The sequence below is a fragment of the Bacteroides sp. L10-4 genome (genome assembly GCF_013373675.1).
In the GTDB taxonomy this organism is placed as follows: domain Bacteria; phylum Bacteroidota; class Bacteroidia; order Bacteroidales; family Bacteroidaceae; genus Bacteroides; species Bacteroides muris.
This window is the reverse complement of sequence record NZ_JABXJH010000019.1, coordinates 1-56504: the sequence shown is the minus strand read 5'-3', so window position 1 is coordinate 56504 and position 56504 is coordinate 1. Positions and strand designations below refer to the sequence as shown.

62 protein-coding genes and 1 pseudogene (1 of these 63 running past the window's edge) are annotated in these 56504 nt (G+C 50.0%); 35 read left to right on the top strand and 28 right to left on the bottom strand.

What is annotated here, in order from left to right:
- The 5 genes from HU824_RS08255 to HU824_RS08235 form a co-directional block, all read left to right on the top strand.
- On the top strand, positions 1-2058 hold the 3' portion of the coding sequence (locus tag HU824_RS08255) for an ATP-binding protein (protein ID WP_176468600.1). 258 nt of this gene lie to the left of the window's left edge; only the last 2058 of its 2316 coding nucleotides appear in the window; its start codon lies beyond the left edge, outside the window; the stop codon is at positions 2056-2058.
- The gene (locus HU824_RS08250; protein ID WP_176468599.1) at positions 2051-3373 is read left to right on the top strand and encodes a sigma-54 dependent transcriptional regulator; all 1323 of its coding nucleotides are present in this window, start codon (positions 2051-2053) and stop codon (positions 3371-3373) included. The genes HU824_RS08255 and HU824_RS08250 overlap by 8 nt, the downstream gene beginning before the upstream one ends.
- Positions 3374-3654: 281 nt before the next feature.
- On the top strand, positions 3655-4068 hold the full coding sequence (locus HU824_RS08245; RefSeq protein ID WP_121766863.1) for a dihydrofolate reductase family protein: 414 nt from the start codon (positions 3655-3657) through the stop codon (positions 4066-4068).
- A 210-nt stretch (positions 4069-4278) separates the two neighbouring features.
- On the top strand, positions 4279-4896 hold the full coding sequence (locus HU824_RS08240) for an RteC domain-containing protein (protein WP_123400017.1): 618 nt from the start codon (positions 4279-4281) through the stop codon (positions 4894-4896).
- Between the two features lie 132 nt (positions 4897-5028).
- The gene (locus HU824_RS08235) at positions 5029-5481 is read left to right on the top strand and encodes a hypothetical protein (protein WP_176468598.1); all 453 of its coding nucleotides are present in this window, start codon (positions 5029-5031) and stop codon (positions 5479-5481) included.
- A gap of 60 nt (positions 5482-5541) precedes the next feature.
- On the opposite strand, the gene mobC is transcribed toward HU824_RS08235, so the two are convergent.
- From mobC to mobA, 3 genes are read right to left on the bottom strand one after another with little or no spacing between them, the layout of a single operon-like run.
- Positions 5542-7551: a conjugal transfer protein MobC gene (gene mobC, locus HU824_RS08230; RefSeq protein ID WP_176468597.1), complete on the bottom strand. Its 2010-nt coding sequence runs from the start codon at positions 7549-7551 to the stop codon at positions 5542-5544.
- Positions 7552-7583: 32 nt separating this feature from the next.
- Positions 7584-8834, bottom strand: a complete 1251-nt coding sequence (gene mobB / locus HU824_RS08225) for a conjugal transfer protein MobB (RefSeq protein ID WP_176468596.1) — start codon at positions 8832-8834, stop codon at positions 7584-7586.
- Positions 8813-9241, bottom strand: coding sequence for a conjugal transfer protein MobA (gene mobA, locus HU824_RS08220; RefSeq protein ID WP_121766867.1), 429 nt, complete (start codon positions 9239-9241; stop codon positions 8813-8815). The genes mobB and mobA overlap by 22 nt, the downstream gene beginning before the upstream one ends.
- A 420-nt stretch (positions 9242-9661) precedes the next feature.
- On the opposite strand from mobA, the gene HU824_RS20015 reads away from it, so the two are divergent.
- The 20 genes from HU824_RS20015 to HU824_RS08120 all read left to right on the top strand — a co-directional run bounded on the left by HU824_RS20015 (position 9662) and on the right by HU824_RS08120 (position 23835).
- Positions 9662-9865 carry a hypothetical protein gene (locus HU824_RS20015; protein ID WP_008782540.1) on the top strand — a complete coding sequence of 68 codons (204 nt, stop codon included), beginning with the start codon at positions 9662-9664 and terminating at the stop codon, positions 9863-9865.
- An 18-nt stretch (positions 9866-9883) separates the two neighbouring features.
- Positions 9884-10711 carry a ParA family protein gene (locus HU824_RS08210; protein WP_228385816.1) on the top strand — a complete coding sequence of 276 codons (828 nt, stop codon included), beginning with the start codon at positions 9884-9886 and terminating at the stop codon, positions 10709-10711.
- A 2-nt stretch (positions 10712-10713) separates the two neighbouring features.
- Positions 10714-11154: a DUF3408 domain-containing protein gene (locus HU824_RS08205; RefSeq protein WP_025069040.1), complete on the top strand. Its 441-nt coding sequence runs from the start codon at positions 10714-10716 to the stop codon at positions 11152-11154.
- An 8-nt stretch (positions 11155-11162) separates the two neighbouring features.
- Complete coding sequence (locus HU824_RS08200) at positions 11163-11516, top strand: DUF3408 domain-containing protein (protein WP_121766882.1); 354 nt, start codon at positions 11163-11165, stop codon at positions 11514-11516.
- The gene (locus HU824_RS08195; protein WP_224263059.1) at positions 11503-11778 is read left to right on the top strand and encodes a DUF3408 domain-containing protein; all 276 of its coding nucleotides are present in this window, start codon (positions 11503-11505) and stop codon (positions 11776-11778) included. Before HU824_RS08200 ends, HU824_RS08195 begins: the two co-directional genes overlap by 14 nt.
- Positions 11775-12491, top strand: a complete 717-nt coding sequence (locus HU824_RS08190; RefSeq protein WP_176468595.1) for a conjugal transfer protein TraD — start codon at positions 11775-11777, stop codon at positions 12489-12491. The genes HU824_RS08195 and HU824_RS08190 overlap by 4 nt, the downstream gene beginning before the upstream one ends.
- A 203-nt stretch (positions 12492-12694) precedes the next feature.
- Positions 12695-13006, top strand: a complete 312-nt coding sequence (locus tag HU824_RS08185) for a DUF4134 domain-containing protein (RefSeq protein WP_008782546.1) — start codon at positions 12695-12697, stop codon at positions 13004-13006.
- 10 nt (positions 13007-13016) lie between these two features.
- A complete protein-coding gene (locus tag HU824_RS08180) occupies positions 13017-13349 on the top strand; it encodes a DUF4133 domain-containing protein (RefSeq protein WP_018667411.1) in 333 nt (110 codons plus the stop codon).
- On the top strand, positions 13346-15850 hold the full coding sequence (locus HU824_RS08175) for a TraG family conjugative transposon ATPase (protein WP_176468594.1): 2505 nt from the start codon (positions 13346-13348) through the stop codon (positions 15848-15850). Before HU824_RS08180 ends, HU824_RS08175 begins: the two co-directional genes overlap by 4 nt.
- Before the next feature lie 44 nt (positions 15851-15894).
- Entirely contained in the window at positions 15895-16278 is a 384-nt protein-coding gene (locus HU824_RS08170; protein WP_117754274.1) for a DUF3876 domain-containing protein, read from the top strand.
- Between the two features lie 30 nt (positions 16279-16308).
- Positions 16309-16938: a DUF4141 domain-containing protein gene (locus tag HU824_RS08165; protein ID WP_057098481.1), complete on the top strand. Its 630-nt coding sequence runs from the start codon at positions 16309-16311 to the stop codon at positions 16936-16938.
- Positions 16939-16941: 3 nt separating this feature from the next.
- On the top strand, positions 16942-17946 hold the full coding sequence (traJ, locus tag HU824_RS08160) for a conjugative transposon protein TraJ (protein WP_176468593.1): 1005 nt from the start codon (positions 16942-16944) through the stop codon (positions 17944-17946).
- Between the two features lie 31 nt (positions 17947-17977).
- Positions 17978-18601 (top strand): conjugative transposon protein TraK, encoded by a 624-nt coding sequence (gene traK, locus HU824_RS08155; RefSeq protein ID WP_018667416.1) that lies wholly within the window; start codon positions 17978-17980, stop codon positions 18599-18601.
- 5 nt (positions 18602-18606) lie between these two features.
- On the top strand, positions 18607-18924 hold the full coding sequence (locus HU824_RS08150; protein WP_018667417.1) for a TraL conjugative transposon family protein: 318 nt from the start codon (positions 18607-18609) through the stop codon (positions 18922-18924).
- The gene (gene traM, locus HU824_RS08145; protein ID WP_018667418.1) at positions 18905-20254 is read left to right on the top strand and encodes a conjugative transposon protein TraM; all 1350 of its coding nucleotides are present in this window, start codon (positions 18905-18907) and stop codon (positions 20252-20254) included. Before HU824_RS08150 ends, traM begins: the two co-directional genes overlap by 20 nt.
- 63 nt (positions 20255-20317) lie before the next feature.
- On the top strand, positions 20318-21322 hold the full coding sequence (gene traN / locus HU824_RS08140) for a conjugative transposon protein TraN (protein ID WP_018667419.1): 1005 nt from the start codon (positions 20318-20320) through the stop codon (positions 21320-21322).
- A gap of 2 nt (positions 21323-21324) precedes the next feature.
- Positions 21325-21900 carry a conjugal transfer protein TraO gene (locus HU824_RS08135; RefSeq protein ID WP_018667420.1) on the top strand — a complete coding sequence of 192 codons (576 nt, stop codon included), beginning with the start codon at positions 21325-21327 and terminating at the stop codon, positions 21898-21900.
- Between the two features lie 8 nt (positions 21901-21908).
- Positions 21909-22811: a toprim domain-containing protein gene (locus tag HU824_RS08130; RefSeq protein WP_065538003.1), complete on the top strand. Its 903-nt coding sequence runs from the start codon at positions 21909-21911 to the stop codon at positions 22809-22811.
- Positions 22808-23311 (top strand): DUF3872 domain-containing protein, encoded by a 504-nt coding sequence (locus HU824_RS08125; protein WP_065538002.1) that lies wholly within the window; start codon positions 22808-22810, stop codon positions 23309-23311. The genes HU824_RS08130 and HU824_RS08125 overlap by 4 nt, the downstream gene beginning before the upstream one ends.
- The gene (locus tag HU824_RS08120; RefSeq protein WP_018667423.1) at positions 23308-23835 is read left to right on the top strand and encodes a lysozyme; all 528 of its coding nucleotides are present in this window, start codon (positions 23308-23310) and stop codon (positions 23833-23835) included. Before HU824_RS08125 ends, HU824_RS08120 begins: the two co-directional genes overlap by 4 nt.
- A 68-nt stretch (positions 23836-23903) precedes the next feature.
- Here the strand turns inward: HU824_RS08120 and HU824_RS08115 are convergent, their stop codons facing one another.
- From HU824_RS08115 to HU824_RS08070, 10 genes are all read right to left on the bottom strand, one after another.
- Complete coding sequence (locus HU824_RS08115) at positions 23904-24125, bottom strand: hypothetical protein (RefSeq protein WP_018667424.1); 222 nt, start codon at positions 24123-24125, stop codon at positions 23904-23906.
- A 116-nt stretch (positions 24126-24241) separates the two neighbouring features.
- Positions 24242-24550, bottom strand: a complete 309-nt coding sequence (locus HU824_RS08110) for a hypothetical protein (RefSeq protein ID WP_018667425.1) — start codon at positions 24548-24550, stop codon at positions 24242-24244.
- A gap of 53 nt (positions 24551-24603) precedes the next feature.
- Complete coding sequence (locus tag HU824_RS08105) at positions 24604-24849, bottom strand: hypothetical protein (protein ID WP_018667426.1); 246 nt, start codon at positions 24847-24849, stop codon at positions 24604-24606.
- Positions 24846-25079, bottom strand: coding sequence for a DUF3873 domain-containing protein (locus HU824_RS08100; protein ID WP_025069036.1), 234 nt, complete (start codon positions 25077-25079; stop codon positions 24846-24848). Before HU824_RS08100 ends, HU824_RS08105 begins: the two co-directional genes overlap by 4 nt.
- A gap of 20 nt (positions 25080-25099) precedes the next feature.
- Positions 25100-25357, bottom strand: coding sequence for a hypothetical protein (locus HU824_RS08095; RefSeq protein WP_057098472.1), 258 nt, complete (start codon positions 25355-25357; stop codon positions 25100-25102).
- A 24-nt stretch (positions 25358-25381) separates the two neighbouring features.
- On the bottom strand, positions 25382-26665 hold the full coding sequence (locus HU824_RS08090) for a PcfJ domain-containing protein (RefSeq protein WP_176468592.1): 1284 nt from the start codon (positions 26663-26665) through the stop codon (positions 25382-25384).
- A gap of 2 nt (positions 26666-26667) precedes the next feature.
- Positions 26668-27078 carry a PcfK-like family protein gene (locus HU824_RS08085; RefSeq protein ID WP_024988513.1) on the bottom strand — a complete coding sequence of 137 codons (411 nt, stop codon included), beginning with the start codon at positions 27076-27078 and terminating at the stop codon, positions 26668-26670.
- 15 nt (positions 27079-27093) lie between these two features.
- The gene (locus tag HU824_RS08080; protein ID WP_117754265.1) at positions 27094-27690 is read right to left on the bottom strand and encodes a hypothetical protein; all 597 of its coding nucleotides are present in this window, start codon (positions 27688-27690) and stop codon (positions 27094-27096) included.
- 12 nt (positions 27691-27702) lie between these two features.
- Complete coding sequence (locus HU824_RS08075) at positions 27703-27924, bottom strand: hypothetical protein (RefSeq protein ID WP_117754264.1); 222 nt, start codon at positions 27922-27924, stop codon at positions 27703-27705.
- Positions 27925-27935: 11 nt separating this feature from the next.
- Complete coding sequence (locus HU824_RS08070; RefSeq protein WP_117754273.1) at positions 27936-28151, bottom strand: hypothetical protein; 216 nt, start codon at positions 28149-28151, stop codon at positions 27936-27938.
- A 1239-nt stretch (positions 28152-29390) separates the two neighbouring features.
- Between HU824_RS08070 and HU824_RS08065 the strand changes: the two genes are divergently transcribed.
- Positions 29391-32237 carry a TonB-dependent receptor gene (locus HU824_RS08065; RefSeq protein ID WP_176468591.1) on the top strand — a complete coding sequence of 949 codons (2847 nt, stop codon included), beginning with the start codon at positions 29391-29393 and terminating at the stop codon, positions 32235-32237.
- 92 nt (positions 32238-32329) lie between these two features.
- The gene (locus tag HU824_RS08060; protein ID WP_136011159.1) at positions 32330-33163 is read left to right on the top strand and encodes an AraC family transcriptional regulator; all 834 of its coding nucleotides are present in this window, start codon (positions 32330-32332) and stop codon (positions 33161-33163) included.
- An 11-nt stretch (positions 33164-33174) separates the two neighbouring features.
- Here HU824_RS08060 and HU824_RS08055 read toward each other — a convergent pair whose 3' ends face one another.
- Both HU824_RS08055 and HU824_RS08050 read right to left on the bottom strand, forming a co-directional pair.
- A complete protein-coding gene (locus tag HU824_RS08055) occupies positions 33175-33486 on the bottom strand; it encodes a heavy-metal-associated domain-containing protein (protein WP_136011158.1) in 312 nt (103 codons plus the stop codon).
- A 28-nt stretch (positions 33487-33514) separates the two neighbouring features.
- On the bottom strand, positions 33515-35731 hold the full coding sequence (locus HU824_RS08050) for a TonB-dependent receptor domain-containing protein (RefSeq protein WP_176468590.1): 2217 nt from the start codon (positions 35729-35731) through the stop codon (positions 33515-33517).
- A 291-nt stretch (positions 35732-36022) separates the two neighbouring features.
- Here HU824_RS08050 and HU824_RS08045 point away from each other — a divergent pair, with 291 nt between their 5' ends.
- From HU824_RS08045 to gcvP, 4 genes are all read left to right on the top strand, one after another.
- On the top strand, positions 36023-36889 hold the full coding sequence (locus HU824_RS08045; protein WP_176468589.1) for a DUF3298 and DUF4163 domain-containing protein: 867 nt from the start codon (positions 36023-36025) through the stop codon (positions 36887-36889).
- A 36-nt stretch (positions 36890-36925) separates the two neighbouring features.
- On the top strand, positions 36926-37546 hold the full coding sequence (gene rsmG / locus HU824_RS08040) for a 16S rRNA (guanine(527)-N(7))-methyltransferase RsmG (protein WP_136011155.1): 621 nt from the start codon (positions 36926-36928) through the stop codon (positions 37544-37546).
- 88 nt (positions 37547-37634) lie between these two features.
- Positions 37635-38273, top strand: coding sequence for an MBL fold metallo-hydrolase (locus HU824_RS08035; protein WP_176468588.1), 639 nt, complete (start codon positions 37635-37637; stop codon positions 38271-38273).
- Positions 38274-38303: 30 nt separating this feature from the next.
- The gene (gene gcvP, locus HU824_RS08030) at positions 38304-41153 is read left to right on the top strand and encodes an aminomethyl-transferring glycine dehydrogenase (protein ID WP_176468587.1); all 2850 of its coding nucleotides are present in this window, start codon (positions 38304-38306) and stop codon (positions 41151-41153) included.
- 86 nt (positions 41154-41239) lie between these two features.
- On the opposite strand, the gene HU824_RS08025 is transcribed toward gcvP, so the two are convergent.
- The 5 genes from HU824_RS08025 to HU824_RS08005 all read right to left on the bottom strand — a co-directional run bounded on the left by HU824_RS08025 (position 41240) and on the right by HU824_RS08005 (position 45052).
- Positions 41240-41803 carry a nitroreductase gene (locus HU824_RS08025; protein WP_176468586.1) on the bottom strand — a complete coding sequence of 188 codons (564 nt, stop codon included), beginning with the start codon at positions 41801-41803 and terminating at the stop codon, positions 41240-41242.
- Between the two features lie 67 nt (positions 41804-41870).
- On the bottom strand, positions 41871-42995 hold the full coding sequence (locus HU824_RS08020; protein ID WP_176468585.1) for an HpaII family restriction endonuclease: 1125 nt from the start codon (positions 42993-42995) through the stop codon (positions 41871-41873).
- 26 nt (positions 42996-43021) lie between these two features.
- Positions 43022-43618 carry a YigZ family protein gene (locus HU824_RS08015; RefSeq protein WP_136011150.1) on the bottom strand — a complete coding sequence of 199 codons (597 nt, stop codon included), beginning with the start codon at positions 43616-43618 and terminating at the stop codon, positions 43022-43024.
- 303 nt (positions 43619-43921) lie between these two features.
- A complete protein-coding gene (locus HU824_RS08010; protein WP_005828133.1) occupies positions 43922-44071 on the bottom strand; it encodes a hypothetical protein in 150 nt (49 codons plus the stop codon).
- Between the two features lie 249 nt (positions 44072-44320).
- On the bottom strand, positions 44321-45052 hold the full coding sequence (locus tag HU824_RS08005) for a hypothetical protein (RefSeq protein ID WP_176468584.1): 732 nt from the start codon (positions 45050-45052) through the stop codon (positions 44321-44323).
- 449 nt (positions 45053-45501) lie between these two features.
- Here HU824_RS08005 and HU824_RS08000 point away from each other — a divergent pair, with 449 nt between their 5' ends.
- Positions 45502-46659 (top strand): glycerate kinase, encoded by a 1158-nt coding sequence (locus tag HU824_RS08000; protein WP_176468583.1) that lies wholly within the window; start codon positions 45502-45504, stop codon positions 46657-46659.
- Here HU824_RS08000 and HU824_RS07995 read toward each other — a convergent pair.
- From HU824_RS07995 to HU824_RS07985, 3 genes are all read right to left on the bottom strand, one after another.
- Positions 46649-47998, bottom strand: coding sequence for an MATE family efflux transporter (locus HU824_RS07995; protein WP_176468582.1), 1350 nt, complete (start codon positions 47996-47998; stop codon positions 46649-46651). The genes HU824_RS08000 and HU824_RS07995 overlap by 11 nt on opposite strands.
- Before the next feature lie 95 nt (positions 47999-48093).
- Positions 48094-48273, bottom strand: a complete 180-nt coding sequence (locus tag HU824_RS07990) for a hypothetical protein (protein ID WP_246866982.1) — start codon at positions 48271-48273, stop codon at positions 48094-48096.
- A 145-nt stretch (positions 48274-48418) separates the two neighbouring features.
- Positions 48419-48814 carry a DUF6249 domain-containing protein gene (locus HU824_RS07985; protein WP_176468581.1) on the bottom strand — a complete coding sequence of 132 codons (396 nt, stop codon included), beginning with the start codon at positions 48812-48814 and terminating at the stop codon, positions 48419-48421.
- Between the two features lie 144 nt (positions 48815-48958).
- Here HU824_RS07985 and HU824_RS07980 point away from each other — a divergent pair, with 144 nt between their 5' ends.
- Entirely contained in the window at positions 48959-49507 is a 549-nt protein-coding gene (locus HU824_RS07980) for an RNA polymerase sigma factor (protein ID WP_136011146.1), read from the top strand.
- On the top strand, positions 49504-49893 hold the full coding sequence (locus HU824_RS07975; protein ID WP_016273509.1) for a hypothetical protein: 390 nt from the start codon (positions 49504-49506) through the stop codon (positions 49891-49893). The genes HU824_RS07980 and HU824_RS07975 overlap by 4 nt, the downstream gene beginning before the upstream one ends.
- Positions 49894-49953: 60 nt before the next feature.
- Here the strand turns inward: HU824_RS07975 and HU824_RS07970 are convergent, their stop codons facing one another.
- From HU824_RS07970 to HU824_RS07950, 5 genes and pseudogenes are all read right to left on the bottom strand, one after another.
- Positions 49954-51201: a DUF1015 domain-containing protein gene (locus HU824_RS07970; protein ID WP_176468580.1), complete on the bottom strand. Its 1248-nt coding sequence runs from the start codon at positions 51199-51201 to the stop codon at positions 49954-49956.
- 216 nt (positions 51202-51417) lie between these two features.
- Positions 51418-52341 carry an NAD(P)-dependent oxidoreductase gene (locus HU824_RS07965; RefSeq protein WP_136011143.1) on the bottom strand — a complete coding sequence of 308 codons (924 nt, stop codon included), beginning with the start codon at positions 52339-52341 and terminating at the stop codon, positions 51418-51420.
- Positions 52342-52450: 109 nt separating this feature from the next.
- Entirely contained in the window at positions 52451-53518 is a 1068-nt protein-coding gene (serC, locus tag HU824_RS07960) for a 3-phosphoserine/phosphohydroxythreonine transaminase (protein WP_176468579.1), read from the bottom strand.
- A 274-nt stretch (positions 53519-53792) separates the two neighbouring features.
- Positions 53793-55130: a DEAD/DEAH box helicase gene (locus HU824_RS07955; RefSeq protein WP_136011141.1), complete on the bottom strand. Its 1338-nt coding sequence runs from the start codon at positions 55128-55130 to the stop codon at positions 53793-53795.
- Positions 55131-55461: 331 nt separating this feature from the next.
- Positions 55462-56100 (bottom strand): annotated as a pseudogene (locus HU824_RS07950) (IS982 family transposase).
- Between the two features lie 160 nt (positions 56101-56260).
- Between HU824_RS07950 and HU824_RS07945 the strand changes: the two are divergent.
- Complete coding sequence (locus HU824_RS07945; RefSeq protein ID WP_255260487.1) at positions 56261-56365, top strand: DUF4372 domain-containing protein; 105 nt, start codon at positions 56261-56263, stop codon at positions 56363-56365.
- Positions 56366-56504: the final 139 nt, after the last annotated feature.

Below are 56504 nucleotides of genomic sequence, written 5' to 3'. Positions count from 1 at the left end.
AGTACACTGTGTGTCTTCCGCGAGGTGTTCAGTTCGGAACGTATAGGAATAGACAGCATCCGCGACATATTGGCACACAAAGAGAGGCAGATGAGGGAGCTGGCAGATATACATTCCCGTCAGAGAACACTCAACAGGCGTATAGCCGACAGAGTGCCGGTCATAGTCCGTCAAAGCGCAAATGAAAGTCCCCATAAGGCTAAACGCAAAGGATTTTTAGGTCTGTTCGGAAAAAAGGAAGGCGCAAAGCCTTCGGCAACCACCTCGATGCTCTATTCCCTGAACAACGATGTGATTGCCGGACAGAAGGTTCAAAACCGGATACTTGCCGAACAGACAGACAGCCTTGCCGCACGTAATACAGCCCTCAACGCCCGATTACGCAGTCTTATCCGTCATATCGACAACAATGTTCAGACCGACCTGAAAGAACGAGAAACCGAGATAGCCACCATGCGTAAGAAGTCGTTCAGGCAAATTGGCAGTCTGGCATTATCCATACTTCTGTTATTGCTCGTATTGTTCATAATTATACATAGGGATGCCATCCGAATCAAACGATACCGACTGAAAACATCGGATTTAATCGGACAACTTCAACAGTCTGTTGAACAGAACGAGGCACTGATTGCTTCCCGCAAGAAAGCCGTTCATACCATCACCCATGAATTGCGCACGCCTCTGACGGCAATAACGGGTTATGCCGGACTGATGCAAAAAGATTGCGATGTTGATAAAATCGGGGCGTATATCCAAAACATCCGGCAATCTTCTGAGCGTATGCGTGAAATGCTCAATACGCTGCTAAGTTTCTTCCGCTTGGACAACGGCAAGGAGCAGCCGAATTTCTCTCCTTGCCAAATTTCGGCAATCACGCACATCCTTGAAACGGAGTTTATGCTAACCGCTATGAACAAGGGGCTGGCTCTTACCATAATTAATCAAACTGATACGGTTGTTTTGACTGATAAGGAACGCATCCTGCAAATCGGAAATAATCTGTTGTCCAACGCCATCAAGTTCACGGAGAACGGCAGCGTATCTCTGACAACGGATTACACTAACGGGATGCTGACACTTATCGTCGAAGATACGGGGACGGGCATGACCGAAGAGGAGCAACAACGTATATTCGGTGCATTTGAACGTCTGTCAAACGCCGCTGCAAAAGACGGCTTCGGGCTGGGATTGTCCATCGTGCAGCGTATCGTGACAATGCTCGGCGGTACAGTACGGCTGGAGAGCAAAAAAGGCAAAGGCAGCTGTTTCTCTGTGGAAATCCCCATGCAGACAGCCGAGGAACAGCCTGAACAATCCCGTAAAGGATATGTCCGCCACAATGAGGCATATCATGAGGTAATCGCCATCGATAATGACGAAGTGCTACTTTTGATGCTGAAAGAAATGTATGCAAAGGAAGGGATACACTGCGACACCTGCACCGATGCTGCGGAGCTGATGGAATTAATACGAAAAAAGGAATACAGTCTGCTTCTGACGGATCTGAATATGCCGGTGATAAACGGTTTCGAGTTGCTGGAACTGTTGCGCACTTCCAACGTTGGCAATTCAAGGGATATCCCGGTAGTGGTGACAACCGCTTCGGGCAGTTGCAGCAAGGAGGAGCTTATGGAACGTGGATTTGCTGGATGCCTGTTCAAGCCATTCTCCATATCGGAACTAATGGAAGTTTCAGATAACTGTGCCCTGAATATGACACAGGATGAAATGCCGGATTTCTCCACCTTGTTATCCTACGGCAATGAATCTGTTATGCTGGAGAAGCTGATAACGGAAACCGAAAAGGAAATGCAGGCGGTCAGGGATGCGGAACAACGGAAAGACTTTCAAGAACTGGACGCCCTTACACACCATCTTCGCAGCTCGTGGGAGATACTCCGTGCCGACCAACCGTTGAGGGAACTTTATAAACTGATTCATTGCGAGAATACGCCAGATTGGGAGGCAATACACAATGCTGTAAAAACTGTTTCGGATATGGGTTTAATGATTATTGAAATGGCAAAAGAAGAAAGGAAGAAATACAACAATGGATAAAACAAAAATAATCGTGGTGGAGGACAACATCGTGTATTGCGAGTTTGTCTGCAACCTGCTGGCACGGGAGAAATTCCGTACCGTGCAGGCTTTCCACCTTTCGACAGCGAAGAAACTTCTGCAACAAGCCGCTGACGGGGACATCGTGGTTTCAGACCTGCGTCTGCCCGACGGCAACGGTATCGACCTGTTGCGCTGGATGCGCAAGGAAGGCATGATGCAGCCGTTCATTATCATGACCGACTATGCCGAAGTGCATACGGCGGTGGAAAGCATGAAACTCGGTTCGCTGGACTACATACCCAAACAGTTGGTCGAGGACAAACTTGTGCCTCTGCTCCGCAGCATACTGAAAGAACGGAATGTCGGGCGGAGCCGTATGCCCGTGTTTGCCCGTGACGGTTCCGCCTTTCAGAAAATCATGCACCGGATAAGGCTGGTAGCCCCAACCGACATGAGCGTGCTGATATTCGGGGAGAACGGCACGGGCAAAGAGCATATCGCCCATCTGCTGCACGACAAGAGCAAGCGGGCAGGAAAACCGTTTGTGGCTGTGGACTGCGGTTCGCTCACCAAAGAACTTGCGCCGTCGGCTTTCTTCGGACACGTCAGAGGGGCGTTCACCGGTGCGGACAGTGCCAAGAAAGGATATTTCCATGAAGCCGAAGGCGGCACACTGTTTTTGGACGAAGTGGGCAACCTCGCACCGGAAACCCAACAGATGCTTCTGCGCGCCATACAGGAGCGGCGATACCGCCCCGTTGGTGACAGGACGGATAGAAGTTTCAATGTCCGTATTATCGCTGCCACCAACGAGAATCTGGAAAAGGCGGTCAATGAAAAGCGTTTCCGGCAGGACTTGCTGTACCGTCTGCACGACTTCGAGATAACCGTTCCGCCGCTGCGTGATTGTCAGGAAGACATCATGCCGCTGGCAGAGTTTTTCCGCGAGATTGCCAATAATGAATTGGAGTGCAAGGTTAGCGGATTCAGCTCCGAAGCACGGAAAGCGTTGCTGACCCATTCATGGCCGGGCAACGTGCGCGAGCTTCGGCAGAAAATCATGGGCGCGGTGTTGCAGGCGCAGACGGGACTTGTCACGAAAGAGCATCTGGAACTTGGAATAACCGAAACAACCTCTGTTACCGGCTTCTCCCTGCGCAACAAAGAGGAAGATAAAGAGCGGATTATACGCGCTTTGAAGCAAGCTGACGGGAACCGCAAGGTCGCCGCCGAACTGCTTGGAATAGGCAGGACAACACTCTATAATAAACTGGAAGAATATGGATTGAAATATAAATTTGAGCAATCATAGCCCGCAATTCGCTGAAAATGGCTATCTTTGCATGACATATCAGAAGGTAACGGCGATTGGCAGATCCTTTTGCCGCCTATATATAACATAAGACCGCAAGGCGTTTCGAGCGAAAATCTGGTAAATTGACACTACGGAGACGATTGCGTGATGCTTATGCTATGCCTACGCATAGCGTGCATTCACGTACTCTCCGTAAAAGGCTTTACCAGAGCCGTCGCTTGAAAGTAGTGTGATTTGCACGCTACTTTTTTGCCCTTGCCTAACGAAAGGAAACGATAATGGGTAAAGTACAGATTCTTGCCGTCCTCACGATGGACGGATGTCAAAGCTCCGAGTTGTATTGCAAAGCGTATAAGGAACTGCGCCTTGAAGATTGCGGTATCAACGAGATAAGGGAAAACGCCCTTTATCATATCACACCGGATTATTCCATCTCCATGCTTGACGAATGGCGGAAATCCACAACAGACATCTGCTATCTGGCGGAAGCCACTCCTGAAAAGGCGGACTACATCAACGGGCTGCTGCGTATGCGTGTGGTGGATGAAATCATACTATACACAATTCCTTTCATTGCCGGAACGGGAAAGCGTTTCTTCCAGTCCGTCTTGCCACAGGAACAATGGACGCTGACCTCACAGAAAGCATACCGCAACGGAGTGGTCCGCCATATCTATAAAGCGTGCATCTGATGTCCGGAAAATGGACTAATGTTCAGTAGATTAACACCTTAAGTTGAATACAACTCCTGTCGGATAAATAAATTTTGAAATTATTACTCTGAAATCCAGCATATTGCAGACTATGTGCCGGATTTTTTGTTTGATGTACATGATTTTTGCCAATCATATTCATGTGCGCATACCGAAAAACAGAGTGTAAAATTTCAAAATTGACAGGACATGAATTATTTTTTATTGGCGGAAACCGAGTTCTTCCGCCGTATAAACGAAGCCGGTGACTGCAATATGGAAACGGCATACACGGCTTTCGCCACCCAAGTGATCGAACTGTGCAGCGGCAGCGCGGATACGGACCGTACCATCATCGCACTGGCATACATAGAAATAGAGTTGCAGCACCATCCCGTGCGCAACCTCTCCGAAGAGAAAAGGGAGGCTGCCATCTACGTCAGCAAGGCTCTCTCTTTCGTGAGGAAGATGCAAAAGCTCCTTGCCGCTCCCCAAGTGCCACCACTGATCCCCGTCCGTACGTCCGCCGAAAACACAACCGAAAACCCCGCCTCGCCCTTGCAGTGGACAGGCAACGCCATCGACCTCGTGGAACTGATCTACGGTATCAACGAGATGGGCTGCATCAACAACGGCAACATGCCGCTCAAACAGCTCGCCCCGCTCCTGTACAAGATATTCGGCGTGGAATCGAAGGACTGCTACCGCTTCTACATCGACATCAAACGCCGTAAGAACGAGAGCCGCACCTACTTCCTTGACAGGATGCAGGAGAAACTCAACGAGAAGATGCAACGTGACGAGGAATTGGAACGCATGAGAAGATGAACCACCATCCGGACAGGAAAGACGGAAAATAAGGGGCAATCATCTGTTTTCCGTCTTTTTTTGTTGCATCATATTGACAATCATGGAAATAAATGCCGATATTTGCAGCCGGAACAGAAGCAGGATAAAGAAATGGCAAAAAAGAAGAAGAAACAGAACGGGCACTACTGCCGGATTTGCGGTGACTACAAGGCGAATGAGAAGTTCTCCGGCAAAGGACACGCACAACATATCTGTAAAAGCTGCATGTCCGCCATGCGCAGCGGCAAGAATCCGGAGGATATTCTGCCGGAACCGTTGCCTGTGAACCGTGAAACGACACGTTTCAAGAAACTGGGTAAAGAGGAAAAAGCCGTGCTTAAAGCGTTTATCTCCGAAGTGGTAACCGAATACTGGCAGGAAAACAGGCAGATACCGTTTGCGGAAAGTTTTTCCGAACTTAAAAAATATATCATCGGAACTTATGATGAGGAATGCGGCATACTCCTGAAAGATGACGCGGAACTGAAGACCTACTTTCAGACACATACGGTAACGACCATAAACAAATTGCTGAAAGAGGAAAATCCGGAAAACGAAGGGTAACGAAAACGGGCGGAACAAGGTGTCAAACTTGCCCCGCCCGTTTTCGTTACCGCCTGCCGGCTATTTCTGCTGCAACAGATGCTTCAGGTTCTCGTCACCCGCGATGCGCTCCAGCTCGTCGGCGACAATCTGCTTCACCTCCTCCTTGATGCGCCTGTAATTCGCCTGCACCGTTTCCTTCATGCAGTCGTTGCCGTCCCCGTCCGTAAAATCGGTAATGACGGGTATCGGCTTGTAGGCTTTCTCCTCGCGCTTGACCTTCTCGGCATCCACGACAATCTCACAGTGGAAAATCTTCTGCTCGATACGCTCGTTGAAGTTGTCGGACACAGAACCGACAAACATGCCCTGCGTCAAGCCGGAAATCTTGCTCGGCGGGATAAGCGCGTCCATCTGCGTGTTGATGGAGGTGGAAACGTCCTGCCTGTTGATGGAAATGGACTGCCGCTTCTGCAACACCTTTCCGAACCTTTCCGAGAGCGTCTTGGCGGTTTCGCCCACCACCTGACCGGAGAAGATATTTCCGACAGTATTCATCACGACTTTGGCTTCTTTATCGCCATAGTCGCGCACCAACTGGCTGAAATCCTGAAAGCCCAGACACACGGCAACCTTGTTGCTTCGCGCGGTGGCGATAAGGTTGTCCAGCCCCTTGAAATATATCGTCGGAAGCTCGTCGATGATGACCGACGACTTCAACATCCCTTTCTTGTTGATGAGCTTCACGATACGGGAGTTATACAGACCGAGAGCCGCACCATAAATGTTCTGACGGTCGGGATTGTTGCCCACGCAGAGAATTTTCGGCTCTTCGGGATTGTTGATGTCCAGCGTGAACTCGCTGTCCGACATTACCCAATAGAGCTGCGGGGAAATCATACGTGATAGCGGAATTTTCGCCGAAGCGATCTGCCCCATTAACTGCTCGGCAGCCCCTCCGAGCCACGCATCCATAAAAGGAGAAAGATAGTTTTCCAGTTCCGGGTAAGAGGTCAGAATAGGGAAAATATCCTCGTAACGGCGGTTCAGGAACTCGACTGCATGGGGGAACGTGCAATACTTGCCGTTCTGATAAATTTTCAAATACCATATAATACTGGCAAACAGGATAATAGGTGATTCCACAAAGAAGTCGCCCTGCTTTTGCACCCAACTTTTATTTAAGTTGAGCATGATGGTGTACGCACTCTCATAAGCGTCCGTGATATCCTCCATGAAGTCCGGGTGAATGGGATTACAACGGTGCGAGCGTCGTGGGTCGTCGAAGTTTATTACATAGAACTTCGGCTTCACCTTGTAGCCCTCCGGGTGGTTAAGCAGATGGTTGTAGGCTATCGTGGACAAGTCGCTGAATTTGAAGTCGTACACATACATCGAGAAGCCCTTTTCAATCTGCTGCTTGATAAAATTATTTACCACCGCGTATGACTTCCCGCTGCCCGGCGTACCTAATACGATGGAAGCCCTGAAGGGATTCACGACATTGATCCAGCCGTCGTTCCAACGCTTTTTGTAGTAGAAGCGTGTCGGCAGATTGACCGAATACTCACTTTCGATAAGCCGTGTTTCCTGCATGAAACTCTCGTTCTCGTTGTTGAACACATCATCCATGAGGTTGTGCTTCAACAAGCGGCTCATCCACAGACCGCCCATCAGCAGACAGACATAACCTGCGCCAACGGTCAGGATATACAGTCCCGTCACCGCCTCTATCGGCAGCGGCAATGCCAATATCCACCAGTTGAGAAAGAACAGCACGAACCCTGCGGCAAGGGCCGCCCAGATTCTTCTCCAAGTGATTTTCTCTCCCTTGACACCCTTTGTCCCCAGACAGGACAGGGCAAGCAGGAGGATGGCGAACAGTTTCGTGTAGAGAATGGAACGGAACAGCCCCGCCGTGCGGTCGAAGTTCATCAGGATTCTGTCCACCACGCCGATGTCCACTCCCCAAAGCCGGATGGCTTCATAGCAGAACCAGTACACGTTCATGACCACTAAAATAATACTCACGGCACGCAGAAAATCCATGATTTTCGCCAATGCCCTCAAATCGTCTTCTTGTTGTGACATACATTGATTTTTTTGATTGTTGATACTCCTGATTACATTCCCAAGCCTTTGCGCTTCTTCTTTTTCTTCTTGCGCTGCATCGCCCGGATGAAAGCTTCCTCCTCGGCGTCCACCGCCGGACCTTCGGAAGTGAGCAGGCCGACACCGCCCGCCATGCTTTCATCGTCGGATGCGCTCTGTCCGCGCATATCCTTCCCGGCTTCCACCGGAACGGAAAGCGGAACGGGCGGCAGTCCGGCGTAAGGCAGCGTGAAGTGTTCCTGCAAGGCGTTGGCGGAAAGTTCCTTGCCCATGCGCGATCCGTTCAGCACGCAGCCCGTGCGGTGGTCGATGAACGTGGATCCGTAGATGCGCCCTTCCTCTGTGTAGCGCAGCACGGTGTCAATGCCTTTTCCTTTGAGCGTGGCAACGAACTTATCCTTGTCATACGTGCCTTCCAGCACGGAAAGGACAGTGCGTTTCGTCATTCCGGCGAGTTCCCTGTCCTTAATCTCCTGCTTGGAACGGGCAAACTTCCTCTGCACGGCTTCATAGCCGACGGATTTCCCGAAGAGCGAGGATTTGAACGGATTACCGACTTTGTTGCCCATGTCATCCGTGACGGAATAGACCAGCCCGTGATACTCGCGTCCGCGCACATTGCCGTGCGTTTCCTCCACCATCATATTATATAAGGAAAGGAGTGCGCGGTATTCGCCCATTGTCTGAAAACGGTACTGCCCGTTCAGAACCTTGACAATATTCCCTGCCTGCTTCTTCACGTCGCCCGCAGAGGCGTCCACCTTGCACAGCGGCGGGTCAAGACGGCGGGTCCTGCGCTCCGCATCGTGCAGTCCGTATTTCTTCTCCAACTCACGGGTGATCTGCTTGCTACGATAGTAGTTGTTCTTGTCACTGATACATTTCCCGTTCTCCTCCACCCGCACGGTCACGATGTGCAGGTGGTGGCGGTCAATGTCCTCGTGCTTGAAAACAAGGTAAGGCTGGTTGCCGAAACCGAGTTTTTCCAGATACTCGCGGGCTATATCCTGCAATTCCGCATCGGTCAGCACGTCATCGGGATGTGGGTTGAGCGAGATATGCACCACTGGCTTCTCCACTTTCATCTGTGGCGGCAGAAAGGTGTGGAAGCCCTCCATTGCCTTGTTGATGTCCACCGTTCCCGAACCGTCATTATAGATACGGTTGGTAGTGAGCAGCCGCCCTTGCGCCTCGTTGATCTTCTCCCCGTTGTAGGCAATCGCGCCGTACAACGAGCTGCCTACACTGATTTTTGCGACCATTTCGCCTCCATTTCCCTTGAAAGTTCCACAATCCGGCGGCTCAGTTTCACGAGTTCGACGGTCTGTTGCTCCAGCTTGTAGAGCAACGCCATCGCCTTTTTCTCGGAAAAATGCAGCCTCAGTTCCTTCACGACTTGGTTGTAATTTGTGCCTATTGCGCGGAACTGCGCGTGAAAATCGGACAGTTTGGTGTAGTAATCCACCAGCGTCTTGTCCACTTTCAGCACCTTGAACGGCTGCCCGAAGAAGTGCGCCTTCAGGAAAACCGACTTGGCGTAAACGCCCGACTTCTCGAACATGGAGAGGAAACGGTTGTGTTCCTCCTCGTTGAAACGGACGGTGTAGCGGAACACCGCCGGATCGAGTTTGGGATTTCTCCCGCCTTTGTTTCTTCTTTTTTCACTCATATTACTTTGGATTTAGCGGATGGACGGCATAAGCCGCCGCTTCGAGGCACAGCACCGCAGGTTTGAGAGGCTTCCCGACTTCGGAGGGTAAGCCCGCCCCCTGCAAGGGCAAGGCGTTTTCGTGGCTGCTCAAAATGTTTTGAGCGGCTGAAAACATACCTTGCTATGTTCAGGTGAACATAAAAATCCGTCGGGGACGGATTGGGGGAATGCCTTTCAAACTCCGGGCTGCGCCACCTGCGGCGAACCCTGCCGTTCGGGGGCAAAGTTACGCCCTTAAAGCGGTATCGGACAGAGGCTTGACCCGGTCAATGGCTGCCAACCGGCGCAACATGCTGCCACTTGCCGGAGAAGTGATACAAGTTCCGGAATATACTTGTTTATTTGCAGCATGATTCAAGAAACGAACGATTTGAAGATATGGAAAAAGGAACTTTCAGATACCCGGCAAACCGCTTAGGCGGACATTTGCAAAACCGAATATCCGCACTGCCGGATACCCGGTTTTACAACAACGCGGTGATTCACGGATTCAATGACTTCATGACGCAATGCCGTCATTCACCGGTTATCCGAATCCCGGCTTCACCGTTGAAACGGATACGTGACGGACCGCCCGGATAATGATTCGCGGACGCGGATATATACGTCACCGCTTCCATACAGGAACAGGAAAACAATTCATCAACCATTAAAAGCAATAGAACCATGAGTAATGAAATCTTCGTTGCATTCGCAACACAAAAGGGAGGCATCGGCAAATCCACCGTCACGGCTCTTGCCGCCAACTACCTCCACAACGTGAAGGGCTACAATGTCGCCGTCATAGACTGCGACGACCCGCAACACAGCATCCACGGTCTGCGTGAACGTGAAACGAAACTTATCGACGAGAGCCTCTATTTCAAGGCACTCGCGTGCGACCACTTCCGCAAGGTCAGGAAGAACGCCTACCCGGTCATCAAGAGTAACTCACAGGACGCCCTCGACGATGCCGACAGGATGCTCGTCAGCGAGGAGGTGAAACCCGACATCGTGTTCTTCGACATGCCGGGCACGCTCCGTAGCGACGGCGTTGTCAAGACGCTCTCTCAGATGGACTACATCTTCACGCCCATGAGTGCCGACCGCTTCGTCGTGGAAAGCACCCTGCAATTCGCCGCGATGTTCCGTGACAACCTAATGACGACGGGACAGGCGAAAACAAAAGGTCTTCACCTGTTCTGGACGATGGTGGACGGCAGGGAGAAGAACGGGCTGTACGACCTGTATGAAGATGTGATTGCCGAAATGGGACTGTCGGTCTTGTCCACACGCCTGCCCGACAGCAAGAAATTCCGGCGCGACCTCTCGGAAGAACGCAAGGGCGTTTTCCGCTCGACCATCTTCCCGATGGACACGTCCCTGCTGAAAGGGAGCGGCATCCGTGAGTTCTCGGAAGAGATTGTCAGCATCATCAAACCGCGATGAACATGGGCAGCAGGAAAGTGAACACCGAAGGCATCGACGAGGAACTGTTGATAGCCTCTATCGGCAGGCGCAAGCAGGACGGAACCCTGTACCGCGCGCAGGAGCCGCCCGCGCCGGCCCCCGAAGAAGAAAGCGTTCCCGAATCGGAACAGCCGTCCGCACCGTCACCGGCAAAGGAGAAACCGCTGAAAGACAGCGGACGCCGCAAACGGCAGGAGGACGACTACACCGGACTGTTCCTGCGCCGCAACGAGATAAAGACACGCCAGTGCGTCTATATCAGCCGCGACGTACACAGCAAGATTCTTAAAATCGTTAACGACATCGCCGGGCGGGAAATCTCGGTAGGCGGCTACGTGGACACCGTGCTGCGCCAGCATCTGGAACAGCACAAGGAGAAAATAAACGAACTGTACAGGAAACAACGTGAAGACTTAATATGAATATGGATATGAATCAGGAAAAGAACCAGAAAAACAGAAATCCGCATCATGACGGCGGAAGTATGCTTGCCCAAGTGCAGGCGAGTGTGGAAATCCTGTCGCCCGTGCCGGTAGGCGGCAAATGCGGCGAAAAGGACTATGAACGGCTTTTCATCCGTGAACCCGAAGTGAAGGCGCGGGAGGGGAAGATGGCGTATGTGCGCCCGGAGTACCACGACCGCATCATGCGCATCACCCGTGTGATCGGGCATGACCGGCTGTCGCTGTCCGCCTACATCGACCATGTGCTTACGCACCACTTCAACCAGTGCGAGGAGGCGATAAAGAGCCTTTACGCCCGGAATTACAATTCAGTATTTTAACCGTCAAAAAGAAACAGACATGAAAAGAAAAAAGAATGACTATCGCGCCTTCCTGAAAAAATCAGGCATCAAGGCGAGAGAGGGAAAGCAAGTGTACATCAGTTTGGCAAACCACAGCGTGATAACCGAAATCACCTATTTATTAGGTAAAGGAAATCTGACCATCGCCGACTATCTGGACAATGTGCTTAACGAACATTTCCAGACACACCGTGCCGAAATCAACCGTATGTTGGACTCAGTCCCCAAAGTAGAGCTATGAGCATGACGATGATTCTCCTGACTGTATCGGCGGGCTGTAACCTGTGGTTCCTGTTCCTGCTGCTCTACGACCGCATCATGGAAACGAAGCTCGTCCGCTTCCTTAGAGGCATTGCCGGACTGTGGAGGTCGTTGGGCGGCACGACGGTAAAGCAGGAAACAGTACGGGAAACACCACCCGCAGAAAAACCGGACATCATCGGCAAGAGCCGTTTCAGGATGGCATCGACCCGGACAACCGCTGCCATACCGGCGCAAGAAGCTGCCACTTCGGAAAAAGGCATTGGGCTGGCGGAAGAAGACGCTACTTTTGACGACGGAAACGCGGAAGCCGTGTACCGTCCGGCACAAGTCCCGGAAGAGAAGCTCGACGAAACCTTCACGAGCATGCAGCCTTCGGAACTGGAGTTCGGAGAGGACGAACCGGAAGAGAATGGTCCGAATCTGCCACGGGCTTCAGGCAACAGCTTCGACGAGATAGACGATGCCGTCAAGACCGCCAAGAATCCGCAGGCGACAACGGCGGAACAGGACCGGGCAGCAAAGGTCTTCACCGACATGGAAGGGACGGAACTGTACGAGAAACTGATGGCAGGCTCGACAGAACTGAGCATCCGCATCAAGGGGCTTATTGAAATCCGGCTGAAGAAACTGGACAAGGAATTTACCGTCCCCGACAATATCGAGGAGTTCGACATCCGGAAGTATGTGTAACGAAAGACGATAGAAAAAATGAAAACGTAAGACAACATCACACCACGCGGCACGGCGGTACAAGGTACGGCCCGTCCGCAACGGACCCTCCCAAGTCCGTGGAAACAAAGGGAGAATCCACTAAACCAAAGTAAAGTAATCAAGTATCAACCGCCCGAAAAAGGACCATCCACCCTTTGGACGGCACAAAACAAGAACAGTTTATGAACAAGAACATCAGACAAAAGTTCATCATCTCTGCGGCACTTCTGGTTGCCGCAACCGCCTCCGCCTTCGCGCAGGGAAACGGCATGGCGGGCATCAACGAAGCCACCTCTATGGTGAGTTCCTATTTCGATCCGGGAGTGAAACTGATTTACGCCGTCGGTGCTGTAATCGGTCTTATCGGAGGCGTAAAAGTGTACGGAAAATTCTCGTCCGGCGACCCCGACACCTCGAAGACCGCCGCAAGCTGGTTCGGAGCGTGCATTTTCCTGATTGTCGCCGCGACTATCCTGCGTTCATTCTTCCTTTAATAAACAATGTATGGCTGAATACCCGATAAACAAGGGTATCGGCCGTCCGGTCGAGTTCAAGGGTCTGAAGGCACAATACCTCTTCATTTTCTGCGGAGGTCTGCTGGCTCTCTTCATCCTGTTCGTCATCCTCTACATGGTCGGCATCGACCAGTGGGTATGTATCGGCTTCGGCGCGGCATCGTCCTCCGTCCTCGTATGGCAGACCTTCGCGCTGAACGCACGGTACGGCGAACACGGGCTTATGAAGCTGGGAGCGGCACGGAACCATCCCCGATACCTTATCAACCGGCGGCGGATCACCCGATTATTCAAACGGCAACGAAAGGAAGAAACGACATGAGAAATACATCCAAAATGACAACACTGGAAAACAGGTTCCCCCTGCTGGCGGTGGAGCAAGGCTGCATCATTTCCAAAGACGCCGACATCACGGTGGCTTTCGAGGTGGAGCTGCCGGAGCTTTACACCGTGACGGGCGCGGAGTACGAGGCGATACACGGCTGCTGGTGCAAGGCTATCAAGGTGCTGCCGGACTTCTGCGTCGTCCACAAGCAGGACTGGTTCATCAAGGAACGCTACAAGCCGGAACTGCAAAAGGAGGACATGAGCTTCCTGAGCCGCTCCAACGAGCGTCACTTCAACGAGCGTCCGTACCTGAAGCACACCTGCTACCTCTACCTGACCAAGACGACGAAGGAGCGCAACCGGATGCAGAGCAACTTCAGCACGCTGTGCCGGGGGCATATCATCCCGAAGGAGCTGGACAAGGAAACCGCCGGGAAGTTTATGGAGGCCGCCGAACAGTTCGAGCGCATCATGAACGACAGCGGCTTTGTCAGGCTGCGCCGGCTCTCCACCGACGAGATTGTCGGCACGGAGAAGTCCGCCGGGCTGATAGAGCGTTACTTCTCGCTTATGCCCGAAGGGAATGCGACCTTGCAGGACATCGACCTCTCGGCAAAGGAAATGCGCATCGGCGACAACCGCCTGTGCCTGCACACCCTCTCCGACGCGGAGGATATGCCCGGAAAGGTGGCTACCGACATCCGCTACGAGAAACTCTCCACGGACAGAAGCGACTGCCGCCTCTCCTTTGCCTCCCCGGTGGGGCTGCTGCTCTCCTGCAACCACATCTACAACCAGTATGTGCTAATAGACAACAGCGAGGAAAACTTGCAGAAGTTCGAGAAGTCCGCAAGGAACATGCAGTCGCTCTCCCGCTATTCGAGGAGCAACAGCATCAACCGCGAGTGGACGGACCGGTACCTGAACGAAGCCCATTCCTACGGGCTGACCTCGGTGCGGGCACACTTCAACGTCATGGCGTGGAGCGACGACGCGGAGGAACTGAAGCATATCAAGAACGACGTGGGCAGCCAGCTGGCAAGCATGGAGTGCGTGCCGCGCCACAACACCATCGACTGCCCGACGCTCTACTGGGCGGCGATGCCCGGCAACGCGGCGGACTTTCCTGCCGAGGAAAGTTTCCATACGTTCATCGAGCAGGCGGTATGCCTCTTTACGGAGGAAACCAACTACCGCAGCTCGCTCTCGCCCTTCGGCATCAAGATGGTGGACAGGCTCACGGGGAAGCCCCTGCACCTCGACATCAGCGACCTGCCGATGAAGCGCGGCATCACCACCAACCGCAACAAGTTCGTGCTGGGACCGAGCGGTTCGGGCAAGTCGTTCTTCATGAACCACCTCGTGAGGCAGTATTGGGAACAGGGCGCGCACGTGGTGCTGGTGGACACGGGAAACTCCTATCAGGGCTTGTGCGAAATGATCCGGCGCAAGACAAACGGGGCGGACGGTGTGTATTTCACCTATACGGAGGAGAAACCGATTTCGTTCAACCCATTCTACACCGACGACTACGTGTACGACGTGGAGAAGAAGGACAGCATCAAGACGCTGCTGCTGACGCTCTGGAAGTCGGAGGACGACAAGGTGACGAAGACCGAGAGCGGCGAGCTGGGCAGCGCGGTGAACGCCTACATCGAACGCATCAGGGCTGACCGGAGCATCGTCCCCTCGTTCAACACCTTCTACGAGTACATGCGCGATGACTACCGCCGCGAGCTGGCACAGCGTGACATCAAGGTGGAGAAGTCCGACTTCAACATCGACAACATGCTTACCACCATGCGGCAGTATTACCGGGGCGGACGCTACGACTTCCTGCTCAACTCCACGGAGAACATCGACCTGCTCGGCAAGCGGTTCATCGTCTTCGAGATTGACAGTATTAAGGAAAATCGCGAGCTTTTCCCGGTGGTGACCATAATCATCATGGAAGCCTTCATTAACAAGATGCGCCGTCTGAAAGGCGTGCGTAAATTGCTGATAGTGGAAGAGGCTTGGAAGGCTCTCTCTTCAGCGAACATGGCTGAGTACCTGCGCTATATGTACAAGACCGTGCGCAAGTATTTCGGCGAGGCGATCGTGGTGACGCAGGAGGTGGACGACATCATTTCCTCGCCCGTGGTCAAGGAGAGCATCATCAACAACTCCGACTGCAAGATACTCCTTGACCAAAGGAAATATATGAACAAGTTTGATGCCATACAGTCCCTTTTAGGTCTGACGGAGAAGGAGAAGTCGCAGATACTCTCCATCAACATGGCAATCAACCCGAACCGCAATTACAAGGAAGTGTGGATCGGACTGGGCGGCACGCAGTCGGCTGTCTATGCCACCGAAGTGAGCGCGGAGGAATATCTGGCGTACACCACCGAAGAAACGGAGAAGGTGGAGGTTTACCGTCTGGCGGAAAAGCTGGGCGGCGACATCGAAGCCGCCATCCGGCAGCTTGCCGAAAGACGGAGAAACAAGGAATAGGCAATAAGTAAAACAGATTCATCAACTAAAAACAGAAAATGCGTATGAGTATATCAAGAACGAAAATGCTGCAAGTCAGCAAGTGTCTGATCGGGCTGGCGGTCATGGTGCTGCAATCCTGCGAAACCGTGGACAACCGCCGCGACCTGCTTTGCGGGAACTGGGAGAGCGTGGAGGGGAAGCCCGACGTGCTTATCTACAAGGAGGGTGAAGCCTACAAGGTAACGGTGTTCAAGCGGAGCGGCATCCGCCGCAGACTGAAGCCGGAAACCTACCTCTTGCAGGAGGAGAACGGCAACCTTTTCATGAACACCGGCTTCCGCATCGACGTGTCCTACAACGAGGCGACGGACGTCCTGACCTTCTCGCCGAACGGGGACTACGTGCGTGTGACCCCGAAACCGGACCATCCGACAAGCGGAGAATAAATAATGAAACCCACTAAAATCCAAAGTAACATGAGAACAAGAATGACACTTATTATCTGCCTGTGCCTGTTTGCAGCCGGCAGGGCAAGCGCACAGTGGGCGGTGATAGACCCGTCCAACATCGCGCAGAGCATCGTGAACACCTCGAAGAACGTGGTGCATACCTCGACCACCGCCCAGAATATGGTGAAGAACTTTCAGGAAACGGTGAAAATCTATGAGCAGGGCAAGAAGTATTACGATGCCCTCAAATCCGTGAACAACCTGGTGAAAGATGCCCGCAAGGTGCAGCAGACCATCCTGATGGTGGGCGACATCACCGACATCTACGTGACCAGCTTCCAGAAGATGCTGCGCGACGACAGCTTCACGGTGGAGGAGCTGGGAGCCATCGCCTTCGGCTACACGAAGCTCTTGGAGGAGAGCAACGACGTGCTGACGGAGTTGAAAAATGTGGTGAACATCACCACGCTCTCCATGACGGACAAGGAGCGCATGGACGTGGTGGAACGCTGTCACTCCAAGATGAAGCGTTACCGCAACCTCGTGAGCTACTACACCAACAAGAACATCGGTGTGAGCTACCTGCGGGCAAAGAAGAGGAACGACCTCGACCGCATCATGGGGCTGTACGGCAGTATGAACGAAAGATACTGGTAGCCTATGGAGTTCGACAACCTTCATCAGATCCTGCGCTCGCTCTACGGGCAGATGATGCCCTTGTGCGGTGACATGGCGGGCGTGGCGAAAGGGATAGCCGGGCTGGGCGCGCTGTTCTACGTGGCATATCGTGTATGGCAATCACTGGCGAGAGCCGAACCGATAGACGTATTCCCCATGCTCCGCCCGTTCGCCATCGGTCTGTGTATCATGTTCTTCCCCACGGTGGTGCTTGGCACGGTGAACAGCGTCCTCTCGCCCGTGGTGCAGGGCACGGCGAAACTGCTGGAAACGCAGACGCTGGACATGAACCGGTACCGTGAGCAGAAGGACAGGCTGGAATACGAGGCGATGGTGCGCAACCCCGAAACCGCCTACCTCGTGTCAAACGAGGAGTACGACAAGCAGCTGGAGGAACTGGGCTGGTCGCCCGCCGACATGGTGACGATGGCGAAAATGTACCTCGACCGGAAGATGTACGAAATAAAGAAAGGCATCCGCGACTTCTTCCGCGAGATACTGGAACTGCTGTTCCAAGCCGCCGCCCTCGTGATAGACACCATCCGCACCTTCTTCCTCGTGGTGCTGGCGATACTCGGTCCGATAGCCTTCGCCATCTCGGTGTGGGACGGCTTCCAAAGCACGCTCACGCAGTGGTTCTGCCGCTACATACAGGTCTATCTGTGGCTTCCCGTGTCGGACATATTCAGCACGATACTCGCCAAGATTCAGGTGTTGATGCTCCAGAGCGACATCGAGCGTATGCAGACTGACCCCAACTTCTCTCTGGATTCCAGCGACGGGGTGTATATCGTGTTCATGATAATCGGCATCATCGGCTACTTCACCATTCCAACGGTGGCGGGCTGGATCATCCAAGCCGGGGGCATGGGCGGCTACGGGCGCAACGTGAACCAGATGGCGGGACGCGCCGGAGGCATGGCGGGCAGCGTGGCGGGCGCCACCGCAGGCAACGCCGTGGGACGCATCGGCAAGCTGCTGAAATAATCAACTGACAATTAAAAACGAATAAACAACAATGGAATTCAAGTCACTCAAAAACATCGAATCATCGTTCAGGCAGATACGCCTGTTCGGTATCGTCTTCCTCTCGCTGTGCGCCGTGATAACGGTATGGAGCGTGTGGAGTTCCTACCGCTTCGCGGAGCGGCAACGTGAGAAGATCTACGTGCTGGACAACGGCAAGTCGCTGATGCTGGCTCTCTCGCAGGACCTGTCGCAGAACCGTCCGGCAGAAGCAAGGGAGCATGTGCGCCGCTTCCACGAGCTTTTCTTCACGCTCTCGCCCGAAAAGAGCGCGATAGAACACAACGTGAAGCGTGCCCTGCTATTAGCGGACAGGAGCGTGTACAACTACTATTCGGACTTCGCCGAGAAGGGGTACTACAACCGCATCATCGCCGGGAACATCAACCAAGTGCTGAAGGTGGACAGCGTGGTGTGCGACTTCAACGGCTATCCTTACCGTGCCGTGACCTACGCCACGCAGAAGATCATCCGGCAGAGCAACGTCACCGAGCGCAGCCTCGTGACCACATGCCGCCTCTTGAACTCGTCCCGTTCGGACGACAACCCCAACGGGTTCACCATCGAGGGTTTCACCATCATCGAGAACAAGGATTTACAAACCATCAAACGCTAACAGGCATGAAAGGAATCGGAAAATCGCTGTGGAGGGTCTATTGGAAACTCCACGACAAAAAGAAAATGCTGGTGGCAAGGCTCAAAGGGTATCTGGACGGCTTGCCGCCGAAGACACGCAGGCGTGTCGTGCTGGCAATGCTCGCCGCATTCGCCGCGCTTGCCCTCTACACCTTCGGCAAAGCCGTCCATGACATCGGCAGGAATGACGGCAGCCGTATGGTGACAGACCATGCCGGACAGGTGGAACTGTCCTTGAAGCCTGAAGTGAGTGACAATTTTACACCTTATTATAATAATATGTATGGAACAGACGAAGAATGAACCTAAAAACGAGAACAAGGCGGCTCCCGACAACGGGAAACCGAAGAAGGTGCGCAAGCCGCTGACCGAAGCCCAACGGCTGAAACGTCAGAAGATGATAGTGCTGCCCGCTATGGTGCTGGTATTCCTCGGTGCAATGTGGCTGATATTCGCACCGTCCTCCGGCAAGGAGCAGGAGCCGGGAACGGGCGGCTACAACATCGAAATGCCCGACGCGGACAAGGCGAACCGCCGGATTATCGGCGACAAGGCGAAAGCCTACGAACAGGGGGCGATGGAAGAACGGCAGGAGAACCGCGACCGTGCCATGCAGCAGTTGGGCGACCTGTTCGACCGCGAAACAGTGGAAGCGGACAATGGCAGTGACTTCGACCTTGCCAATCCCGGTGGAACGGAAGAGGCGGTGAAGCCCGCACCGAAAACCATCCAATCCTCCGCAGCCGCCTACCGCGACCTCAATGCCACGCTCGGTAACTTCTACGAGCAGCCGGAGAACGACAACGCGGAGATGGACGAACTGCTGGAGCGTATCGCATCGCTGGAATCGGAACTGGAAAGCGAGAAAGGCAAGGCGTCCGCTATGGATGAGCAGGTGGCACTTATGGAAAAGTCCTATGAGCTGGCGGCGAAATACATGGGCGGTCAGAACGGCGGCAAGCCGGAACCGGTGCAGGCGGCTGAGCCTTACCCCGTGCAGAAAGCCGGAAAGAACACGGCGAAACCCGTCAGGCAGGTAGTGCATCAGGTGGTGTCCTCGCTTGGACAACCGATGAGTAACGCCGAGTTTGTCGCCTCCTTCTCGCAGGAGCGTAACCGCAATTTCAACACGGCGGTGGGCGTCACGACCGTATCGGACAGGAACACCATATCGGCGTGCGTCTATGGGGCGCAAAGCGTGACCGACGGGCAGGCGGTAAGATTACGGCTGCTGGAGCCGATGGCGGTGGCTGACAAAATCATCCCCCGTAATGCGGTGGTGGTCGGCACGGCAAAGATTCAGGGCGAACGGCTTGATATTGAAATTACTTCGCTGGAGTACACAGGTACGATCATCCCGGTGGAACTGGCGGTGTATGACACGGACGGGCAGCCCGGCATCTTCATCCCCAACTCGATGGAAATGAACGCTGTCAGGGAGGTTGCCGCAAACATGGGCGGCTCGCTGGGGAGCAGCATCAATATCTCCACCAATGCAGGGGCGCAGCTCGCCTCCGACTTGGGCAAGGGGCTGATACAAGGCACGAGCCAGTATATCGCCAAGAAGATGCGCACGGTGAAAGTGCATCTGAAAGCCGGGTACAGGGTCATGCTCTATCAGGAGATAGACTGAAAACAGAATACAGAAAAAGTAACAACAACCAATGTTTAATTTACCACTAAAATCCAAAGTAATATGAGAAAAGTAATCATCATGTTTGCCCTCGCTATGGGCATCGCTACTGCCAACGCGCAGGAGAACGTGACCGTTGGAACGGACAACGGCAGTGTAGAACAGCCGACGACAGAACAGCCGACCTTGACAAAGGAGGTCTATCCGCAGAAGGAGGCGGACGGCGACCTGTACCACGGGCTGACAAGAAAGCTGGGATTTGACCGCATGGTCCCCCCGCACGGTTTGGAAGTGACCTACGACAAGACCGTCCACGTCATTTTCCCCTCGGAAGTGCGCTATGTCGATTTAGGCTCGCCCGACCTGATTGCGGGCAAAGCCGACGGAGCCGAGAACGTCATCCGCGTGAAGGCTACCGTGAGGGACTTTCCGAACGAAACCAACATGTCCGTAATCACGGAAGACGGAAATTTTTACACCTTCAACGTGAAGTACGCCGCCGAACCGCTGCTGCTCAACGTGGAGATGTGCGATTTCATCCATGACGGCTCGGCGGTGAACCGCCCGAACAACGCGCAGGAAATCTATCTGAAGGAGCTGGGCAGCGAAAGCCCGATGCTGGTGCGCCTTATCATGAAGTCCATCCACAGGCAGAACAAGCGCGAGGTGAAGCACATCGGCTGCAAGCGTTTCGGCATCCAGTACCTGCTGAAAGGCATCTACACGCATAACGGGCTTCTGTATTTCCACACGGAAATCAAGAACCAGAGCAACATTCCTTTCGACGTGGACTACATAACGTGGAAAATCGTGGACAAGAAGGTAGCGAAGCGTACCGCCGTGCAGGAGCAGATCGTCCTGCCGCTCCGCGCGCAGAACTACGCCACGCTCGTGCCGGGCAGGAAGAGCGAGCGCACGGTCTTCACGATGGCAAAGTTCACCATCCCCGACGGCAAGTGCCTCGTGGTGGAGCTGAACGAGAAGAACGGCGGTCGCCACCAGTCCTTCGTGATTGAGAACGAGGACTTGGTACGAGCCAATACCATCAACGAACTTCAAGTGCGCTGACTATGAAGAAGTACCTTTTTATGATTATCGCGTCGCTTGCCCTGTTCACAGGGCGGGCGAACGCCCAGCGGTGCCTGCCGAAGATGCAAGGCATCGAGGTCAGGGCAAACATGGCGGACGGCTTCAATCCCGGCGGCAACGACGGCGGGTACAGCTTCGGGGCGGCTCTCTCCACCTACACGAAGAAAGGTAACAGATGGGTGTTCGGCGGCGAGTACCTGCTGAAGAACAACCCCTACAAGGACGCAAAGATACCCGTGGCACAGTTCACGGCAGAGGGCGGCTACTACTTCAAGATACTGTCCGACGCGCGTAAAACCGTGTTCGTCTATGCGGGTGCTTCGGCTCTTGCCGGGTATGAATCGGTGAACTGGGGCGAGAAGGTGCTGCCTGACGGCTCCACGCTCCATGACCGTGACGCCTTCATCTACGGCGGTGCGCTGACGCTGGACGTGGAGTTTTACGTGGCTGACCGTATCGCCCTGCTCGCCAACCTCCGGGAGCGTTGTCTGTGGGGTGGCGACACGAGAAAGTTCCATTGCCAATTCGGGGCGGGCATCAAGATAATCATCAACTGACGCACCGCATGGAGCATACGGACATCGACATGATAAGGCGGATTCCGTTGGCAGACTTTCTCGCGCGGTTGGGGCACGAGCCTGTACGGAGAAGCGGAAACGAGCTTTGGTATCGTGCGCCGTACCGCAATGAGCGCACACCCTCTTTCCGTGTGAACGTGGCGAAACAGCTCTGGTACGACTTCGGTTTGGGCAAGGGTGGCGACATCTTTACGCTTGCCGGGGAGTTTGCGCAAAGCGTGGATTTTATGGAACAGGCGAGGTTTATAGCGAAAGCCGCAAATATGGTGGTTGATAGGTCGGCTTTTCCGACCTATCAACCGAAGCCTGCCGAACCTGCCTTTGAAGGAGTGGAAGCCGTCCCGTTGCTCCGCTCACCGCTGACGGACTATCTGGCGGAACGGGGCATACCTTATGCCGTTGCATTCCACCATTGTTTCCGCCTGAACTATGGCGTGCGTGGAAAGCGGTATTTCGCAATAGGCTTTCCAAACATGGCTGGCGGCTATGAGGTACGCAGCCGCCATTTCAAGGGTTGCATACCACCGAAAGATGTGTCACTGGTAAAGCTGGAAAATACCGCTGCCGACGTGTGCAGCGTGTTCGAGGGATTTATGGATTTCCTTTCTGCTGCCACACTCGGCATAGTCGGCAATGGCGACAGTCTTGTGCTGAACTCCGTTTCCAACGTGGAAAAGGCGATGAAGCATCTGGACGCTTACGGACGCATCAACTGTTTCCTTGACCGTGACGAAGCCGGACGGAGGACGCTTGACGTTCTTGGCAAACGCTATGGCAGACGTGCCTGTGACCGTTCAGCCCTCTATGACGGTTGCAAGGACTTGAACGAGTATCTGCAACTGACAACGAAAAAAGAAATGAACAATAACTTAAAAATCAAATTGAAATGAACATACTGAACAACAAGAACCGAAGAAAATCCATCTTCAAGGCGTTGGCACTCTGCCTGTTCGCCGCCGTGTCGCTCACGCTCGTGTCGTGTGACGACGACATGGACATCCAGCAATCCTATCCCTTCACGGTGGAAACCATGCCCGTGCCGAACAAGGTGACGAAGGGGCAGACGGTGGAAATCCGCTGTGAGCTGAAAAAGACGGGCGACTTCGCCAACACCCTCTATACCATCCGGTATTTCCAGTTCGAGGGGGAAGGTACATTGAAAATGGACAACGGCATTACGTTCCTGCCCAACGACCGCTACCTGCTCGAAAACGAGAAGTTCCGGCTGTACTACACGGCAGAGGGCGACGAGGCGCACAACTTCATCGTGGTGGTGGTGGACAATTTCAAAAATTCCTATGAATTGGAATTTGACTTCAATAATCGGAACGGTAAGGACGACATTCAGACCGTCATCCCTATGGGCAATTTCAAACCTCTGCCAAGATGATGCGTGTATTCATGGCTATCCTCTGTTCGCTGCTGGCGGTCTGTTCCGTGTCCGCACAGATCAGCCGCCAAGAGGGAACGGACAGACAGGCGGCAATCTACCGCCTGCCACTCATGGAGCGGGCTTTTCTATGCACCCGCTATTTTGAAGGCTGGCATGACCAAAGCTGCTATCCCTACTTGGGCTGGGGGCATCGTTTACAAAAAGGCGAAAGGTATTCTGCACGCACCATGACGAAACGGCAGGCGGACGCGCTCCTGCGCAAAGACCTGCGGAAGTTCATCGCCATGTTCCGTAGGTTCGGGGCGGATTCGATTTTGCTTGGCACGCTGGCTTTCAATGTCGGTCCGTCGAAACTTTTGGGCGGCAACGGATACTCCAAAAGCACGCTGATCCGAAAATTGGAAGCGGGCGACAGGAACATTTATCGGGAGTATATTGCTTTCTGCAATTACAAGGGTAAACGGCACGCCATGCTGCTCAAACGGAGGAAGGCGGAATTTGCGCTGCTGTATGTTCCATGATATGGCAAGTGCCTGACAAAAGAAAATCCGATGAAGCTGCCTGCTTCATCGGATTTTCCGCTTTCATTTCATACATTCGGTATTGTTCCCATGTCGATTACCTCACCGTCCCTGCAATGTTCGATGATGCCGGGTGAAAATCCCATGCTTCCGATTGCGATATGACGGATATACTCCGCATACTCCCGACCTTGAAAATTCTTTCCCGTCAGGTTTTTGAAAATCATCTTCATGCCTGTTCCGTCATCGCTGTGCAAGATGATTTTTCCGTTCTGTCTGATTGCTTCCATGATTAAAACTTGTTTTTGTAAATATTATCGAAGATTAGACAAGGTTTCTTTGCTACTTTCTTTGTCCGCCATCATGCTCACCGAAAGAAAGTAGGGCGGCTTTTGCCGCCCACCCCTCAAAATCGGGTGTAAAGCCCCGTTACCATCGTGAACATTTCTTCCAGCATATCGCAATATATCCCCTTGTGCGTTTCGATGTCCTTCGTCTTGCACTCGAATGTCTTTTTGCTGAACGTCCTGCGGTAGAAACGCATATTGTAGAGGTCTGCCCCTCCGTCATAGATGATGTCAAGGCGGTTGGCACTTGTCTTGTTCCTCGCAAGGCTCATGCGCAAGCCGTTGCCCATGTCTATGAAGTCCTTGCTTCCAGTCATGGCGGCAAAGCGTCTGCCGCCTATCTGCTCCAAAATTGTCTTCGCTATCATATACGCTGTCTTTTAGGGTTTATATGTTGGCGGTGCGGACACCGCCAACTTGTTCAACATTCTGTTATCTCGGCAATGGGTGTGTTTCGTTTCAACCATTCCATCAGGCACTCCATATTGTACTCGCTTGTGATGACTGCCGTATGGCTGTCAATGGCGGTAAACCTGCTACTTTCATAGTCATCTATCCACTTTTTTAGGGTATCAACTCCCCACGCTTCGGCATCGTCAAAGATGCCGTCCAATACTTTGATAGGCTCGCTGAACTTCACTATCAGCGTTTGGTAGGCTGCGTTCATCGTCTGTCCTCCTTTCCTCCCTTTGCCGTGAGCCACTTGTCCCGTGCGGCTCGGCACTCGTCCAACGTGGGTTTGACACAAGAGAACAACTCTCCGTTTGTGGGATGGCGGTAGTCGTACTGCACAAGTGTCCGCTTGCGTCTGCCGATACCTAATTGGAAACGCTCGTATTTCTCCGTACCTGCTTCGGTGCAGGTGCTTATTCCGTTGATGGTCATTCGTGTTGCCATAATCGTTGATTTTAGAGTGGTTAAAAATGTACTGACAAAACTCTGTTGCGCATCACCATTTCGGGGTCACTCGTATAGCGTTGGTGCAGGTAGAAATGGTGGGAGCCGAAGCCGTAAAGGAAAAACCTGTCAAGTTCGTGCTTCTCGGCAAAGTCCTTGACGCTTGCCCTTAACTGCTCCTCACTCGTTGCCAGAGTGAGGAGGTTTACAAATTCAAGGAACATTGTGGGGATTTTATCGTCCCACAGACAAATCATGCTTTCAATTCTTACTTCCATACTATTGGGTATTATAGGTTTATACTATGCCGCTTCCATTCGTTGGCGGATAAGGTTCACGTTGCTGTTCACAAGGTTTACAATGCGGTCGTGGTATTCGGTGTTCTCGTTGCATAAGCCACGGCACTGCACCACCTCCAAAGTTTTCAGTGATACCTCTATCGTTTCTATGCGTCTGCCGTCAATGGTCGCTGAAAGGATAAGAGAATTTTCCCGATTGTGGTAGCCACCCACGCAATGGTGCATCATACGTCCTTCCTCTATCATTTCCTCCACGCTCTCTATGACCTTGATACGGATAAGGTTGTCGGAGAACACAAGTCCGAAGAAGATACCTTTGGCTTTTAGATAGTTCTTCTCGTCCTCAATCGCCTTTTGCCGTTGCTGTTCCGTCCGCTCACGTTCCCTTTGTCGGTTACGCTTCGCCACCAACTTGTCGTGTTCGGCTTTGAGGTCGGCAGGGCAAACGTACTTCGGGCTGTTCGTGTCCTTGCCGAAATGACGCAGGAGGTCTATCGTGTCACGCCACATAGAGCCGTTGGCAATGGTGTAGCCATTTCGGATACATATCTTCAAGGATGCCCAATACTCTACGATATTGAAAGAGTGGTATATATAGTAACGCAACATGGGATATTGCCCTGCCTTCAACAGCGTTTCGGCTCGGCAGTCGGAAAGTATGGCTTTGAAAAGGTCGTAAGGCAGGATGTTGTGATAATCACCCTTGAAGCCGTTGCGTTTCACTTCGGGTATGAAACGCTGTCGGGGGTAGGTGCATACCGGATTTATGTCGTATGCCCGAAATTCTCCATTCTTGCGTACCTCCATGTCGCTGTATTCATTCCATAGGTCGTAATAGAACAAGGACATGCCACGCAATCGGGCAACGGTCGTTGTCTTGCCGTCGGGGGCAATCCACCTCTGCACCACTTCAAAGATGGAATATTCGGCTGTCTGCCCTGCCTTGTATCGTGACTTGACGGAAAAGAAGCGTATCACTTGGTATCGCTTGCAGGTGGTGACGATGGAGAAATACTCCATATCGCTGAAAACACTCTTTCGGGTGCGTAATGTTTCCAACTCCATGCCGCAACGGGGGCAGGTGCATCCGCAAATGGTATCTGCAAGGTCGTGGTCGCTTTTCCACGAATGTCCGCACTCGGTGCAGATGTTCGTGCCGTCTGCCCTTTTGATGGCGTAATGCTTGAAGCAATGGCGGAAAGCGTATGCCCTTTGTTCTTCGGTCAATCCCGGTAGTCGCTTGCTCAAACGTGCGACTTCCTGCTGTATGCGTGTTCTCGGTTTCATAATCAGAAGTCAAATAGTGATGGTTCAACTTTGGTTTCTTTCTTCGCTGTTGGCTTGTTGCGGTTCTGCAACTTGCGGAGTTCCTCGTCTTGGTATTGTCGGATAGCGTTCTGCCGTGCTTCCGCCTTTTCCTCCGCTGTGAGTTCCACCACATGGTTCACGGCTACCTTGCATTGGATAGGTTCGCCCACCTCTACCTCGTTCTCGTCATAGTAGTGGACGGCTTGTCCGTATATCTCTCCGTCCGTGAAGCCGTTGCAACCGCTTTTCTGCACATAGTTCAGAATGTAGGTCACGCAATCGTCTATGTTCTTGGCTGGGTTGCGGTAGTTCTTCGCAAAGAGCGCATCTTCGGCTGCACGCTGCTCCAAGTACATCTGTATCGTTCTTTTGAAATGTTCTGTTCCTTTCATATCGCTGTCGTTTTATCAGTTATACATTTTTCCGTTTCCCAAAAACTCGTAGTCGTTGGCTGCGCAACTCTCCTCGAAACTCTCCTCGCTGCACTGAAATTCCATATCGTCACGGCACGACTTGAAGAAGCTGTTAAGGCACTTGTCCATAAGGTCGTACAGAGTGGTTCGGGTATCGGGGGCTTTCAGAAAGTCGTAGATGGGTCGCAGGATGTCCTCGTCTGCGCAATAGCCTGTCAGTACGCAACAATTATCCGTGAATACACGGCTTTTGCGCCTTTTCTTGTAATTGCCTTTTAGGTAGTAGGTTCTCGGCTTGAATAGGGTATGCCAATAGTTATTGACGATGTATTTCAGAAGCCGTATGCCGCAGAGTTCCTCTTCCTCTCCGCTGTAACGTGAGGTGAAGCGGTAGGAATAACGGCACGTGTCGTAACTCCAATCGTTAACTTTGACCTTGAACACACTCTCAAATGCTTCCAGCGTGTTGCGGTTGTCACTCTCCCAACCGTATTCAAAGGTGCGCAGCCATTCATTGTATGCGGTATCTCTCGCTGCTGCGGAGAGTTCGGCTAATTGGAAAAGGTCGTATGTCCTTGTTATCGTTCTCATATCGCTGTCGTTTTAGATGGTCTGTTTCAGTATCTCTCTCCAATAGGTCGGCTGCACTTCGCTCAAAAGGAAGTCTGTAAAGTCCCTCCGTGCGTCCTTGTTCAGTTCTCGGTAGAGTTCACGGAACACGGATATGTTGCCGTTGATGTACGTTTCCACCATGTACTCGAAGATGTTGTCCACCTCGTAGTATCTGCACTGCTGCGCTGCTGTCTTGCTGTTTCTCTTTGCCATATCGGTAAGGATTAAAGGGTGAATAACCAAAGGATGAAGCCGAAGAAGACGATTGTGGAAAGGATAGCCATGATTACGCCTATCGTTACTCGGAACACTCCGTTTACAATTTCTCTGATGATACCCCAAAGGATGCCGAACACCCCGAAGGCGGTGCGCACCATTAAGCCGCATATCGCAAGCCCTATGTACTGTGCCATTTGTCTGAAATCTGCCGTTGCCGTCATATCTTCGCTGTTTTGATTTTTTTGTTTTAATGCGGATTCAAGAGCTGAGGGAGTTGAGTTTCAAACTATCTTATCTGCCTCTCGTTTATCCGACATTTTTTTTATGCGTCTTTCTGTCGCATCGGTCGTTTTCGTTTCGGGTGCTTAAAAAGGCAGGGATTAGGGGATGCAAGGTTTTTCGCGGAAATACTACCCGCAGGGCTGGAGATTTCCGCAGAAAACAGGAGGCTTGACCTTGCATTCCCGTCCAATCCCGGAATTACCTTTGCGCCCAGAACGGAAATGACTGCCTGATGCGGCTCACTGAAAGACGCGAAAATGGAGGTAAACGGAAGTGGAGGCAGATTGGACAGGAAAACTTCAAAAGAGAAATCCGTAAAAAAGGGATAATGCCAAAAAGAAAAGGGACACTGCCGGAAGCGTGAAACCGGGCAAACCACCGGCAAGGAAGTATGATTTTATATGTCTGGCCGAGCGTGTCCGGTCTGACGGATAAAATCATTCTTCCCGGTTTGCCTGCCGTGTATGACGGCTTGTTCCATTTACGGATCGGGCGGTCATGCGCGGCTTTCCGCTTACGGCTCAAAGGAACAGCAAAAAAGAAAAATCGTCAGAAACCCGTAAAAGCACCTCTCTGGCATAAGCGCAAAAGAAATGGGCCTTGCATCATCAGTCTAAACTTCTGTTTAGGCGTGAGGCAAAGCCCTTTTCTCCGCTTATGCGGTAGTCGGCATACGTTCGTCCAAAATCTCTTTGGGCGATGGTGTGCCGACGGACAAAACCGCTTTTACGGAAAAACTTATATGTGAGGATAAAAAATCAGGAGATTTATTTCTAAATCTCCCGTTTAATTTCTATTTTTGCATACGAAGAGTTCTTTGAAGGTTACGCAACGCGCAGAAGGATGATGCAGTAGATAACTAACTAATTCGTAACCTATTACTATCATGAGCAATTAACCTACGCTCATTTCCAATAAATTACACTCTTTTCGTAACTTCAGATAGCAAATATAGCACTTTTTCCAATATCTGCCAATCTCCCTACTAAAAACAAAAAGATCCTCTCTTTTCTCTGAAGAAATGAATAATAGACCACTAAAGAGGCTATTTGGAACCTACAGCCCGAATTTATCTTAAATATGTAGCATCAATTCATAAAAATACACCTTGATAATCTGATAATATCTCACGTACTTTGCAAACATTCTGATATAACTATTCACAAAAAGACAGACTTATGAAAAAAAGAATTCTAATAACGCTATTCGCAGCGTTACTATTCAGCTTTTCCATATCTGCACAGATATTGAAGGGGCACGTATATGATGCAACGACCAATGAACCGCTTGCAGGGGCATCGGTCACCTACAAGCTGAAAGACACGCAAGGCGTAGTGACCGACATAAACGGTGCATACGAAGTACACCTGCCGGCGGGAGGTGTAGATTTGGTATTCAGCTACGTGGGATATGAGGATGTGCCAATGCCCATCGTCATCAGCAAAGGAGACATTATGCAGAAAGACGTGTACATGAAGGAAAGCACCAACCTGCTGGAAGATGTCGTGGTCTCGGCCGGACGGTTTGAACAGAAGCTGAGCGATGTGACGGTCTCCATGGATTTGATAAAGGCCAGTGACATTGCCCGCCAGGCTCCCACAGACATCACCTCGACACTGCAGACCATTCCGGGGGTGGATATCATCGACAAGCAACCCAGCATTCGAGGCGGTGGCGGCTGGACTTACAGCGTAGGTGCCCGCAGCCTGGTACTGGTAGACGGGATGAGCGTGCTCAGCCCCCAAAACGGAGTCATCAACTGGAACAGCGTACCTCTGGAAAATGTGCAGCAGGTAGAGGTCATCAAAGGAGCCTCCAGCGTGCTCTATGGTTCGTCGGCCCTGAACGGCATCATCAACATACGCACCGCACGGCCGGGACTGACCCCTCAGACCCGTTTCAGTGCCTATGTAGGAATCTATGACGACCCCGACAACAGCGATTACCAATGGAGTGACAAATCTTTCTGGAAAGAGGACAAATATCCGGTAAAGCCCTTGTTGCGCAACAGCCTTTTCAGCGGTGTACGCAATCCGCTCTACGAAGGTTTCGACCTCACCCACTCCCGCCGCATCGGTAACTTTGACGTCAGCGGCGGACTGAATCTCTTTACCGACGAGGGCTACCGCCAACAAGGTTACAACAAACGTTTCCACATCAACGGAAACCTCACCTACTATCAGCCGGATATGGGTATGAAACTGATGAACTACGGTTTCAACGTGGATTTCCTTTCCAACAAGTACGGGGATTTCTTCATCTGGCGCTCGCCCGGCGAGGCCTACCGCCCCTCTCCCTTTACTAATATGGGACGTGAGTCCAACAACTTCCGCATTGACCCTTTCTTCAACTTCACCAATCCTGAAAGAGGTACTTCACACAAAGTAAAGGGCCGTTTCTACTACAGTGCGGACAATGTGGTACGCCCTACACAATCCGCCTCCATTACGGATATTCTGGGCAACATGGGCACCAACGCACAAGTCATCCAGAACATTGCCAATGGAGACTACACAGCCCTCCAGCCACTGATGACCGGAGTTATCAAATGGCTGGGAAGCGACAAGCTGAGTGATTTGATGGACGGTGTCTTCGGCTCTCTGGACAACATATTCCCCAATGCCACCACTGCCGACTATTGCGACCTCATCTCCTGGGTAATGAGCAACGGCCTGCCGTCTGACATGGGAGGACTGCTTGAAGGGAAACTACCCAGCGACCTGGTTCCCTGGCTATCCGGTGTACTCAATCCGAAGCGCAATCAATCACCAACACGGACGGACAAGAATTACGACTATTATCTGGACTATCAGTTCAACAAGAAATGGGACGGCGGCGCACAAATCACCACGGGTCTGACTTACGAACATATCCGCACCTTCTCCGGCGAAACGGAAGAAGTACATCAAAGTGACAATGTTGCCGCCTATATGCAATACGACCAGCGCTTCTGGGACCGCCTCAGCGTATCGGCCGGTGTACGTGCCGAATACTACCGGATAGACAAGCACTACCGGGAAGCCGACACAAAGGTTTTCGGGAGCAAGATTCCTTTCCGCCCCGTGTTCCGTGCCGGGCTGAACTACCAGCTAGCCGATTACAGCTTCCTGCGTGCCAGCTTCGGCCAGGGTTACCGTAATCCCTCCATCACCGAGAAATACCTTCGCAAAGACATCGGAGGTGTAGGTGTATATCCCAACTACAACGTACAGCCGGAAAAAGGATTCAATGCCGAGCTGGGATTCAAGCAAGGGTACAAGGCAGGCAATTTACAAGGATTTGCAGATGTCGCCGCTTTCTATACCCAATACAAGGATATGGTGGAATTCAAGTTCGGCCTATTCAACAATGCGGACCTGAGCATGATAAACAGCGTTACAGACGCCATACAAATGCTGAAGAACGGCAAGGGTTTCGGCATCGGGGCACAGTTCCACAACGTGTCCAAAGCACAGATTTATGGAATGGAAATCAGCACCAACGGCATGTACACCTTCAACAAAAACGCCAAGCTGCTCTATAACCTGGGATATGTATATACCGAACCGAGGGATGCCGACTACAAGAAACGCAATGCCCTGGAGAACACCTATACCGACCCGCTTCAGATGAAGGAGAAAAGCAATGACGGCAAGTACTTGAAATATCGTCCGAAACACAGTTTCAAGGCCACGCTGGACTTTCAGTGGAAACGCATCAACATAGGTGCCAACGTAAACTGGAAAAGCAAGATACTTGCCGTGGACTATATTATGCTGGACGAACGCAGCAAAAGTGAACCTGACCTGCTGGACTACGTGCGCGGCATCCTCTTCGGCTCGTCCAACGGGGAAACCCTGGCATCCTATTGGAAAAAGCATAATACGGACTATGCCACAGTGGACATGCGCTTCGGGGTGAAAGCCACCAAGGAAGTAGCTTTCCAGTTCATGATAAACAACCTGCTGAACAAGGAGTACAGCTATCGTCCCATGGCAGTGGGCGCGCCACGTACTTTCGTCGTAAAGATGGACGTTACATTTTAAAAAAAGAACATTTCATTTGAAAAACAGAATGCCTTCCGTTACTTTTTCCAAGAAAAGAATTACCTTTGTGCGAACTCTAAACGACAAAGCGTATGGAATTTCCTCAAGTCGACCTGCCAGTAGACATGATTGCATGGACTGAAGTAACGGAAGACATTCTAAACATATACAAACAGTCGTGCCGTCTGAAAGCATGCATCTTTGCACTTTGCATAGAAGGTTCCATCACCGTATCCATCAACCTGATGGATACGGAGATTAAGCAGGGGGACTTCGTTACCCTGCTTCCCGGAACCATCATACAGTTTTACGAACAAAAGGAAAAAGTATGTCTGGGATTCGTGGGGTTTTCCTCCCATTGTCTCAATGGGGTCAACCTCATCCAGTCTACATTGAGTTCTTTCTCCAATATACTGGAGTATCCGGTACTGGCTGTCAACCCTACCGTCGCCTCCTACTTCAAGGACTATTTTTCCTTATGGGCACGCATCACGACCGGTCCCTATCCTCCTGACACAAAAATGGCACAGAACACTCTGAGCATGCTCCTCAGTGGAGTGGACAAGATGTATTGCCACCGTCCGCAGATACAAAAAGGGAACAAGAGCCGGAAAGAGGAAATATGCCGCGAACTGGTGCAGCTTGTCATCGAAAACTATACCCGCGAACGCCGCGCACAATTCTATGCCGACAAACTGGGCATCTCCCTGCAACACCTCAGCACCACCGTGAGGCAGGTGACCGGCAGAAATGTATTGGACATCATCGCCCACGTCGTCATCGTAGACGTGAAAGCCAAACTGAAATCAACCAATATGACCATTCAGGAAATTGCCTATTCCCTGAACTTCCCCAGTGCTTCTTTCTTTGGAAAATACTTCAAGAGGCACATGGGCATGAGTCCGCTGGAGTATAGGAACAGCTGAGGTTTGTTCCATTACTTCTTATCGTCTTGCTTGGTTTCCTTGACAAACTCCGCTTCATAATGAAACTTTCGGAAACCTTCTTTCAACTTTTCGACATTGGTCTTATCGGCATCATACGTGATGGTTACCGTCTTTGTCTTCAAGTCCGTATCGAATTTCTTCAATCCCTTCTCAAAACGAATGTTATTGTTTATCTTCCTTACACAGTTCTCACACTTCATCTGCGCCACCTTGAACACGGCTGTGCGGATGTCTTTCGCCATTGCGGCAGTCGTACAGAACAGTACGGCCGCCAAAGCAACTAAAAATCTTCTTGTCTTCATTGTTTCTTTATTGATTTAGTAGATAATATCATATTCTCGGTAAATTGAAGCGTACTCCTACATAGGCTTTCGCTCCATGCATGGGTCCCCAAACCATGGTTGCGTCAAAGTTGTTCCCCCAAGGATCGGAGGCATCAATGATGGGATTCTTCTGTTTGAAGTTTGTCAGGTTCTCGCCTCCCACGTATATAGACCAGCGACGGAAATAGCGCGTCACCTGGGCACTCAACTGCTCGAAGCCACCATAGCGTCCTTCCCACGACCGGCTGCCATTTTCCAGCTCATACGAAGCCGGCATGCGCCCGCCACCGTTCAACTGCAAAGTTACATCAAACTGCCACAATCCCAAAGGCGTCTGATAGGAAGCAGTCAGCAAACCTTTATACTTGCCGGTAAGGGGTTTCTCCATCAGCTCTCCGTTGTAATTCGTCTTGGCATCCGTCCAACGGTAAGCCGCGGTAAAGGTGAAACCCGGGAAGAACGGATAGCTTGCCTCCACCTGCACTACCTGCGAATAGGAACGGCCGTGAAGATTGTAGAACAGAACGGCATGCGGGTCTGTATCCATATCCACCACCACCTGCTTGCGGAAACCCGTGTAATAGTATTCCGCATTCAGATTCAAGGTTTTGCCGAACAAGGGAATATAGGCGGAAGTGCTTGCACCATAGTTCCAAGCCTCATCCTGGTCAAGATGTTTGGCGATGTCTATCCGGCGACTGCTTGCCAGCAGGTAGTTATTCTCGGCCAGCACATGGTTCGTGCGGTATCCCTTTCCTGCCGAAAAGCGGAAATGTACATACTCGTTGGGATTGTACTTCACATGGAAGCGCGGAGTGACGAAATAGCCGTACTCGCTGCTATGGTCGCTGCGGATGCCGCCCATCAGCACCAGTTTATCGTCCCAGTTGTAGGTGTACTGCACGTAGGCGCCGGGGACGGCTTCCTTGGTGAATTTCTTCGTCAGAGGCTGTTCCGCGTCATTGTCCAGGCGGTAGTGCTGGTCGTAAGAGTCATAATTGAAGCTCAGTCCGGCAGAAAGGCTTTGACGTTTGCTCAGTTCTGTCTCGAACAACAAGGAGGCATAAGCATTGTGCTGGTCTACATCGTAGATTTTCCGTCCGTACAAGGCATCCTGCTTATGCAGGGAGCCGGAGAGAATCAGTGCCAGGTTGGTGTTCTTCTCCTTATTGAATATATAGGCGTTCTTGGTGAAGGCTTCGTAGCGGTCGGTACCTATACTTATCTTATAAGGGTCTGTCAGAGGCATTTTGCCATGACCTACTTGCCCGCTGTTGCGGTCTTCCGTAAGCACTTTGACGCCTGCCTGGAACACATAGCGGTCGCCCATGTACGCCCAGCGGTTCCAGAGGTTGTACTGCTCCACGCGGGGGATGTCGGCAAAGCCGTCGTCGTTGCTGTCGTGGGCTTTGGTTTCATTCTCGTAGTGGGCAAGCAACGAGGTACTCCAACGCCTGGAGAGTTTCATCGTGGCGTCGGCATTGGCCTCATACCGGTTGGTGCTGCTCGCAAAAAGATTGGCCGAAAACCAGTCCGCCTCGGGCAACTGGGGTTTCTTGAATTCCACATTGATTTGTCCCGTAATGGCCTCATAGCCGTTCTTTACGGACGAGCTGCCCTTGCTCACTTGAATGCTCTGCATCCATGGTCCGGGCACATAACCCAGTCCATAAGGAGCTGCAGCTCCCCGGTAGTTCGGAACGTTCTCCGTCATCATCTGCACATACGTGCCGGACAAGCCCAGAAGCTTGATTTGCTTGGCACCGGTAGCAGCGTCGGAGTAAGTGACATCCACCGAGGGATTGGTCACAAAACTCTCTCCCAGGTTACAGCAGGCGGCACGGCTCAGCTCGGCGCTGCTTATCATGTCTTCGTTCATCACACTGTTGCGCAGCTTCATAGTGCCCAACTTACGGCTGACCACATTCACCTCACTCAGTTCCACCCCTTCGCGCAAGATGATGTCGAGCGTTTCATTGCGGCTACCGACGTGTATCGTATCGTTCTCAAAACCGATAAAGCTGACTACAAGCATATGCTTATTATTGGGTTTGGACAAGGAGAAGGTACCGTCCGCCGAAGTGGTGGTTCCTTGCGTAGTCCCCTGCCAGAACAGGTTGGCACCTGCAATCGGGTCGCCCAAATTATCCTTTACTGTCCCCTTTACCTGCGCCTGCAAGGCTGAAAAAGAGAACAGCATGATTCCTATCAAACTATATTTCATTTCTGTATTTATGTTTTATACTTAAAGAAGCGATTAAAAGACAAAAGTTCCCTCCGGACTATTCATGTCATTGCCCCATGTAATACAACACTTGTAGACTCGTGTGCATGCTTTACGAGAACCACCTTGTTGCAGACGGCTGTGCAGCCGGTATCCTTGCACAAAGATAGAAAGTTTTAACCGTTTGCCGGAATTAATTTTTCCTTTTTTATGCATGCAGTTCGTTAATAAGTTCTATATTTGTCGATAAAGTTTTTTGATTGATATGTTGATTTATAAACGAAACTCAATATGAAAAAGCAAACTGTCAGCCTACTTGTCCTTCTGCTTGCGGCAAGCGGCTTTTTCTTTTCCTGCGGTAACACCGTGAACAAAAACGCATACGCGTTGGAGTTCGACAGCATACAAGTAAACGAAACCGTACATCTCTTCGGAGACACAGCCAAGCCGGCCTGCAATCTCATCCTCAACTTTGCCTATGCCAGACAGTCATCCGACGTGAGGCTGAAAGACAGTCTGAACGCCTTCTTCCTCTCTGCCTGCTTCGGCGACAAATACATGGCGATGGCATCCGAAGAGGCTGTCAAGAAATATACGGAGAAATATGTCAGCGACTACCGCAATGACCTGGAACCGATGTACAAAAAGGACGAGCAGGATAAGGAGGACGAAGAAAGCATAGGGGCCTGGTATTCCTACTATAAAGGAATCGAAAGCCATGTGCAGCTGTGCAACACCTTGATACTGACTTACCGTATAGATTACAATGAATATACCGGCGGTGCGCACGGCATTTATATGTCCACCTTTCTCAACCTCGACCTAAAGACCCTAAGCCCCATCCGTCTGGACGACCTCTTTGAGGGAGATTATAAGGAGACGCTGACCGACTTGCTTTGGAAGCAGCTGATGGCCGACAACAACGTCGGCACACGCCAAGCACTGGAGGACATGGGCTACGCCACTACCGGCAATCTGGAGCCTATCGAGAATTTCTATCTGGCCCCAACGGGAATCACTTTCTATTATAATGTATATGAAATTGCCCCTTACGTAATGGGAACCACCCAAATAACGTTGTCTTATGAGGACATAGCCCCTCTGATGAACGATGAATTCATCACATTGAGCAGTGCTATAAAGGCAGACGGCAAATAGGAACTTAACCAATTGTCTATCAACATAAAATTCACAATGGATTTAATACTCAAATATTTCCCGGACCTGACAGAAGAACAGAAACAGCAGTTTGCTGCACTCTACGACCTTTACACGGACTGGAACTCTAAGATTAATGTCATCTCACGCAAAGATATAGAGAACTTGTACGAGCACCATGTATTGCATTCTCTGGGCATAGCCAAAGTAATCCGCTTCAAGCCGGGGACACAAATTATGGACCTCGGCACGGGAGGAGGCTTTCCGGGAATCCCGCTTGCCATCCTTTTTCCCGAAGTGCAGTTCCACCTGGTGGACAGCATCGGAAAGAAAGTACGCGTAGCCTCCGAAATAGCCAACAGTATCGGGCTGAAAAACGTCACCTTCCGCCATGCCCGCGCAGAAGAGGAAAAAGGGAAGTTCGACTTTGTGGTGAGCCGTGCCGTGATGCCGCTGACAGACCTACTGAAGATTATCCGCAAGAACATCTCCCCCAAACAGCAGAATGCATTGCCCAACGGACTGATTTGCCTCAAGGGGGGCGAATTGGGAAACGAAACCATGCCCGTCAAGAACAAAACCACGCTGTGGGACTTGAAGGAGTTCTTTGAGGAGGAGTTCTTCAAGACAAAGAAAGCAGTGTACGTAGGATATTGAGAGACGAGTCGCCTAAAGTAGAGGATGAGCATCGTAAAGTGAAGGTTTACGGCGCTAAAGTTGAGGTTTAGAAATCTAAATACATAATATGAAAATAAAGAGATTCGAATTTAATATGTTCCCGGAGAATTGTTATGTGCTTTGGGACGAAACCAATGAAGCTGTCGTCATTGACCCGGGCTGTTTTTATGAAGAAGAAAAGCAGACCTTGAAGAGCTTCATCATCAATAATGGGCTGAATGTGAAACATCTGCTGAATACCCATCTGCATCTGGACCATATCTTCGGCAATCCTTTCATGCTGAAAGAATTCGGTCTGAAGGCCGAAGCCAACCAAGCCGACGAGTTCTGGATTGACGAAGCGCCGAAGCAAAGCCGCATGTTCGGTTTCCAACTGCAAGACCCCCCTGTGCCGCTGGGCACTTATCTGCACGATGGAGACATCATCACCTTCGGCAATGCGAAACTGGAAGCCATCCATGTGCCGGGACACTCGCCGGGCAGCCTGGTATACTATTGTGCGGCAGACCACTGCATGTTCTCGGGAGATGTACTGTTTCAAGGCAGCATCGGCCGTGCCGACCTTGCCGGCGGCAACTTCGACGAGCTGATAGAGCATATTTGCAGCCGTCTGTTCATCCTGCCCAGCGACACGATTGTCTATCCCGGACACGGAGCGCCGACAACCATTGGAATTGAAAAAACGGAGAATCCGTTCTTCCGGTAAATATACACAAACTTTTAAATCATTACAGTCATGAAAAACGACCTATTGGCCTACCGCCACATTGGCATCAGCGAACAAGACGAGGAGAAGATGCTCCGAAAAATAGGAGTGAAAAGCCTGGACGAGCTGATTGATAAAACCATTCCTGCCAACATCCGCCTGAAAGAACCGTTGGCTCTGCCCAAGACAATGACAGAGTACGAATTCGGACAACACATTGCAGGGCTGGCTGCCAAAAACAAACTTTACACAACCTATATCGGCATGGGATGGTACAACACCATCACTCCTGCCGTTATCCAACGAAATGTATTCGAGAACCCCGTCTGGTATACTTCCTATACTCCCTACCAAACCGAAGTCTCACAAGGCCGCCTGGAAGCCTTGATGAATTTCCAGACTGCCGTATCCGACCTCAGCGGCATGCCCCTTGCCAACTGCTCCCTGCTGGATGAAGCGACTGCCGCAGCCGAAGCCGTGACGATGATGTATGCCCTACGTCCGCGCGACATGCAGAAATCGGGCGCCAACGTGGTATTTGTAGACGAAGCCGTCTTCCCGCAGACATTGGCGGTAATGACTACCCGCGCCATTCCACAAGGCGTCGAACTGCGTATAGGCAAATACCAAGAGATGGAATTCACACCGGACGTCTTTGCCTGCGTACTGCAATATCCCAACGCTGCCGGCAATGTGGAAGATTATCGTACTTTTGTAGAAAAAGCTCATGCGGCAAATTGCAAAGTAGCCGTTGCCGCCGACATACTGAGCCTTGCCCTTCTCACCCCTCCAGGGGAATGGGGAGCTGACATCGTCTTCGGAACCACCCAGCGGCTCGGCACGCCAATGTTCTACGGCGGTCCGTCGGCAGCCTATTTCGCCACCCGCGACGAGTACAAGCGCAACATGCCGGGACGTATCATAGGCTGGTCGAAAGACAAGTATGGCAAGCTGTGCTACCGCATGGCACTGCAAACCCGCGAGCAGCACATCAAGCGTGAAAAGGCAACTTCCAACATCTGTACCGCTCAGGCACTGCTGGCCACAATGGCAGGATTCTATGCCGTATATCACGGTCCGGAAGGCATCCGCACCATTGCAGAACGCATCCACAGCATTGCTGTATTCCTGGAAAAGAGCATCAACAAACTGGGTTACAAGCAGGTGAATGCACAATATTTCGACACGCTCCGCTTTGCGCTGCCCGACACCATTTCGGCACAGCAGATACGTACCATCGCCTTAAGCAAGGAGGTGAACCTGCGTTATTTCAAGAATGGAGATGTAGGCATGAGTATCGATGAAACCACAGATATAGCTGCTGTCAATATGCTGCTTTCCATCTTTGCCATTGCCGCCGGAAGGGATTGGGAAAAGACAAGCGACGTGCCCATGGCAAGCAGCATCAGCGCGGAGATGAAACGCCAAAGCGCCTATCTGACGCACGAAGTATTCAACAAATATCATACGGAAACGGAGATGATGCGCTACATCAAGCGCCTCGACCGCAAGGACATCTCGCTGGCACACTCCATGATTTCCCTCGGCTCGTGTACCATGAAGCTGAATGCCGCCGCAGAGATGCTACCGCTCAGCCGCCCGGAATTCATGAACATACATCCTCTGGTGCCTGAAGACCAGGCTGAAGGCTACCGCGAACTGATAAGCAATCTCAGTGAAGAGCTGAAAACCATTACCGGCTTTGCCGGCGTCAGCCTGCAACCCAACTCCGGTGCGGCAGGCGAATATGCAGGACTCCGCGTCATCCGCGCCTACCAGGAAAGTATAGGGCAAGGGCACCGCAACAAAATACTGATACCGGCATCGGCACACGGCACCAACCCGGCTTCTGCCATCCAGGCGGGATTTACTACCGTGACCTGCGCCTGCGACGCACAAGGCAATGTGGATATGGACGACTTGCGCACCAAAGCGGAAGAAAACAGGGATGACCTCGCCGCCCTGATGATTACCTACCCTTCCACACACGGTATCTTTGAAACGGAAATAGTGGAAATCTGCCGCATCATACACGCCTGCGGCGCACAGGTATATATGGACGGCGCCAATATGAATGCCCAAGTAGGCTTGACAAATCCCGGCTTTATCGGTGCGGACGTCTGCCACCTGAACCTGCACAAGACGTTCGCCTCTCCTCACGGCGGCGGCGGACCGGGCGTAGGCCCCATCTGCGTGGCAGAGCATCTGGTTCCGTTCCTTCCGGGACACAAGTTGTTCGGCAATGCAGTCAACCAGGTGTCCGGAGCTCCTTTCGGCAGCGCAGGTATCCTGCCCATCACTTACGGCTACATCCGCATGATGGGAACAGAAGGACTGACACGGGCCACAAAGATAGCCATCCTCAGCGCCAACTACCTGGCCGCCTGCCTCAAGGATACATACGGCATCGTTTACCGCGGTGCTACCGGTTTTGTAGGACATGAAATGATATTGGAATGCCGCAAGGTGCACGAAGAAACAGGCATCAGCGAAAACGACATAGCCAAACGCCTGATGGATTACGGGTATCATGCTCCTACCCTCTCCTTTCCGGTGCACGGCACACTGATGATTGAACCGACGGAAAGCGAAAGCCTTGCCGAACTCGACAACTTTGTGCAAGTGATGCTGGCCATCTGGAACGAGATTCAGGAAGTGAAGAACGGCGAAGCCGACAAGACGGACAACGTGCTGGTGAATGCCCCGCATCCCGAATACGAAGTGGTAGCCGACACGTGGGAACACAGCTATACCCGCCAAAAGGCAGCCTACCCGATAGAAAGCGTGCGCGAAAACAAGTTCTGGGTGAACGTGGCACGTGTAGACAACACGTTGGGAGACCGTAAACTGTTGCCTACGTGCTATGGATGCTTCGACTGATGAAATTCTATCTCCCATGGCATCGGCATTGCCATGGGAGTTTCAGCCAGCTACATGGCTGCGTATGACATTATAGACATCTCTTCCTAGCGGATGATAATTACCGTATCTTCCTTCACCTTTTTCTCTTTCACCGGAGCATCGGCAGAGGCATATCCCAAGGCTGCACAGCCATATACCTTATGATTTTCGGGTACACCCAGCTTTGTCAAGAAAGCACGGACATCGGGGTCGTCGCACGTCTGCCCCAGTTGATTAATCCAACAGGAACCGATGCCGAGGGACTTGGCAGCAAGGAAAACATTCTCCAGAGCGCAGGCGCAATCCATAGCAGCCCACCATTGGGTAGGCTCGTTGGAGACAATGACCAGCGTGGGGGCATGATAATAGCAACAATAAGTCTGGCTGTATCCACGCTCCCGTGTATGAGGGTTGTCACTCTTGGCAAAGGCGCCTTTGATTTTATCGTTCAGCTCTTTCAGCACTTCTTTATTTTGAATGGCAGTAAAGTGCCACGTCTCCAAATGCATACCATTGGGGGCATAAGCAGCCGCCTCAAGGATAAGGTTCAAATCTTCTGCGGAAACCTGCTGTTCCGTATAGGCACGGACGCTGCGGCGTGCCTTGATGGTTTGTAATGTCTCGTTCATTTGTTTAATTGAGAATTGATAGTTGATCATTGATAATGCGAATCAGCACGTGTTCGGTGGAACTGTCTCATCGTTTCACCAGCCCAATCTTCACATTCAGTTTGAAGTACCAGATGCCGTTCTCGCGCTCCAGGAAACCGTATTTATCTTTCTCCACCGCACCTTTCTCCAGACGCGTATTCTGATAGAGGAAATCTGCGAAGACTTGGGGACGGGATTTGTGATAACAAAGCACCTGGCCGTTGCCGTCCGTCAGAAACATGCCTTCGACGGCAGAGTCCGTACCGTTATAAATCTTGGCAGGACGCATGCCGAGGGCAAGTGACAGCAGGAACTGCTTCATTTTGAACTCGTAGAAGCAGTGCTTGTTTATGAGCTCGTCCTTTATCTTCAGCGGATTCATCTCCTTGATGCGCTCCGTCAGTTCGCTGATGCGCGTGATGCCGTCCAGATGCATCAGGCGCACCATCTCTGCCAGCATACGGGGGAAATGGAGGTCTATCATCAGCAGGTTGCAGCGGAACACGCGGTCGGCAACGTCGGCATACTTCAGCACACCGCCCAGTCGCTCAATCATCATCATACGCTCCGCCACTTCCGTGAGAGATTGCGGCAAGGCATTCACCTTGTTCACCGTGGGTACGGCAAACTTCACTCCACTCTGCTCCAGCTTCAGATTGGCCGTGCGTCCTCCGTCCAGCAACGGATTCATCGGAGCAAGACGACAACGGACATTGAACCCCGTCAGCGGAGCTTCGGGATGCCAGAAGGCAACGGAGAAGTCGGTACGGTCTTCTGTCTTAGACTCCAAGTCGTAGATATTGACAGTATCCAGAAAGGCTTCCAGCCCTTCGGACACTTCCACTTCCTCGCCCGAAACATTCTTCAACAGATGCAGAATCAACTCTGCCGCATCACCAAAGTCTTCACGGGGAAAGCACTGTTCCTCCTTCTCGCCCGGAACAAACGAACCGTCCTTCGCGGTAGCTCCGCTGACAATGCGCACTTCCTGCTCTTCGATATAGTAACGGCGCGTACCGTCATGCTCTTCCCTTTGTATCAAGGCAACGGGCCAGCTCAGGGTTTCGTCTTTTTCAGCTTTCGGTGTGCCCAGTGACACGGCTCCATCCGCCAGCAGGCGAAAGAAGGTGTAGAGCTCGCCCAGTTCTCTTTTTGTTGCACTAAATGCCATAACTTTCTTTTATCCCATTTGTTTTATTATTCAAACCTTAATGTCTCTACTTTCTCCAACCGTGCCCGCAACTTCGGCATCATGGACTGGCGGATACGGAGCGTCATGCGGCAGTCCATATCATACGACTGTTCCAGGATTTCCGGCTCTTCTTCCTTCACCACCCGCATCACATCGTTCATGAAAGGATATTCGAAAAAGAAGGTAACCGTCTCATCTACGGTCTTCTCAACAACGGTGGCGGCGGCAATGGCCTCGGCGGCAGCGGCCTTATAGGCTACAATCAGTCCGCTCGTACCCAATTTGATGCCTCCGAAATAACGCACCACGATAATCAGTATATCCGTCAGTTCGTTGGAATTGATTTGTCCCAGAATCGGCTTGCCTGCCGTACCCGATGGCTCACCGTTGTCGTTGGCACGGAAGTCCTTGCGCTCATGCCCCAGCATATAGGCGTAGCACACGTGGCGGGCGTCGTAGTATTTCTTCTGGTAAGTTTCCAGATGCGCCTTCACCTCCTCTACTGTACGCACCGGCAGGGCGATGGCAATGAACTTGCTGCGCTTTTCAGTGTAAATGCCCTCGGAAAGGGCAACGATGGTTTTATACGTATCTTCGCTCATGCTGCAAAGATAATGCAAAATCAAAAGTGGTAAAAATAAGAAAAGAGATTTTTACGCTGTTATGTCCTTACACCAGTGAATTAGTCATGCACAAAAAAGCCTATGTCTTCGGTAAAAAAGCAGAAGAACAGACAAGTGATAAAAATATTCAAATTGCGAAGTTCACTTGGACTACTAAAATCATTACATGTACGTAGTTCGTCATGTAGCTCTGACAACTTCTCCGCAACTTTTAATCTGCCGGACTTCATCCATTGGAACAAAAAACTCTACTCCATCAAGAAGATAAAAAAGAGTGAAATATCAATAAATATGTGCCAACAGATTCTCATATTTTTCTTGCTCACGCATATCATATGTCAATTCCGATTCACCAGTACTTACAGCAATAATTTTGAGAGTAGCTTTAGTAACTTGCAAGCCACACTTAATTTCCTCCAATATAGTTGTCATAGAAGTGGACATTACTTCCTTATAACCAAACAATCCTTTGATGAAAGCCTTTTGTAAGAGACTAGAACACTTTCGCCATCACAATAACACATATGTCAACATCACTTTTTCCAAATGCTTTTAGAATGTACAAATACTTTGGATGTTGACTGACGTTCTTTGAAAATTCTCTGTAAAACCTCTATCTCTTGGTTATTCAAATTTTATTTTAGCCAAATGTCATTTACAAACTTAGGTAAAATTCTATCATTATCTAATCCTTACAACACTCTTTTTTACATCAATATCATGATCATCTTGAAAAATTTTATAGAGCAAAGCATCAACTATAGCTCTTTCACCTTCTCCTGCTTTAGGTCCTAAAACAACTTGCATTTTTTTCATAGCTTCCCATTTTAACGGTATATAAAAAGATTCTCTTTCAAGAGGTCTATCTATAATAGCTCCTTTTTCATTAACAGACATTCCCCTTATTATGAAACGTGTCTCTTTTTGAAAATCCCAATACTTCTTTTTATGAATCCCTATTTCATTAGTATGAAGCAAAATGTCACCGTTCTTACAAGAAACAGCATATTCTTTATAACATTTAACAGCATCATTATCATCTTTTAAATCATACTTTACATTACAAGGTTCTGTATTATTCATATCACTATTTACTGCTAAATGTCCATCACGATAGAATCTTTCTTTAAGAAAAGAAGTTTTATCATTAATTTTATATACAACAAACATATCCTTGTCAAGCCCGATTCTCACTCCTTTCAAGTCTGTATACATTTTCCATAGAGCAATATTCTCTACTTTATCCTCTGTCCAACACGAAACAAACGAAGATGAATTCAATTTCATGTCGCTATCCCCATAGCCAAACAAACTCTCATCCGGATCATCTACTAAATCCAAGCGATTAAACTTAATAGACTTTGTTGTCAAAATCAACGCAAATGTTGCTAATGATGTATAATGATATAGCATAATTTATTATTTTTATAAACCTATCGACCATTAAACTAATATTACTCACTTTTGAGACAATTCATATGAAAATATACCTATCGAAAACCTTCATAAAAGTATATCTACCGCAAAAATAGATATTTTTCAGTGAAACTATATTATTTTCTACTATTACTCGCTCATCTTTTTAAGAATTTTACGCACCAAAGAATATAAGTATCGATAGTTTATTTTATCTAACTTTTTTCCTACGAAAATAGACATGACAAAAACGTCAAATTATCCTCTCTAACATTTAACAAAGGACTTCCAAATCATCTGAAGAAAGTTTCAAACTATTTGAACTAAACATTGTAAGTATTGAAAATAAGCTTTATTTTCGCACTTGAAACAGATATCCGCAACCTAAGAACATGTATCTGCAGGCTGGATCGATCCTCCAGAAAATAGACTACCAGTTATTTAAAATGAAGCCTCAAAAGATAGTGATTGCCATTGATTCCTTCAAAGGATGCCTCACCTCGGCAGAAGCCGGAGAAGCTGCCGCCCGAGGGGTACATGCCGCATGTCCCGAATGCCGGACCATCGTGCTCCCCGTGGCCGACGGTGGAGAAGGCATGCTCGACGTCCTGCTTACAGCCAGTAACAGAAAACGTATCACCGTCTGTGCCCACGACCCGTTGATGCAACCGTGCGATGCCAGTTACGGCATCTCCGGAGACGGCAATACCGCATTCATAGAAATGGCTGCCATCAGCGGACTGCCACTGGTTCCTGCCGGCAAAAGGAATCCGATGAAGACCACCAGCTTCGGAACAGGCGAACTGATACGCGATGCCCTGGAACGGGGATGCCTCCGTTTCATCATCGGACTTGGAGGAAGCGCCACGAACGATGCCGGCCTGGGAATGCTGCAAGCATTGGGATTCCGTTTCTTCGACAAAGAAGGACACGAAGTGGGAAGTATGGAAAAAGGCATCGCCCTATGCGGTACCCTTCTATCGGAAATCAGCTCCGTAGACAGTTCTTCTGCCCATCCCGCACTGAGAAAGGCTTGTTTCACGGCGGCGTGTGACGTACGCAATCCTTTCTTCGGTCCCAATGGAGCGGCCCACATATTCGCTCCCCAAAAAGGAGCGGACGCGGATATGGTGAGGGAACTGGATGTTGCCATGCAGCATCTCTCGGACGTCATATTCCGCACTACCGGCAAAGACGTATCCTTTCATCCCGGTGCCGGTGCGGCAGGCGGCATGGGTGGCGGTCTCCACGCATTTCTGGATGCGCAGTTGAAACCCGGCATAGAGCTTCTTTTGGAAACTCTGGACTTTGCAGAAAAGATGAAGGATGCCGACCTCATCATCACCGGAGAAGGGAAATCGGACCGGCAGACTCTTATGGGGAAAGTACCTTCGGGCATCTTGCAGGAAGCAAGGAGGAAACATATTCCCGTCATACTGCTGGCAGGGGCGATAGAGGATACCCAAATATTGAACGAAGCGGGCTTTCGGGGCGTATTCTCCATTACCCCCTCTCCCATCTCTTTGGAGCAGGCCATGCAACCCGAGTTTGCTCAAGACAATATCCAAAGAACCGTAGAGCAAATCTGCCGCATCATGCCTTAGATTCCTGAAAACGGAACTTCTTGTACCGATAGTACCAGATGCCGACCACGTCGGCAATCAGCCAGCCGATGGGGATAGACCACCAGACGCCCGTCACCCCAACCTCGGGCATCGAGGCCAGCCAGTAGGAAAGAACGACACGGGTGCCCAGCGACAATATGGTCAGCACCACCGACATGCCCGGCATGCGGATGGCCCGGTAGTATCCATACAGCAGAAACAAGACGCCGATGCCACAATAGAAAGCGCCTTCGATGCGCAGGTATGTCACCCCCACTGCGATAATCTCCGTTTCGTCCGGACGGACAAAGACAAGCATCAGTGGCTCGGCAAACACGAAAACCAGCACGGACACAAGGAGTGAGAAGACAACAGCTGTGACAAATGCGCTGCGAACACCCCGGTGAATGCGGTCGTAACGTCCGGCCCCAAAGTTCTGTGCAATAAAGGTGGAAAAGGCGTTCCCGAATTCCTGCACGGGCATATAGGCGAAAGAGTCAATCTTCACTGCAGCGGCAAAGGCTGCCATTACAGCTGTTCCAAAGCTGTTGACAAGCCCTTGTATCATCAGGATTCCCAAATTCATCACCGATTGTTGGACGCAAGTCAGCGTAGAGAAGGAAGCAATCTCCTTCAGGCAAATGCGGTCAAAACACATGTCTTCATAATGCCATCGCAGTTCCGGACGTCCTTTGTAAGTATGAATGAGGATGCCTAGAGCGGCTACTCCTTGGGCGAGAACAGTGGCTGTAGCCGCACCCTGAATTCCCCAATCCAACTGAAGGATGAAAAACAAATCGAGCGCTATATTCAGAACGACAGAAACCGCCAGAAACCAAAGCGGAGTGACGGAATCCCCCACCGCACGCAACAGGGCTGCATAGAAGTTATAGATGAAGGTAAAGACGATACCGCAGAAGATTATCCACAAGTAGCTGCGCATCATGCCATATATGTCTTGCGGAACCTGCAACAGCCGGAGAATAGGGTCGAGCCAGATGAAAACAGCCACGTTCAGTATCAGGGTCACGATACCTATCAGCACAAACGAACTGAATATGCTACGGCGCAGGACCACAGGATTTCCGGCGCCATAATGCAGAGAGAATACGGTGCCGCTGCCCATCGCCAGTCCCAATAAGACGGATATCAGGAAAACCATCAGCGTATATGCCGAACCGACCGCCGCCAACGCCCCTGAACCAATGCATTGACCCACGATGAGCGTATCTGCAATGTTGTAGCATTGCTGCAAAAAAGCCCCCATCATCATGGGCAGGGTAAAATGTAATAAAGTACCGGTTATGCCTCCTTGAGTGAGGTCTCCTTTCCGTAGCATGTGAATCTTGCTTTTTTAAGTATTTCCATTACGGAGGCAAAGATAGTACAAACAAAAGAGTATTGTCGGAAAAGGCAACAAAAAAAGACAGAGGATTATCCTCTGTCTTTCTGACTTTGCTCTTCGGGGCTATTCAGCATCCTGACCATCTGCTTGACATCACGGTTATCGGCCTTGCTATACAACCCGATCTGTTGTCCGGGTACTGTTCCCTTTTCATTTTCTGCCTGGGGCAATGTTGCTTTGGGGGCATTATGCCCCGCTTTCTTATCCATATTCATACCTATTGAAATTTTATCCTTACTATGATAACAAGATAAGAAAACAAATTGTTCAGCAAAGTCACGAGAAATTTAATAATTCCACTTCAAATATCAGTGTGGAATAAGCCGGAATAGGCCACTTCTTTTCTGCTCATCTTTACTTTTTACTCAGTTTCAATTCTATAATAAAAGCTGCTATCAACCCGATGCCACCGACACCCAGCACGCAAGCTCCATAAATCAGGGACACAGTCTCCCTATACATCCAGTCTCTGTTCGCAGTAAAGTAATCGGGAACTGTCGCATAGCAGATAAGATAACCCAGCAATAACCCAAGCCCCATACCTACCAACAAACACCCTATTTTCAAGGCAGCGAACGAAAAGCTACTCCCACATAATTTGGGAACATCCATCCGAGGAAGCAGTCCCCGCTCGTCCATCTTCTCAACCAGCATGATTCTTTCCTTCTTACAAACAAACAGTTCAAACAGTTTGTAAATTCCCAAAGTGATAATTGTCATCACCGCAGGCACCATAATAAAATCCATCATATTCGTTTCGATTTAAATTAGTAATTTCGTTTCTTTGTACCCTTTAGACGCGGCAGTTTACATGAGGTTACACTTTTCCGGAAAAATATTTTTTTCTTCCGAAAATCTGTAACCAACCAAACAAACTTGCGTCTAACAGACAAAATGAAAGACAACGAGAGACATATCATCCAGCGCATCTTGAGGGGAGAGACTGCTCTTTACGAGCATTTTCTCAACACATACGGCCAGCAGGTATTCATCCTGGTGGCCCGCATCGTCTCCAACCAGGAAGATGCCGAAGAACTGACCCAAGATGTCTTCCTGAAAGCCTTCCAGCATCTCTCGTCTTTCAAGGGCACCAGTTCTTTTTCGACGTGGATTTATTCGATTGCATATAATACGGCCATCTCGAATGCACGGAAAAAGAAAATTGATACCTTTGTCATGGATGATGCACTGCTTGCCAACATATCCGATACACAAGTCGATGAAGCCTTAAATGATGAAAGGGAAGAGCAAATTGCCAGATTGAGCAGCGCCATGGAGCAACTCAATTCCGAAGAACGGGCACTGATAAGCCTGTTCTATTATGAAGAAAAACCATTGAATGAGATAGCTATCATCCTAGGACTGACGGAAAGCAACGCAAAAGTGAAGCTGCACCGTATACGTAAAAAAATTTATGTGTTGATGAAACAAGAAAAAGTATGAACGAAGAACTAAAAGATAGAGGATTGAAAAAGGCGGTAAGAGAACAGACTACTTTCCGCCTGCCGTCCAATTTTACCTACCGCACCATGCAGAAGGTAGAAGAAGCCATACGTCTGCGCGAGAAGAAATCAGAAAGAAGAATTCTGCTTGCAACTATTGCCGCTGCTATCTTCTTGATAGGTGTCAGTGGGACAGGATTGGTTCTGTACTTCGGAGACAGCATCCGGGAAGCCTTTACGCCCACCACCCTCCCACAGTCAGAAAGCATCCAGATTCCTTGCTTTTATCTCCTACTGATTCTGACCATTCCGCTTTTCATCCTGTTTGACCGGTGGATGAGAAAACTGTATTTCAAACATCACACTCCTAAGCTTCCAGAGTTCTGAACGAAAAACGGGGATGTCTTTTAGTGGAAGACATCCCCGTTTCAGTTTATATCAATTCATTTAGTCCAGTTTATGAATCACCAATCCCGAGCGCAACTTCGGCTCAAACCAAGTTGTCTTGGGAGGCATGATATTACCCGTATCGGCAATGTCCATCAGTTGCTTCATGGAAACGGGATAAAGAGCCAATGCCACTTTCATCTCACCATTGTCCACCCGCTTCTTCAACTCTCCCAGGCCACGGATACCGCCAACAAAGTCGATACGCTTATCGGAACGGAGGTCTTTGATACCGAGCACTTCATCCAGTATCAGATTGGAGGAAATGGTTACATCCAGTACGCCAATGGGGTCGTTATCATTATAAGTACCCGGTCGGGCGGTAAGGCTGTACCACTTTCCGTCCAGATAGAGGGAGAAGTTATGTAGCCCGGACGGTTTATAGATGTCCGTACCTTTCTCTTCTACGATGAAATTCTTGCCTACGGCAGCCAGAAACTCTTCAGGAGTCATACCGTTCAAGTCCTTCACTACCCGGTTATAGTCAATAATAGTCAACTGGTTGGCAGGGAAGCACACGGCCATGAAGTAGTTATACTCTTCATCTCCACGGTGATTGGGGTTCTGCTTGGCTTTCTCCGCACCCACCAAAGCGGCGGCGGCGCTGCGATGATGCCCATCGGCAATGTAGAGGGCGGGCATCTTGGCAAACTCTTGGGTAATGGCATCAATGTCCTCCAGCTTGTCTATAATCCAGAAGGTATGACCGAAACCGTCACCTGGAGCGATAAAGTCGTATACCGGCTTCCCGGCTGTATAACGGGAAATAATGGTATCCAGCACAGCATTATCGGGATAGGCAAAGAACACGGGCTCAATGTTGGCATTGTTCACGCGGACATGTTTCATACGGTCTTCTTCCTTGTCACGGCGCGTAAGCTCGTGCTTCTTGATGACACCATTCATATAATCGGGAACATAGGCACCGACAACAAGACCATATTGTGTCTTGCCGTTCATGGTCTGGGCATAGACGTAATAGTTTTCTTTATCGTCCTGCACCAGCCAGCCTTTCTCCTGAAACATGCAGAAGTTCTCTGCCGCCTTTTGATAAACACGTTCGTCATGTTCATCCGTACCGACGGGAAAATCTATTTCCGGCTTGATGATATGATATAGGGACTTCTCATTACCTTCTGCTTCTGCACGTGCTTCTGCAGAATTCAATACGTCGTAAGGACGGGACGCTACTTGTTCCACCAAATCCTGAGGGGGACGAATCCCCTTAAAAGGTTTTATTATAGCCATAAGGGTGTGTTTTATATGGATTATTGAGGTTTCTTTTTCACGAAATATCTTACCAGATTAATTGCACTACCTAACATCAGCACAATAGATACACCCTCGCAGAAACCGAGGGCGAAATCTGATAGTTCATTTCTGAATATACTACTTAACGAGAATATACCAGCACCTATTGCTAAATAGAGAACTGAAAATTTATAGGTAGTCTTGCTATTCATCTCATTTCTTGTTTACACGGAACTTCTCGCAACCGTCTTTCAGAAAGCCTACAATCTGCTTGGCTGCTGCAATACCTGCATTGATATTAGCCTCAGCAGTCTGGGCCCCCATCTTTTTCGGTGTAGAGAAATAACGTCCGGCAAACTTGGCTGCAAACGTTTCGTGGGCTGCAGGCATAATGTCGGTCATGTATTTCAAGTCGGCACGCTCTTCCATCAACTGAATCAGTTCGGCCTCATTGATGACTTCCTTACGGGCTGTGTTCACCAGCAGGCCACCTTTCGGCATCTTGTTCACCAATGCGTAATTGATGGAATTCTTCGTTTCGACCGTTGCAGGGATATGCAGGGAAACGACGTCGCAAGTAGAGTAAAGCTCTTCGGCAGAACCCACAGCCTTCACTCCATCCTTCTCAATTACTTCTTTCGGACAGAAGGCGTCAAACGCATAAATCTCCATACCGAAGCCTTTGGCAATACGGGCTACGTTGCGGCCTACGTTACCATAAGCATGAATACCCAACTTCTTACCCATCAGTTCCATACCGGAAGTACCGTTATACATATTGCGGACAGCCATCACCATCAAGCCGAAAGCCAACTCGGCCACAGCATTGGAGTTCTGTCCCGGAGTATTCATTACACATACATTGTGGGCAGTAGCTGCTTCCAGTTCCACATTGTCATAACCGGCACCAGCACGCACCACAATCTTCAGTTCCTTGGCGGCATCCAGCACTTCGGCATCAATGATGTCACTTCGTATAATAACAGCGTTGGCATCTTTCACAGCCTCCAGCAACTTGGCTTTTTCACCATATTTCTCCAACAGCACGAGTTCGTAACCTGCTGCTTCTATTTCTTTACGAATACCGTCTACTGCGACCTTAGCAAACGGTTTGTCTGTTGCTACTAATACTTTCATAATTTCATGATATTAAAAAGACTCACCACAGATTACACAGATTATCACAGATTTTAATCATAAAGAGAATCTGTGCAAATCTGCGTAGTCTGTGGTGAAAACAATATTATTAATGAAGTTTCTCAAATTCCTGCATGCAGTCAATCAAAGCCTGCACACTTTCCTTCGGCATGGCATTGTAGCAGGATGCACGGAATCCGCCTACGGAACGGTGTCCCTTGATACCTACCATACCTCTTTCGGTAGCGAACTTCAAGAAGTCTGCTTCCAGTTCCTTGTATTCGGGAGCCATCACAAAGCAGATGTTCATGCGTGAACGGTCTTCTTTGGCAGCCGTACCCACAAACATTTTGTTATGGTCAATTTCAGCATACAGCATATCGGCCTTTTCGATGGCACGGCGTTCCATTTCCTTCACGCCACCCTCTGCTTTAATCCAGCGCAATGTCTGCAGGGCTGCATAGATGGGGACAACAGGGGGAGTATTGAACATGGAACCGCCATCCACATGCGTCTGATAGTTCAGCATAGTCGGAATATTACGGGAAACCTTACCCAGAGCATCATTCTTCACGATGACGAATGTGACACCGGAAGGAGCCAGATTCTTCTGTGCACCACCATAGATACAGATATATTTGGACACGTCGATGGGACGAGAGAAAATATCAGAAGACATATCGGCCACCACCGGAATGTTTACGTCCAAATCTTCTTTCAGTTCCGTACCGTAGATTGTATTGTTGGTAGTGATATGGAAATAGTCTGCATCAGCAGGCACAGTATAGTCCTTCGGGATATAGGTATAAGTAGATTCAGCGGAAGAAGCGACTTCAATTACTTCACCGAATGCCTTAGCTTCTTTCATGGCTTTTTTAGCCCACACACCCGTATTCAGGTAAGCAGCTTTCTTTTCAAGGAAGTTGAAGGGTACCATGCAGAATTCCAAACTGGCACCACCGCCCAAGAACAATACCGAATATCCTTCGGGAATATTGAGCAATTCTTTGAATAATGCCACAGCTTCGTCCACAACGGGTTGGAAGTCTTTGGCACGGTGGCTGATTTCCATCAGCGAAAGGCCTGAGCCATTGAAATCAAGAATAGCCTGTGCCGTATTCTCAATCACCTCACGAGGAAGGATAGAAGGTCCTGCATTGAAATTATGCTTTTTCATTTGAAGTTTGTTTTGGTTATACAATTTCGTTCATTAATGTCTTTCGACTTTGCGAAATTACGGAAATATTTCCTTAAAACAAACCTTTCCTTATGAAATTCTATTTTTAAGCCACATTTAGCTTACTTTTTAATGGTTTATACAAGAGATATACACCATTTTGTTATCCTTACTTATCAAGGATAATACTTTTGGAAAAACTAAAAGTAAGACGGTTTTATTACTTCATATTCAAAAGAATAAGTGCAAATAAAATAATTATCTATAAGACAAATCACTTTGCTTCCTCTATAACAGTTTTTATTCCCTTGATTTTTTCCCCACGTACCAACGTCAACAATTGTTTCATCTTACTACGTCGCACGGCTACAAAGGCATAGTGTTCTTTTACGTCCACCTGCCCGACGTCCTCACGCGCCATCCCTCCTTTTTTATACAAGAAGCCGACAATATCTATCTTGTTCAGCTTATCCTTTTTCCCTTTACCTATATATAAGGTAGCCCATCGGGGCTTGGCCGGTTTGGAAAGCATCTCCGGAAACCTGTATATTTCGATGTCTTCAGAGATGTACTCAGGTACCTGCTCCTCGGCATGCAGGACAAGATACGCATTTCCCGATGCCTCCCAGCGAGCAGTACGCCCATTACGGTGTGTATAGGCTTCCTCGTTTACGGGCAGATGGTAATGCACCACATTGTCTATACCTGGGATATCGAGTCCGCGGGCGGCAAGATCGGTGGATATCAGTACAGTGCAGCTGCCATTGCGGAACTTGTAAAGTGCACGTTCGCGATCGGGCTGCTCCATACCGCCATGAAACATATCGCAAGAGAGCTTCCTGGCTTTCAGATACCCAGCAACACGCTCCACACTTTCACGATAGTTACAGAATACCAAAGTAGAATGATAGCCGAGAGTACAAAGCAAATTATAGAGGGTTTCCAGTTTGTCCCTCTCCGGAGAAACAACCTTTTGCAGCCGTAGACGCGGAGTAAGAGCTTCCGGAGCAAGAAAATCAAGTTTCATGAGCCGAGGGCCGGAAGACGGAGAATCACCTCCTACTCCGGCAAATTGCGGTATCTCCTCTGCATCGGTGGCCGAGAGAAGTACGCGCTTTTTCAGCGAGGGAAGCTGTCCAATAACGTCTGCCATCTCGTCATGGAAACCAAACTCAAGACACTTGTCGAATTCATCTATCACCAGAGTAACGACAGTAGCGGCATTGAAATTCTCTTTCCGCAAATGGTCGTTCATACGCCCCGGAGTACCGATAATGACAGCGGGATGAATGCCTTTCATTGTCCGGTGTTCTTCCATGGTAGGACGTCCGCCATAGCAGCTCATAGCCTTGAAGGGAGTTCCCATGGACTTGAACACAGTTTCTATCTGCAGAGCCAGTTCACGAGAAGGCACCAGTACAAGGGCCTGCACATCTTGTATCTCCGCTTTCAAGGTCTGTACCAGCGGAAGGAGAAAAGCCAGCGTCTTGCCTGAACCGGTGGGCGAAAGAAGCACCAAATCTTTGGTTGATTGATAGGCTTCTTTAGCAGCCTCCTGCATCGGAGTGAGTTCCTGTATCTTCAAATTATGAAGTATATCCGAAAGTTCCATGAATATCTCTTTTTTTAATCAATATGCAAAGATATGAATAAGAAGTCAGTTTCCATCAAAACGAAAACAGCTTTTAAGAAAGCTACTACGGCTTTTTCATTTAAGAAATCGTATTCATCGCTTGTTATTATGGCAAAATCATTATATCCCGTGTACAACGATGCAGAAGCACCTCCTCAAATATTTCTTCTTATCGTCCATTTTTTATAAGCGAAATTCAATAACAATAGTTCGTTAAACTTCAAATTAGCAAATAGAAAACAGGTCAAGTCCTCCAGATTTCTGATATTAAGGTATCCGACATCTTAATTAACATGAGTTCGAAATAAGATTAAAAAATAGGCAGTTGTCCGTCATTGACAAAATTTACGTCAATAGCGGGCTTCTTTTCAAAAAAGCTGTATGCTGTGCTATAGCCGACAAAGAATTGGCTATAAAGTTATTGAATGAACGATGTCTGGAGTGTTCTATCTGTGCAATGCTCTTCAATTCGTCATTGATTGTTTCGATCAAGACTCTTTTTCTGAGCAGAATCTTGTCGGCAATACTCATCAGTGAATTCTTCATATTGTCTTTAACTTTAGTGACAAGCTGTATACCATCAAGGAAAAGGTTCCCAAACAGAGCCTGACCAATATATCCTTTGTCTGCGCATAGTTTTCCTTTGATGTTCTCCAGAAACTTACCTTGCTTCAACGGTTCCCGGTCATCCACGTTTCCAGGCGTGAACATAAAATTGAGAATCTCACCCTTGTCATTGATAATCAAGTGCAATTTGAATCCGAAGAACCATCCCATTGAACATTTCCCACATTCTGCAAGTCCCTCAAATGTCTTATGAATAAGGATTCTTTGGTTACGGCAGACACGTAAAGGAGTGGAGTCGACAAAACTGATGCTTCTGTTTACTGTCTTCAACCATGTATTTTTCCTGTTGTAACGCAAATTCCTTGCAAAAATCATCGGCCATACAATAAATCTCTGTAATTTTAGACTCCGGAACACTAGTGGGCACTTTAAATTAAACATCGTTCTTTGAAATCTTTGATAATCGCATAGTTATGTATTCTTTTGGAGCGTGACGATTTGAATTGAAAAGTTGTTTTAGCTTTGCCCAAAAGCTCAAGACAATGAATCAAGGCAAATATATCTTCGCTCAACTTACAGATTTTCTTCCCCGTCGTGTCTTTGACCGCTTGGTAGAGAAGTATTCCGGGACACTACTGTCCCATTAAAATCTGAAAAATTTCTTTGAAATTATTGAAATATAGTTAGTTACATGGATTTTTCGAGCGAACGGACTTGAAATTTTATCTTTGCGGTAGTTTTACTATGACCGCATATGTTTCAAGACAAGTTTGTATTTGCTCAGTT

What these genes read in the sequence shown, in the direction of transcription:
- traM (WP_018667418.1), top strand. Translation starts at nt 18,905, where the DNA reads ATGGAACAGACGAAGAATGAACCTAAAAACGAGAACAAGGCGGCTCCC.
- HU824_RS08165 (WP_057098481.1), top strand. Translation starts at nt 16,309, where the DNA reads ATGAGAACAAGAATGACACTTATTATCTGCCTGTGCCTGTTTGCAGCC.
- HU824_RS08180 (WP_018667411.1), top strand. Translation starts at nt 13,017, where the DNA reads ATGGCTGAATACCCGATAAACAAGGGTATCGGCCGTCCGGTCGAGTTC.
- HU824_RS20015 (WP_008782540.1), top strand. Translation starts at nt 9,662, where the DNA reads ATGGAAAAAGGAACTTTCAGATACCCGGCAAACCGCTTAGGCGGACAT.
- HU824_RS08025 (WP_176468586.1), bottom strand. Translation starts at nt 41,803, where the DNA reads ATGAACGAGACATTACAAACCATCAAGGCACGCCGCAGCGTCCGTGCC.
- mobA (WP_121766867.1), bottom strand. Translation starts at nt 9,241, where the DNA reads ATGAGTGAAAAAAGAAGAAACAAAGGCGGGAGAAATCCCAAACTCGAT.
- HU824_RS08060 (WP_136011159.1), top strand. Translation starts at nt 32,330, where the DNA reads ATGGAATTTCCTCAAGTCGACCTGCCAGTAGACATGATTGCATGGACT.
- HU824_RS07995 (WP_176468582.1), bottom strand. Translation starts at nt 47,998, where the DNA reads ATGCTACGGAAAGGAGACCTCACTCAAGGAGGCATAACCGGTACTTTA.
- HU824_RS07945 (WP_255260487.1), top strand. Translation starts at nt 56,261, where the DNA reads ATGAATCAAGGCAAATATATCTTCGCTCAACTTACAGATTTTCTTCCC.
- mobB (WP_176468596.1), bottom strand. Translation starts at nt 8,834, where the DNA reads ATGGTCGCAAAAATCAGTGTAGGCAGCTCGTTGTACGGCGCGATTGCC.
- HU824_RS08055 (WP_136011158.1), bottom strand. Translation starts at nt 33,486, where the DNA reads ATGAAGACAAGAAGATTTTTAGTTGCTTTGGCGGCCGTACTGTTCTGT.
- HU824_RS08250 (WP_176468599.1), top strand. Translation starts at nt 2,051, where the DNA reads ATGGATAAAACAAAAATAATCGTGGTGGAGGACAACATCGTGTATTGC.
- HU824_RS08175 (WP_176468594.1), top strand. Translation starts at nt 13,346, where the DNA reads ATGAGAAATACATCCAAAATGACAACACTGGAAAACAGGTTCCCCCTG.
- mobC (WP_176468597.1), bottom strand. Translation starts at nt 7,551, where the DNA reads ATGTCACAACAAGAAGACGATTTGAGGGCATTGGCGAAAATCATGGAT.
- HU824_RS08235 (WP_176468598.1), top strand. Translation starts at nt 5,029, where the DNA reads ATGGCAAAAAAGAAGAAGAAACAGAACGGGCACTACTGCCGGATTTGC.
- HU824_RS08115 (WP_018667424.1), bottom strand. Translation starts at nt 24,125, where the DNA reads ATGGAAGCAATCAGACAGAACGGAAAAATCATCTTGCACAGCGATGAC.
- HU824_RS08045 (WP_176468589.1), top strand. Translation starts at nt 36,023, where the DNA reads ATGAAAAAGCAAACTGTCAGCCTACTTGTCCTTCTGCTTGCGGCAAGC.
- HU824_RS08170 (WP_117754274.1), top strand. Translation starts at nt 15,895, where the DNA reads ATGAGTATATCAAGAACGAAAATGCTGCAAGTCAGCAAGTGTCTGATC.
- HU824_RS08095 (WP_057098472.1), bottom strand. Translation starts at nt 25,357, where the DNA reads ATGGAAGTAAGAATTGAAAGCATGATTTGTCTGTGGGACGATAAAATC.
- HU824_RS08130 (WP_065538003.1), top strand. Translation starts at nt 21,909, where the DNA reads ATGGAGCATACGGACATCGACATGATAAGGCGGATTCCGTTGGCAGAC.
- HU824_RS08000 (WP_176468583.1), top strand. Translation starts at nt 45,502, where the DNA reads ATGAAGCCTCAAAAGATAGTGATTGCCATTGATTCCTTCAAAGGATGC.
- traN (WP_018667419.1), top strand. Translation starts at nt 20,318, where the DNA reads ATGAGAAAAGTAATCATCATGTTTGCCCTCGCTATGGGCATCGCTACT.
- HU824_RS08185 (WP_008782546.1), top strand. Translation starts at nt 12,695, where the DNA reads ATGAACAAGAACATCAGACAAAAGTTCATCATCTCTGCGGCACTTCTG.
- HU824_RS08205 (WP_025069040.1), top strand. Translation starts at nt 10,714, where the DNA reads ATGGGCAGCAGGAAAGTGAACACCGAAGGCATCGACGAGGAACTGTTG.
- HU824_RS08020 (WP_176468585.1), bottom strand. Translation starts at nt 42,995, where the DNA reads ATGGCATTTAGTGCAACAAAAAGAGAACTGGGCGAGCTCTACACCTTC.
- HU824_RS08200 (WP_121766882.1), top strand. Translation starts at nt 11,163, where the DNA reads ATGAATCAGGAAAAGAACCAGAAAAACAGAAATCCGCATCATGACGGC.
- HU824_RS08035 (WP_176468588.1), top strand. Translation starts at nt 37,635, where the DNA reads ATGAAAATAAAGAGATTCGAATTTAATATGTTCCCGGAGAATTGTTAT.
- HU824_RS08245 (WP_121766863.1), top strand. Translation starts at nt 3,655, where the DNA reads ATGGGTAAAGTACAGATTCTTGCCGTCCTCACGATGGACGGATGTCAA.
- traJ (WP_176468593.1), top strand. Translation starts at nt 16,942, where the DNA reads ATGGAGTTCGACAACCTTCATCAGATCCTGCGCTCGCTCTACGGGCAG.
- HU824_RS08190 (WP_176468595.1), top strand. Translation starts at nt 11,775, where the DNA reads ATGAGCATGACGATGATTCTCCTGACTGTATCGGCGGGCTGTAACCTG.
- HU824_RS08150 (WP_018667417.1), top strand. Translation starts at nt 18,607, where the DNA reads ATGAAAGGAATCGGAAAATCGCTGTGGAGGGTCTATTGGAAACTCCAC.
- HU824_RS08065 (WP_176468591.1), top strand. Translation starts at nt 29,391, where the DNA reads ATGAAAAAAAGAATTCTAATAACGCTATTCGCAGCGTTACTATTCAGC.
- HU824_RS08240 (WP_123400017.1), top strand. Translation starts at nt 4,279, where the DNA reads ATGAATTATTTTTTATTGGCGGAAACCGAGTTCTTCCGCCGTATAAAC.
- HU824_RS08010 (WP_005828133.1), bottom strand. Translation starts at nt 44,071, where the DNA reads ATGACAACTATATTGGAGGAAATTAAGTGTGGCTTGCAAGTTACTAAA.
- HU824_RS08120 (WP_018667423.1), top strand. Translation starts at nt 23,308, where the DNA reads ATGATGCGTGTATTCATGGCTATCCTCTGTTCGCTGCTGGCGGTCTGT.
- HU824_RS07975 (WP_016273509.1), top strand. Translation starts at nt 49,504, where the DNA reads ATGAACGAAGAACTAAAAGATAGAGGATTGAAAAAGGCGGTAAGAGAA.
- HU824_RS07955 (WP_136011141.1), bottom strand. Translation starts at nt 55,130, where the DNA reads ATGGAACTTTCGGATATACTTCATAATTTGAAGATACAGGAACTCACT.
- HU824_RS08050 (WP_176468590.1), bottom strand. Translation starts at nt 35,731, where the DNA reads ATGAAATATAGTTTGATAGGAATCATGCTGTTCTCTTTTTCAGCCTTG.
- HU824_RS08005 (WP_176468584.1), bottom strand. Translation starts at nt 45,052, where the DNA reads ATGCTATATCATTATACATCATTAGCAACATTTGCGTTGATTTTGACA.
- HU824_RS07980 (WP_136011146.1), top strand. Translation starts at nt 48,959, where the DNA reads ATGAAAGACAACGAGAGACATATCATCCAGCGCATCTTGAGGGGAGAG.
- HU824_RS08070 (WP_117754273.1), bottom strand. Translation starts at nt 28,151, where the DNA reads ATGACGGCAACGGCAGATTTCAGACAAATGGCACAGTACATAGGGCTT.
- HU824_RS08100 (WP_025069036.1), bottom strand. Translation starts at nt 25,079, where the DNA reads ATGGCAACACGAATGACCATCAACGGAATAAGCACCTGCACCGAAGCA.
- serC (WP_176468579.1), bottom strand. Translation starts at nt 53,518, where the DNA reads ATGAAAAAGCATAATTTCAATGCAGGACCTTCTATCCTTCCTCGTGAG.
- HU824_RS08105 (WP_018667426.1), bottom strand. Translation starts at nt 24,849, where the DNA reads ATGAACGCAGCCTACCAAACGCTGATAGTGAAGTTCAGCGAGCCTATC.
- HU824_RS08080 (WP_117754265.1), bottom strand. Translation starts at nt 27,690, where the DNA reads ATGAGAACGATAACAAGGACATACGACCTTTTCCAATTAGCCGAACTC.
- HU824_RS08015 (WP_136011150.1), bottom strand. Translation starts at nt 43,618, where the DNA reads ATGAGCGAAGATACGTATAAAACCATCGTTGCCCTTTCCGAGGGCATT.
- HU824_RS08110 (WP_018667425.1), bottom strand. Translation starts at nt 24,550, where the DNA reads ATGATAGCGAAGACAATTTTGGAGCAGATAGGCGGCAGACGCTTTGCC.
- HU824_RS08075 (WP_117754264.1), bottom strand. Translation starts at nt 27,924, where the DNA reads ATGGCAAAGAGAAACAGCAAGACAGCAGCGCAGCAGTGCAGATACTAC.
- HU824_RS08090 (WP_176468592.1), bottom strand. Translation starts at nt 26,665, where the DNA reads ATGAAACCGAGAACACGCATACAGCAGGAAGTCGCACGTTTGAGCAAG.
- HU824_RS08135 (WP_018667420.1), top strand. Translation starts at nt 21,325, where the DNA reads ATGAAGAAGTACCTTTTTATGATTATCGCGTCGCTTGCCCTGTTCACA.
- HU824_RS08085 (WP_024988513.1), bottom strand. Translation starts at nt 27,078, where the DNA reads ATGAAAGGAACAGAACATTTCAAAAGAACGATACAGATGTACTTGGAG.
- rsmG (WP_136011155.1), top strand. Translation starts at nt 36,926, where the DNA reads ATGGATTTAATACTCAAATATTTCCCGGACCTGACAGAAGAACAGAAA.
- traK (WP_018667416.1), top strand. Translation starts at nt 17,978, where the DNA reads ATGGAATTCAAGTCACTCAAAAACATCGAATCATCGTTCAGGCAGATA.
- HU824_RS07985 (WP_176468581.1), bottom strand. Translation starts at nt 48,814, where the DNA reads ATGATGGATTTTATTATGGTGCCTGCGGTGATGACAATTATCACTTTG.
- HU824_RS07965 (WP_136011143.1), bottom strand. Translation starts at nt 52,341, where the DNA reads ATGAAAGTATTAGTAGCAACAGACAAACCGTTTGCTAAGGTCGCAGTA.
- gcvP (WP_176468587.1), top strand. Translation starts at nt 38,304, where the DNA reads ATGAAAAACGACCTATTGGCCTACCGCCACATTGGCATCAGCGAACAA.
- HU824_RS08125 (WP_065538002.1), top strand. Translation starts at nt 22,808, where the DNA reads ATGAACATACTGAACAACAAGAACCGAAGAAAATCCATCTTCAAGGCG.
- HU824_RS07970 (WP_176468580.1), bottom strand. Translation starts at nt 51,201, where the DNA reads ATGGCTATAATAAAACCTTTTAAGGGGATTCGTCCCCCTCAGGATTTG.
- HU824_RS07990 (WP_246866982.1), bottom strand. Translation starts at nt 48,273, where the DNA reads ATGGATAAGAAAGCGGGGCATAATGCCCCCAAAGCAACATTGCCCCAG.